Source organism: Arcobacter sp. CECT 8985, from assembly GCF_004116495.1.
Classification (GTDB): domain Bacteria; phylum Campylobacterota; class Campylobacteria; order Campylobacterales; family Arcobacteraceae; genus Malaciobacter.
In genome coordinates, this window is sequence record NZ_PDKC01000010.1 from 1 (window position 1) to 52925 (window position 52925).

At 31.0% G+C, this 52925-nt stretch carries 85 protein-coding genes (1 of these 85 running past the window's edge); 64 read left to right on the forward strand and 21 right to left on the reverse strand.

What is annotated here, in order from left to right; all coding sequences use genetic code 11:
• From CRU93_RS05920 to CRU93_RS05930, 3 genes are all read right to left on the reverse strand, one after another.
• Positions 1-241 (reverse strand): hypothetical protein (locus CRU93_RS05920; RefSeq protein WP_164967628.1); only part of this gene is annotated, 241 nt, incomplete at its 3' end.
• Positions 242-258: 17 nt separating this feature from the next.
• The gene (locus tag CRU93_RS05925) at positions 259-465 is read right to left on the reverse strand and encodes a hypothetical protein (protein WP_129103267.1); all 207 of its coding nucleotides are present in this window, start codon (positions 463-465) and stop codon (positions 259-261) included.
• Positions 466-571: 106 nt separating this feature from the next.
• The gene (locus CRU93_RS05930) at positions 572-907 is read right to left on the reverse strand and encodes a hypothetical protein (RefSeq protein ID WP_129103268.1); all 336 of its coding nucleotides are present in this window, start codon (positions 905-907) and stop codon (positions 572-574) included.
• Positions 908-1257: 350 nt separating this feature from the next.
• Between CRU93_RS05930 and CRU93_RS05935 the strand changes: the two genes are divergently transcribed.
• On the forward strand, positions 1258-2397 hold the full coding sequence (locus tag CRU93_RS05935) for a site-specific integrase (RefSeq protein WP_129103269.1): 1140 nt from the start codon (positions 1258-1260) through the stop codon (positions 2395-2397).
• On the opposite strand, the gene CRU93_RS05940 is transcribed toward CRU93_RS05935, so the two are convergent.
• From CRU93_RS05940 to CRU93_RS05995, 14 genes are all read right to left on the reverse strand, one after another.
• The gene (locus CRU93_RS05940; RefSeq protein WP_129103270.1) at positions 2394-2651 is read right to left on the reverse strand and encodes a hypothetical protein; all 258 of its coding nucleotides are present in this window, start codon (positions 2649-2651) and stop codon (positions 2394-2396) included. The genes CRU93_RS05935 and CRU93_RS05940 overlap by 4 nt on opposite strands.
• Positions 2638-3126 (reverse strand): sigma factor-like helix-turn-helix DNA-binding protein, encoded by a 489-nt coding sequence (locus tag CRU93_RS05945; RefSeq protein WP_129103271.1) that lies wholly within the window; start codon positions 3124-3126, stop codon positions 2638-2640. The genes CRU93_RS05940 and CRU93_RS05945 overlap by 14 nt, the downstream gene beginning before the upstream one ends.
• Positions 3127-3321, reverse strand: coding sequence for a hypothetical protein (locus tag CRU93_RS05950; protein ID WP_129103272.1), 195 nt, complete (start codon positions 3319-3321; stop codon positions 3127-3129).
• Between the two features lie 4 nt (positions 3322-3325).
• Positions 3326-3766: a single-stranded DNA-binding protein gene (ssb, locus tag CRU93_RS05955; RefSeq protein WP_129103273.1), complete on the reverse strand. Its 441-nt coding sequence runs from the start codon at positions 3764-3766 to the stop codon at positions 3326-3328.
• Between the two features lies 1 nt (position 3767).
• The gene (locus tag CRU93_RS05960) at positions 3768-4271 is read right to left on the reverse strand and encodes a hypothetical protein (RefSeq protein WP_164967629.1); all 504 of its coding nucleotides are present in this window, start codon (positions 4269-4271) and stop codon (positions 3768-3770) included.
• Positions 4243-4416: a hypothetical protein gene (locus CRU93_RS14130; RefSeq protein ID WP_164967630.1), complete on the reverse strand. Its 174-nt coding sequence runs from the start codon at positions 4414-4416 to the stop codon at positions 4243-4245. The genes CRU93_RS05960 and CRU93_RS14130 overlap by 29 nt, the downstream gene beginning before the upstream one ends.
• 107 nt (positions 4417-4523) lie before the next feature.
• Positions 4524-5195 carry a dUTP diphosphatase gene (locus CRU93_RS05965; RefSeq protein ID WP_129103275.1) on the reverse strand — a complete coding sequence of 224 codons (672 nt, stop codon included), beginning with the start codon at positions 5193-5195 and terminating at the stop codon, positions 4524-4526.
• On the reverse strand, positions 5192-5332 hold the full coding sequence (locus CRU93_RS14135; protein ID WP_164967631.1) for a hypothetical protein: 141 nt from the start codon (positions 5330-5332) through the stop codon (positions 5192-5194). The genes CRU93_RS05965 and CRU93_RS14135 overlap by 4 nt, the downstream gene beginning before the upstream one ends.
• 1 nt (position 5333) lies before the next feature.
• On the reverse strand, positions 5334-5825 hold the full coding sequence (locus CRU93_RS05970) for a hypothetical protein (RefSeq protein ID WP_129103276.1): 492 nt from the start codon (positions 5823-5825) through the stop codon (positions 5334-5336).
• A gap of 1 nt (position 5826) precedes the next feature.
• The gene (locus CRU93_RS05975) at positions 5827-6864 is read right to left on the reverse strand and encodes a ParB/RepB/Spo0J family partition protein (protein WP_129103277.1); all 1038 of its coding nucleotides are present in this window, start codon (positions 6862-6864) and stop codon (positions 5827-5829) included.
• The gene (locus tag CRU93_RS05980; protein ID WP_129103278.1) at positions 6842-7462 is read right to left on the reverse strand and encodes a ParA family protein; all 621 of its coding nucleotides are present in this window, start codon (positions 7460-7462) and stop codon (positions 6842-6844) included. The genes CRU93_RS05975 and CRU93_RS05980 overlap by 23 nt, the downstream gene beginning before the upstream one ends.
• A 445-nt stretch (positions 7463-7907) precedes the next feature.
• Positions 7908-8192, reverse strand: coding sequence for a hypothetical protein (locus tag CRU93_RS05985; protein WP_129103279.1), 285 nt, complete (start codon positions 8190-8192; stop codon positions 7908-7910).
• 99 nt (positions 8193-8291) lie between these two features.
• Positions 8292-9281: a hypothetical protein gene (locus CRU93_RS05990; protein ID WP_129103280.1), complete on the reverse strand. Its 990-nt coding sequence runs from the start codon at positions 9279-9281 to the stop codon at positions 8292-8294.
• 226 nt (positions 9282-9507) lie between these two features.
• Positions 9508-10107: a LexA family transcriptional regulator gene (locus tag CRU93_RS05995; protein WP_129103281.1), complete on the reverse strand. Its 600-nt coding sequence runs from the start codon at positions 10105-10107 to the stop codon at positions 9508-9510.
• A gap of 113 nt (positions 10108-10220) precedes the next feature.
• Here CRU93_RS05995 and CRU93_RS06000 point away from each other — a divergent pair, with 113 nt between their 5' ends.
• From CRU93_RS06000 to CRU93_RS06180, 37 genes are all read left to right on the forward strand, one after another.
• Complete coding sequence (locus CRU93_RS06000) at positions 10221-10424, forward strand: hypothetical protein (RefSeq protein ID WP_129103282.1); 204 nt, start codon at positions 10221-10223, stop codon at positions 10422-10424.
• A gap of 27 nt (positions 10425-10451) precedes the next feature.
• Positions 10452-10958 carry a phage regulatory CII family protein gene (locus CRU93_RS06005; RefSeq protein WP_129103283.1) on the forward strand — a complete coding sequence of 169 codons (507 nt, stop codon included), beginning with the start codon at positions 10452-10454 and terminating at the stop codon, positions 10956-10958.
• Between the two features lie 3 nt (positions 10959-10961).
• Positions 10962-11147, forward strand: coding sequence for a hypothetical protein (locus CRU93_RS06010; protein WP_129103284.1), 186 nt, complete (start codon positions 10962-10964; stop codon positions 11145-11147).
• Between the two features lie 175 nt (positions 11148-11322).
• Positions 11323-12162 carry a hypothetical protein gene (locus CRU93_RS06015; protein ID WP_129103285.1) on the forward strand — a complete coding sequence of 280 codons (840 nt, stop codon included), beginning with the start codon at positions 11323-11325 and terminating at the stop codon, positions 12160-12162.
• Positions 12162-12569 (forward strand): hypothetical protein, encoded by a 408-nt coding sequence (locus CRU93_RS06020; RefSeq protein ID WP_129103286.1) that lies wholly within the window; start codon positions 12162-12164, stop codon positions 12567-12569. The genes CRU93_RS06015 and CRU93_RS06020 overlap by 1 nt, the downstream gene beginning before the upstream one ends.
• Positions 12570-12697: 128 nt before the next feature.
• On the forward strand, positions 12698-13783 hold the full coding sequence (locus CRU93_RS06025) for a tyrosine-type recombinase/integrase (protein WP_129103287.1): 1086 nt from the start codon (positions 12698-12700) through the stop codon (positions 13781-13783).
• Between the two features lie 3 nt (positions 13784-13786).
• The gene (locus tag CRU93_RS06030; RefSeq protein ID WP_129103288.1) at positions 13787-13981 is read left to right on the forward strand and encodes a hypothetical protein; all 195 of its coding nucleotides are present in this window, start codon (positions 13787-13789) and stop codon (positions 13979-13981) included.
• A 3-nt stretch (positions 13982-13984) separates the two neighbouring features.
• Positions 13985-14506 (forward strand): hypothetical protein, encoded by a 522-nt coding sequence (locus CRU93_RS06035; RefSeq protein ID WP_129103289.1) that lies wholly within the window; start codon positions 13985-13987, stop codon positions 14504-14506.
• Positions 14507-14611: 105 nt separating this feature from the next.
• On the forward strand, positions 14612-14869 hold the full coding sequence (locus CRU93_RS06040; RefSeq protein ID WP_164967632.1) for a hypothetical protein: 258 nt from the start codon (positions 14612-14614) through the stop codon (positions 14867-14869).
• A complete protein-coding gene (locus CRU93_RS06045; protein ID WP_129103291.1) occupies positions 14866-15537 on the forward strand; it encodes a hypothetical protein in 672 nt (223 codons plus the stop codon). The genes CRU93_RS06040 and CRU93_RS06045 overlap by 4 nt, the downstream gene beginning before the upstream one ends.
• On the forward strand, positions 15534-17390 hold the full coding sequence (locus tag CRU93_RS06050; protein ID WP_129103292.1) for a phage terminase large subunit family protein: 1857 nt from the start codon (positions 15534-15536) through the stop codon (positions 17388-17390). Before CRU93_RS06045 ends, CRU93_RS06050 begins: the two co-directional genes overlap by 4 nt.
• Positions 17374-17574 carry a hypothetical protein gene (locus CRU93_RS06055; protein WP_129103293.1) on the forward strand — a complete coding sequence of 67 codons (201 nt, stop codon included), beginning with the start codon at positions 17374-17376 and terminating at the stop codon, positions 17572-17574. Before CRU93_RS06050 ends, CRU93_RS06055 begins: the two co-directional genes overlap by 17 nt.
• A gap of 70 nt (positions 17575-17644) precedes the next feature.
• Positions 17645-17878, forward strand: a complete 234-nt coding sequence (locus tag CRU93_RS06060; protein WP_129103294.1) for a hypothetical protein — start codon at positions 17645-17647, stop codon at positions 17876-17878.
• Between the two features lie 2 nt (positions 17879-17880).
• Positions 17881-19356, forward strand: coding sequence for a phage portal protein (locus tag CRU93_RS06065; RefSeq protein WP_164967633.1), 1476 nt, complete (start codon positions 17881-17883; stop codon positions 19354-19356).
• Positions 19340-21130, forward strand: a complete 1791-nt coding sequence (locus tag CRU93_RS06070) for a phage major capsid protein (protein WP_164967634.1) — start codon at positions 19340-19342, stop codon at positions 21128-21130. The genes CRU93_RS06065 and CRU93_RS06070 overlap by 17 nt, the downstream gene beginning before the upstream one ends.
• Positions 21131-21143: 13 nt before the next feature.
• The gene (locus CRU93_RS06075; protein ID WP_129103297.1) at positions 21144-21482 is read left to right on the forward strand and encodes a hypothetical protein; all 339 of its coding nucleotides are present in this window, start codon (positions 21144-21146) and stop codon (positions 21480-21482) included.
• Between the two features lie 4 nt (positions 21483-21486).
• Complete coding sequence (locus CRU93_RS06080) at positions 21487-21798, forward strand: hypothetical protein (RefSeq protein WP_129103298.1); 312 nt, start codon at positions 21487-21489, stop codon at positions 21796-21798.
• Entirely contained in the window at positions 21799-22221 is a 423-nt protein-coding gene (locus CRU93_RS06085) for a hypothetical protein (RefSeq protein ID WP_129103299.1), read from the forward strand.
• On the forward strand, positions 22222-22686 hold the full coding sequence (locus tag CRU93_RS06090; RefSeq protein WP_129103300.1) for a phage baseplate assembly protein V: 465 nt from the start codon (positions 22222-22224) through the stop codon (positions 22684-22686).
• A gap of 3 nt (positions 22687-22689) precedes the next feature.
• Complete coding sequence (locus CRU93_RS06095) at positions 22690-22956, forward strand: PAAR domain-containing protein (RefSeq protein WP_129103301.1); 267 nt, start codon at positions 22690-22692, stop codon at positions 22954-22956.
• 1 nt (position 22957) lies between these two features.
• A complete protein-coding gene (locus CRU93_RS06100) occupies positions 22958-23245 on the forward strand; it encodes a GPW/gp25 family protein (protein ID WP_164967635.1) in 288 nt (95 codons plus the stop codon).
• A complete protein-coding gene (locus tag CRU93_RS06105; RefSeq protein ID WP_129103303.1) occupies positions 23238-24335 on the forward strand; it encodes a baseplate J/gp47 family protein in 1098 nt (365 codons plus the stop codon). Before CRU93_RS06100 ends, CRU93_RS06105 begins: the two co-directional genes overlap by 8 nt.
• Positions 24304-24903, forward strand: coding sequence for a phage tail protein I (locus tag CRU93_RS06110; RefSeq protein WP_129103304.1), 600 nt, complete (start codon positions 24304-24306; stop codon positions 24901-24903). Before CRU93_RS06105 ends, CRU93_RS06110 begins: the two co-directional genes overlap by 32 nt.
• A complete protein-coding gene (locus tag CRU93_RS06115; protein ID WP_129103305.1) occupies positions 24900-25571 on the forward strand; it encodes a hypothetical protein in 672 nt (223 codons plus the stop codon). The genes CRU93_RS06110 and CRU93_RS06115 overlap by 4 nt, the downstream gene beginning before the upstream one ends.
• Before the next feature lie 11 nt (positions 25572-25582).
• Complete coding sequence (locus tag CRU93_RS06120; RefSeq protein WP_129103306.1) at positions 25583-26122, forward strand: hypothetical protein; 540 nt, start codon at positions 25583-25585, stop codon at positions 26120-26122.
• The gene (locus tag CRU93_RS06125; RefSeq protein WP_129103307.1) at positions 26122-26454 is read left to right on the forward strand and encodes a hypothetical protein; all 333 of its coding nucleotides are present in this window, start codon (positions 26122-26124) and stop codon (positions 26452-26454) included. The genes CRU93_RS06120 and CRU93_RS06125 overlap by 1 nt, the downstream gene beginning before the upstream one ends.
• A gap of 9 nt (positions 26455-26463) precedes the next feature.
• Positions 26464-27594, forward strand: a complete 1131-nt coding sequence (locus CRU93_RS06130) for a phage tail sheath C-terminal domain-containing protein (protein ID WP_129103308.1) — start codon at positions 26464-26466, stop codon at positions 27592-27594.
• Between the two features lie 2 nt (positions 27595-27596).
• On the forward strand, positions 27597-28097 hold the full coding sequence (locus tag CRU93_RS06135) for a phage major tail tube protein (RefSeq protein ID WP_129103309.1): 501 nt from the start codon (positions 27597-27599) through the stop codon (positions 28095-28097).
• 11 nt (positions 28098-28108) lie between these two features.
• A complete protein-coding gene (locus CRU93_RS06140) occupies positions 28109-28327 on the forward strand; it encodes a phage tail assembly protein (RefSeq protein WP_129103310.1) in 219 nt (72 codons plus the stop codon).
• A 317-nt stretch (positions 28328-28644) separates the two neighbouring features.
• A complete protein-coding gene (locus tag CRU93_RS06145; protein WP_129103311.1) occupies positions 28645-30447 on the forward strand; it encodes a phage tail tape measure protein in 1803 nt (600 codons plus the stop codon).
• A gap of 71 nt (positions 30448-30518) precedes the next feature.
• Positions 30519-30893, forward strand: coding sequence for a phage tail protein (locus CRU93_RS06150; RefSeq protein ID WP_164967636.1), 375 nt, complete (start codon positions 30519-30521; stop codon positions 30891-30893).
• Entirely contained in the window at positions 30890-31093 is a 204-nt protein-coding gene (locus CRU93_RS06155) for a tail protein X (RefSeq protein ID WP_129103313.1), read from the forward strand. The genes CRU93_RS06150 and CRU93_RS06155 overlap by 4 nt, the downstream gene beginning before the upstream one ends.
• Positions 31087-32025, forward strand: coding sequence for a phage late control D family protein (locus tag CRU93_RS06160; protein ID WP_129103314.1), 939 nt, complete (start codon positions 31087-31089; stop codon positions 32023-32025). The genes CRU93_RS06155 and CRU93_RS06160 overlap by 7 nt, the downstream gene beginning before the upstream one ends.
• Positions 32026-32071: 46 nt before the next feature.
• Positions 32072-32344, forward strand: a complete 273-nt coding sequence (locus CRU93_RS06165) for a hypothetical protein (RefSeq protein ID WP_164967637.1) — start codon at positions 32072-32074, stop codon at positions 32342-32344.
• A 231-nt stretch (positions 32345-32575) separates the two neighbouring features.
• Complete coding sequence (locus CRU93_RS06170) at positions 32576-33004, forward strand: hypothetical protein (RefSeq protein ID WP_129103316.1); 429 nt, start codon at positions 32576-32578, stop codon at positions 33002-33004.
• Positions 32961-33161, forward strand: a complete 201-nt coding sequence (locus tag CRU93_RS06175) for a hypothetical protein (RefSeq protein ID WP_129103317.1) — start codon at positions 32961-32963, stop codon at positions 33159-33161. Before CRU93_RS06170 ends, CRU93_RS06175 begins: the two co-directional genes overlap by 44 nt.
• Complete coding sequence (locus tag CRU93_RS06180) at positions 33158-33700, forward strand: N-acetylmuramoyl-L-alanine amidase (RefSeq protein WP_129103318.1); 543 nt, start codon at positions 33158-33160, stop codon at positions 33698-33700. The genes CRU93_RS06175 and CRU93_RS06180 overlap by 4 nt, the downstream gene beginning before the upstream one ends.
• Positions 33701-33809: 109 nt before the next feature.
• Here CRU93_RS06180 and CRU93_RS06185 read toward each other — a convergent pair whose 3' ends face one another.
• Entirely contained in the window at positions 33810-34196 is a 387-nt protein-coding gene (locus CRU93_RS06185) for a class II SORL domain-containing protein (protein ID WP_129103319.1), read from the reverse strand.
• 133 nt (positions 34197-34329) lie between these two features.
• On the opposite strand from CRU93_RS06185, the gene CRU93_RS06190 reads away from it, so the two are divergent.
• From CRU93_RS06190 to CRU93_RS06200, 3 genes are all read left to right on the forward strand, one after another.
• Positions 34330-35154 carry a thiamine-phosphate kinase gene (locus tag CRU93_RS06190; protein ID WP_129103320.1) on the forward strand — a complete coding sequence of 275 codons (825 nt, stop codon included), beginning with the start codon at positions 34330-34332 and terminating at the stop codon, positions 35152-35154.
• A gap of 15 nt (positions 35155-35169) precedes the next feature.
• Positions 35170-36234 (forward strand): tRNA pseudouridine(13) synthase TruD, encoded by a 1065-nt coding sequence (gene truD, locus CRU93_RS06195; protein WP_129103321.1) that lies wholly within the window; start codon positions 35170-35172, stop codon positions 36232-36234.
• Positions 36235-36325: 91 nt separating this feature from the next.
• Positions 36326-36682 carry a hypothetical protein gene (locus tag CRU93_RS06200; protein ID WP_129103322.1) on the forward strand — a complete coding sequence of 119 codons (357 nt, stop codon included), beginning with the start codon at positions 36326-36328 and terminating at the stop codon, positions 36680-36682.
• Between the two features lie 12 nt (positions 36683-36694).
• On the opposite strand, the gene CRU93_RS06205 is transcribed toward CRU93_RS06200, so the two are convergent.
• Entirely contained in the window at positions 36695-38872 is a 2178-nt protein-coding gene (locus CRU93_RS06205) for a methyl-accepting chemotaxis protein (protein WP_129103323.1), read from the reverse strand.
• Between the two features lie 115 nt (positions 38873-38987).
• Between CRU93_RS06205 and ruvA the strand changes: the two genes are divergently transcribed.
• The 5 genes from ruvA to CRU93_RS06230 all read left to right on the forward strand — a co-directional run bounded on the left by ruvA (position 38988) and on the right by CRU93_RS06230 (position 43486).
• Entirely contained in the window at positions 38988-39551 is a 564-nt protein-coding gene (ruvA, locus tag CRU93_RS06210) for a Holliday junction branch migration protein RuvA (RefSeq protein ID WP_129103324.1), read from the forward strand.
• Positions 39552-39569: 18 nt separating this feature from the next.
• Complete coding sequence (locus CRU93_RS06215; protein ID WP_129103325.1) at positions 39570-40610, forward strand: D-alanine--D-alanine ligase; 1041 nt, start codon at positions 39570-39572, stop codon at positions 40608-40610.
• Positions 40611-41330 carry an alpha/beta fold hydrolase gene (locus tag CRU93_RS06220; RefSeq protein ID WP_129103326.1) on the forward strand — a complete coding sequence of 240 codons (720 nt, stop codon included), beginning with the start codon at positions 40611-40613 and terminating at the stop codon, positions 41328-41330.
• Positions 41317-42753, forward strand: coding sequence for a UDP-N-acetylmuramoyl-tripeptide--D-alanyl-D-alanine ligase (locus CRU93_RS06225; RefSeq protein WP_129103327.1), 1437 nt, complete (start codon positions 41317-41319; stop codon positions 42751-42753). The genes CRU93_RS06220 and CRU93_RS06225 overlap by 14 nt, the downstream gene beginning before the upstream one ends.
• Before the next feature lie 244 nt (positions 42754-42997).
• The gene (locus CRU93_RS06230) at positions 42998-43486 is read left to right on the forward strand and encodes an HIT domain-containing protein (RefSeq protein WP_129103328.1); all 489 of its coding nucleotides are present in this window, start codon (positions 42998-43000) and stop codon (positions 43484-43486) included.
• Between the two features lie 12 nt (positions 43487-43498).
• On the opposite strand, the gene CRU93_RS06235 is transcribed toward CRU93_RS06230, so the two are convergent.
• A complete protein-coding gene (locus CRU93_RS06235; protein WP_129103329.1) occupies positions 43499-43783 on the reverse strand; it encodes a hypothetical protein in 285 nt (94 codons plus the stop codon).
• Positions 43784-43941: 158 nt separating this feature from the next.
• Here CRU93_RS06235 and CRU93_RS06240 point away from each other — a divergent pair, with 158 nt between their 5' ends.
• Positions 43942-45186, forward strand: coding sequence for an FAD-binding oxidoreductase (locus tag CRU93_RS06240; protein WP_129103330.1), 1245 nt, complete (start codon positions 43942-43944; stop codon positions 45184-45186).
• 26 nt (positions 45187-45212) lie between these two features.
• On the opposite strand, the gene CRU93_RS06245 is transcribed toward CRU93_RS06240, so the two are convergent.
• Positions 45213-45629, reverse strand: a complete 417-nt coding sequence (locus CRU93_RS06245; protein WP_129103331.1) for a hypothetical protein — start codon at positions 45627-45629, stop codon at positions 45213-45215.
• Positions 45630-45924: 295 nt separating this feature from the next.
• On the opposite strand from CRU93_RS06245, the gene rpsJ reads away from it, so the two are divergent.
• The 17 genes in view from rpsJ to rplF are tightly spaced (at most 16 nt apart) and all read left to right on the forward strand, a layout consistent with a single transcriptional unit that may run on beyond the window.
• A complete protein-coding gene (rpsJ, locus tag CRU93_RS06250; protein WP_079577065.1) occupies positions 45925-46239 on the forward strand; it encodes a 30S ribosomal protein S10 in 315 nt (104 codons plus the stop codon).
• Positions 46240-46254: 15 nt separating this feature from the next.
• Positions 46255-46833, forward strand: coding sequence for a 50S ribosomal protein L3 (gene rplC, locus CRU93_RS06255; protein WP_129103332.1), 579 nt, complete (start codon positions 46255-46257; stop codon positions 46831-46833).
• Entirely contained in the window at positions 46830-47441 is a 612-nt protein-coding gene (rplD, locus tag CRU93_RS06260; RefSeq protein WP_129103333.1) for a 50S ribosomal protein L4, read from the forward strand. The genes rplC and rplD overlap by 4 nt, the downstream gene beginning before the upstream one ends.
• A gap of 2 nt (positions 47442-47443) precedes the next feature.
• Complete coding sequence (locus CRU93_RS06265) at positions 47444-47725, forward strand: 50S ribosomal protein L23 (RefSeq protein ID WP_129103334.1); 282 nt, start codon at positions 47444-47446, stop codon at positions 47723-47725.
• A gap of 12 nt (positions 47726-47737) precedes the next feature.
• Complete coding sequence (gene rplB, locus CRU93_RS06270; RefSeq protein ID WP_129103335.1) at positions 47738-48565, forward strand: 50S ribosomal protein L2; 828 nt, start codon at positions 47738-47740, stop codon at positions 48563-48565.
• 9 nt (positions 48566-48574) lie between these two features.
• Positions 48575-48853 carry a 30S ribosomal protein S19 gene (rpsS, locus tag CRU93_RS06275; RefSeq protein ID WP_129103336.1) on the forward strand — a complete coding sequence of 93 codons (279 nt, stop codon included), beginning with the start codon at positions 48575-48577 and terminating at the stop codon, positions 48851-48853.
• Between the two features lie 4 nt (positions 48854-48857).
• On the forward strand, positions 48858-49190 hold the full coding sequence (gene rplV / locus CRU93_RS06280; RefSeq protein WP_129103337.1) for a 50S ribosomal protein L22: 333 nt from the start codon (positions 48858-48860) through the stop codon (positions 49188-49190).
• Positions 49190-49888: a 30S ribosomal protein S3 gene (gene rpsC / locus CRU93_RS06285; protein WP_129103338.1), complete on the forward strand. Its 699-nt coding sequence runs from the start codon at positions 49190-49192 to the stop codon at positions 49886-49888. The genes rplV and rpsC overlap by 1 nt, the downstream gene beginning before the upstream one ends.
• Before the next feature lie 2 nt (positions 49889-49890).
• Positions 49891-50316 (forward strand): 50S ribosomal protein L16, encoded by a 426-nt coding sequence (gene rplP, locus CRU93_RS06290; RefSeq protein WP_129103339.1) that lies wholly within the window; start codon positions 49891-49893, stop codon positions 50314-50316.
• The gene (gene rpmC, locus CRU93_RS06295; protein ID WP_129103340.1) at positions 50303-50488 is read left to right on the forward strand and encodes a 50S ribosomal protein L29; all 186 of its coding nucleotides are present in this window, start codon (positions 50303-50305) and stop codon (positions 50486-50488) included. The genes rplP and rpmC overlap by 14 nt, the downstream gene beginning before the upstream one ends.
• A gap of 16 nt (positions 50489-50504) precedes the next feature.
• On the forward strand, positions 50505-50759 hold the full coding sequence (rpsQ, locus tag CRU93_RS06300) for a 30S ribosomal protein S17 (RefSeq protein ID WP_099342169.1): 255 nt from the start codon (positions 50505-50507) through the stop codon (positions 50757-50759).
• On the forward strand, positions 50759-51127 hold the full coding sequence (gene rplN / locus CRU93_RS06305) for a 50S ribosomal protein L14 (RefSeq protein ID WP_129103341.1): 369 nt from the start codon (positions 50759-50761) through the stop codon (positions 51125-51127). Before rpsQ ends, rplN begins: the two co-directional genes overlap by 1 nt.
• A gap of 2 nt (positions 51128-51129) precedes the next feature.
• The gene (gene rplX, locus CRU93_RS06310) at positions 51130-51366 is read left to right on the forward strand and encodes a 50S ribosomal protein L24 (protein ID WP_128989419.1); all 237 of its coding nucleotides are present in this window, start codon (positions 51130-51132) and stop codon (positions 51364-51366) included.
• Between the two features lie 2 nt (positions 51367-51368).
• On the forward strand, positions 51369-51917 hold the full coding sequence (gene rplE, locus CRU93_RS06315) for a 50S ribosomal protein L5 (protein ID WP_129103342.1): 549 nt from the start codon (positions 51369-51371) through the stop codon (positions 51915-51917).
• Positions 51917-52102, forward strand: coding sequence for a type Z 30S ribosomal protein S14 (locus CRU93_RS06320; protein ID WP_129103343.1), 186 nt, complete (start codon positions 51917-51919; stop codon positions 52100-52102). Before rplE ends, CRU93_RS06320 begins: the two co-directional genes overlap by 1 nt.
• A 13-nt stretch (positions 52103-52115) precedes the next feature.
• Positions 52116-52514 (forward strand): 30S ribosomal protein S8, encoded by a 399-nt coding sequence (rpsH, locus tag CRU93_RS06325; protein ID WP_129103344.1) that lies wholly within the window; start codon positions 52116-52118, stop codon positions 52512-52514.
• A 9-nt stretch (positions 52515-52523) separates the two neighbouring features.
• A protein-coding gene (rplF, locus tag CRU93_RS06330) for a 50S ribosomal protein L6 (RefSeq protein WP_129103345.1) crosses the window boundary here: on the forward strand, positions 52524-52925 show its 5' portion. The gene runs 132 nt beyond the window's last position; 402 of the gene's 534 nt are visible here — the first part of the coding sequence; the start codon lies at positions 52524-52526; the stop codon falls past the right edge of the window.

The following is a 52925-nucleotide window of genomic DNA, read 5'->3' on the forward strand; positions in this document are numbered from 1 at the left end:
CTGTTTGTAATATAAATTTTTTATCTATATAATTTCTTTTTTTTTCTATGTTTTGTGTATCTTTATATTTAAACATTTCATAAATATATGGATTTATAAGAACTATAGAAATAACGATTGCAATATAAACTAAAATATTCTCAGTATTATTATTTAAGTGAGTATCATATTTAGATATGAAATAAATACTTACAAAAAGTAATATTATTCCAATTATTGCTTTATTTTTATTTGTAATCATTTTGTTTTCACCCAATACTAATTATATTTTTCAATACTTCTTAAATAAGGGAATAAAAGATACATTCCATATATTCCAAATATTAAAGAAATAATTATAGTAAAATCACCAAAAAAGTTATTGATTGGATCGTTTAAATCAATCATTAAAATTAAACTTAAAAACATTATAACTACACCTAAAATTGCTTTTTTACCTAAATTATTATTTGTATCTTTTTTCATTTTTATCTTCTTCTCTACAACAAGATGGTAATAGTAGAATTATTACTAATATAACTAAATATCTTTTTACTTTTATAGATTCCAATCTTTTGCTTCTTTTTTTATCTTATAATCGAAACCATCTTTTCCACCAAGGTTTTAAAGTTTTACCATCTTTTTCAAAACAAGATTTTCCTTCTCTTACTTCTTCCATATTTTTAGGTGAACAATGTGCTAATGATCTATTAAAATACTCTTCTATAAATTTTTCACTTACAAATACTACTTCAAACTCATAAGGTTTATTTACTTTACTAATCCCATTTAGTTTATATACACTTAAACTCTCATTTAGTATATCTGGCAAGTCACTTCTATAGTTTATCAGTCTTATTCTAGATTTTATGTTTTGGTTGATTTCTGATCGCAGTTGTTTAGTAATATTTTCTATTTTGATAGACATAAAAATAGCCTTTGTAAAAGTAATAGAAAATATTATCTAAAAATAAGTTATAAAATTATTAATATTTGATGAAAATTAATTTGTACCAGGTATAAAAAGCTCGAAAAGTTTCGAGCTTTTTAAAACTTACGCTTCTACTTCTACTTTCACAGGAGTAGATTCCCAAAATTTAGCATTTCACTTCTTTTTTCTACAAGTTCGATAAAATCGTACTCTTACCATAAAATCATTCATTGAAGATCTTTTTGATCTATTTCTCAAAAGCTACTAAAGAGTAATAAAAGTTATAAAAAGTTAATATCACTGTACAAACACTGTACAACAAAATATTTTCCCAGGAACTGATAAACATGGAAAAAACAAAATATACTGGTGTGTTCTTAAGAACATCAAAAGATGGTATAAAAACATATTATATAAAATATTCAATAAAAAACAAGCAGCACCAAGAAAAGGTGGGAACTTCTGTTGAGGGGATAACTGCACTGTATGCTTCAAAAATGAGAGCAAAAAGAACTTCAGTGGATCGTTTGAAAGATGACGCACCAATGATCTTAAAACAAAAGCATATGACATTTAATGAAGCTTTTGATCTATACTATGAAACTGTTAAAACAAAAAGTGATGGTGAGAATATCAAGAGCAGATATACAAATCATGTTAAATCATTTTTTGGCCATTTGAGAGTAGATGAAATCACCACAAATGATGTTGAAAATTTCAGAGATAAAATAAGAAGTAAGAAAAAGAAAAATGGTGATGAATATGCACCAAAAACTAAGAATGATTGGATTGACATAGTAGGAACTGTTTATAATCACTTGATCAAGAAAAAAGGTTTAAAGCTAACCAATCCAGCTGATCATAACAAAGTGGAACGGGAAAAGGTTGATAATGATCGTGAACGATACCTGGAACTGCACGAAATTGAAAAGTTATGGGATAAGTTGAATAATAGAGTAGGAACACAGTATAAAGCTTATGTAACTGAATATATGAAGATCTTTTTGGCTTTGAGTTTAAGCACTGGCGCAAGGCTCTCAAGTGTATTAACAATTGCAAAGAGTGATATAAATCTTGATACAGATACTATCTTGATAAAGAACCATAAAGCAAACAGAACATATCATGGTTATTTACATCCAGTATATAAAGATCTTATTAAAAGTAGAATGGCGAAATTATCACCAATAGATTATCTTGTAAGTGGTACACCAAATGTTTTGGCAAGAACTGCACCTTATAAGGTTTTTCAACCAATATTTGATGAACTATTTAACCAGGGGTTAAAAGCTGATGATAGAAAAAGAAGAGTTGTGATCCATACATTAAGACATACTTTTGCTTCACAGTTAGCGATCCAGGGAACACCTATTTTTACTATTATGAAGTTGATGGATCATGCAGATATAAGCCAAACAATCAGATATGCAAAACTAAGCCCTGAAAATGGAAAAAACAGTGTGTTTGACTTGAAGTTAAAGGCTTAGTTAAATATTTTGATTTGATTATCTACAATTGTTCTTGCAATTGCAGTGATTGAATATAGTGGCTTACCTTTTTCTTTTCTATTTAATCTAGTAAAAGGGATACCAATCTCTTCTTCTCTATCTTTTTTAAGTCCAGCTTCTGTTCTTCCAAGAACTGAAGCAGTTTCCTTTGGAGTTAGTGCAATTTTGCTGAATTTCTCAAATAGAAATGATGATATTAGTTTGTATTCTTGTTCTTTTTCAATTGCACTCATTGTACTTTCTCCTTTTATTGTTTTTTCTTGTTACTGCAATTTCTTTGTATTCCATGATCGTTTCAATTGCATTGTTTTTATTTAATCTTTTTAATAGGTTTGGGCTTTTGATTTTTAGAATACCAGCTGCTTCAACTTGCCTTACTCTTTCCCTGGTAATACCAATGATATATCCAACTTCATTTAGTGTACAATCATCAAGAAATGCTGCATATTTTGTTTCTAATAGTTTCAAAAGAACATGAAATCTAATATAATCTTTTTCTTTCATTGGCTTTTCTGCATATTCTCTTTTAGATCCATTTTTTGTTTTGATCATTCTTGCTTTTTCAGTGTTTCTTTTTTCAACTCTTTTGCAATGTTTTTCATATAGTTTTTTCTTTTTCCAGGCTGGGATCTTTGATACAAGTTCTTCCAGGATATATTTAAAAACTATCGCTTGATCACTTACTCCATGTTCAGGGTTTGCACTCATTTAACTTTCCTCATTAAAAACATCAAGTGGCATTTCTGTATCCACTACCAGGGTTTTTATATTTGATATATCTATCACATTAAATTGTTTCTTACCATCTTTTGAAACAGCACATATATAAAGGGTGTCACTGTTTTGTATAGCTTCATGTGGGATCACAATCTGCTTTTCTTTTTCATCTGCAATTGCACCCATCTGATCATCTTTGATGTGGGTTGTAATTGTTTGGATCATAAGCATTTTGATGGTTCTGTTGGTTATGTTGATGTGCCTGGTTGTTTTGCTGCTGTTGATAGTAGTTATTTTGATCTTGTGGTTTTGGATCAAGCATTGTCATGTTATCAACTCTTAGTGCATGTTTAGATTTATTTGATCCATCCTGGGCAGTCCACTGTTCAAAAACTAATCTTCCCTCTAATAAAACCTTAGATCCTTTTCGCAAGTATTGGTTCGCAACTTCAGCTGATCTTCCAAAGATATTAAAATCTAAAAAGCAAACTTCTTCTTTTTGATTACCTTGCTGATCTTTGTATTTATGTGTAGCAGCAATTGCACCTTTTGCAAGAGCAGCACCACTTGGCATATATCTCAATTCAATATCCCTGGTTAAGTTCCCAACAAATATACACTTATTAAACATTCTATTTACTCCAATACTTTTCAGTTATTATGTGTGCTGCTTTCATCATATTCAGCACTGTTTTTTTATTATCTTCACTCTTTGTTTCAAAGTGATTGATCACCAGGATAAGATCATCTAGTTTGATATTGATCTTCTCTTCATTTTTATCATTCTCAAAATAAGTAACTAGCATACATCCACCCAAAAAGGCTGGGATATATTCTTGACCAGCTGCAATGTTTTTTTCAATAAGGTTTAAAAGTTTTGTGTAATTGCTGCTATACATTTTTGCGATCATTCCACTTCTTGAATTTTCTATCTTTTGATTTATGCTTTGAAGTGTTGCGATCTTTGCCAGTTCTGAAACAAACTGATCTTTTTTCTTATATAGATCTTCTACAATCTTTTTATCCTTGATAATATCAGTGCTTACATCATCATCTTTTTCAATATCCAATCCAATCATCCTGGAATGAACAAATGCACAAAAACATTCAAGCTTTATTTTTTCCGATAGTTTCATTTTCTATATTTCCATATTCATCAAATTTCACACCCATCTTTTTCAATCTGCTACGAAACCTATTGATCTTTTTTGATAGTTCTTTGATTTGTTTTTTATTATTTAAGATCTCATATAAACTCATAGTGTTTAATGATCTTGCCACTTTGAGATCCAGGCTTTTATGTTCCTGGATTACCCCCCATTTCAGCAGTTAGCTGATTTATTTTAAGTTGCTGCTTTTCTTCAGAACTCATTGTGTAATTCATAGCTTTAGTCATGATTAGATCCTTTTAAAGAGTAAACATTTTCAATGTAGTAAGTGTTTAGATCGTTATATAAAAGATCAAACAGTTCATCATCTGCACCCCATTCATTTGCTATTTCAAAAGCAACTGCATTATCTTCTCTACCATTCCAGTTCTTAACATAATGGCCACTTTTATATCCCTTATCTTGTCTAAACTTGTTAAGGCAGTTTTTCACAATATATGCAATATAAATATCTTCATTTGTCATATCAATGTTTGTAAAAAGACTTTTTAGCTGGTGTAATTTTTCACAACTATCTTCTTTTATTATCCCATCAATATTTTTTTCAATATCAGTTTCAAAATCAAAACTTGTTTCAAAAATTGTTCTAAATTTATTTGAAGTAAGCATAATTGCAGTTTCAAGTTTTTGTTCTATACCAAAAACATTTGTATGAATTTGAATTTGTTCAGATATTATAAAATGAAGAATATCTATTGCTTCAACTTTTACATTTTCAAGATCAGGTTCTTGTTTTTTCCACCACTTATAACCCCAGCTTTCAAGTAATTCACCACTTTCTGCAATAATTGCACTTTGCCAGTTATATCCTTGCTTGTGCCACTCCTTGTGAACTTGCATATTAAATTGATTTTGCATAGTTACCATTGTGTTAAAAATATTTGTATTCATGTTTGTTTTTCCCTTTTATTTGTTTTGTTGTTTGAGTTAAACTTGATGTATGCAGCTGGAAAAACATATGTTTTGTTTATTCTTGCTTTTTCAACAGTTTCTTTGTGATCCTCAACTATCTTTTCTTGAATATTCATCTTAAAGTTCTTTTATCTTGTTATTTCTTTTGGTGATTTTCATGCTATATGAAACTTCAACTGATCTTTCATAAAAATATGTGCTTCCACAACTTTGGCATTCTTCATCACCACTATCTGAAGCTTCCCAGCTATCTGATTGTTCATATCCACAATGAGGGCAACATATTTCATCTTTGAAGTTTAGTTCTTCAAGTTCTTGTGGTTTTTTACACTCTTCAACAGATAAATAATTTAGTTTAAAATCAAGGCTGCACTTTCTGTAATATTTACCATCTATTTTCAATATTTCTGTATCAAAATTAAGTGATTTATCAAGTGTTTTTATAATTTCAAAATCTTCAATACTTTTATCTTTTTCACATATAAGTTTCACATCCCATTTGACAATATAAAATGGCTTAGGATCTCTTTCTTCTGCTTCTTTGCCACACATTCCACATTTCCCCTTTACAATAGGGTATTCGCAACATTTACTAATTTTATTACTCATTTTAAACTTCCTCTATTGTAATTTTGTATGTTTTGTTTTCATCTAGTTTTTCATGTATTTCTTCCCAAGGATCACCAATCCATTCAAAACCTTTTGCACTCCATTTGCTTGGTGTGAAATTAAACTTTTCTTTAAATTTTTCTTTCCCTGGGGAAATTTCTTTGTTTTCATTTTCTTTTTTCTTTGGTGATAAAAGTGCGTCAAAATAAACATTAAATGTAAAACCACTATCTTTTGCTTGATCAGGATATTTTTTATAAGCTTTTGATAAAGCACTATTCTCATTTGGTGCTTTGATAATTTCATCTGCAAAAATATTTCTATCTTTATCACGAATTTGAAGTAAATAACTATTGATAACTACTTCATCACATTGTTCATTTTTCTCTTTCACACCTGGTTTAAAATCTTTTATATCATCCCTGGTGATCTCACCAGCAAGATATTTTTCATATACTTCTTTTTGTACATCTGTATCTTTTACCCTGGCGATCTCTTCCAGCACTGAAAGTGGAAGATCATTTTCATTTTCTTCAATATCTTTGATAATTTGACTATCTAGTTTTAAGCAGCCAAAGGCTTTTGATATATAAGATGGTGATTTACCAATTGCTTTTGCTAGATCTGCTTTCTTTTTATATTGGCCACTGTTCCAAAGTATGCTGATATATTTGGCAACTTCAAGATCTGTTAGATCTGATCTTTGAATATTTTCGATTAATGAGAGTTCTTGAACTTTGTTGCCATCAGCTTGAATAATATGTGCTTTGATAGTTCGAGATCCAAGGTGCTTTGTAGCCCTATATCTTCTTTCACCCGATATGATCATAAACATACCAGCACCATCACTTACCACTGCGATTGGTTGGATCAGTCCATGTTCTTTGATTGAAGCTGCTAGATCCTCAATCTCTTCAAAAGATTTTCTAGGCTGATTTGGGTTTGCATAAACCTTATCAATATCAAGTTCCTGGAATGGAGTTACTCCACTGGTTTTAACTTTGCCTTTAGTGACTTTACCAATTGCTTCTAAGTTCATCACACAATCCTTTTATTTCAGCCTTTGCAACTTCATTTTTAGTATCAAAGATAGATTTTCCAACACCAAGTGTTTCTTTATAGATCTTTCTGTTTCTTATGATTGAGTTTAGAAGGCTTATATTCTCACTTTCACCAATTGCCCTGGTGATAACATCAAAATCTTTTGTAAGTGGGTGTATGTTGTTTAAAACTACATTTACAAATGGGTTTCCAATCTCTTCTAGGATCGCTTCAAAAGTTTTAAAACCTAAAACTTCAGTAAGTGAATTTGAAATTGGAACAATGATCTGATCACTCCAAGATATTGCAGTTCTGTTAATATCATTATCAAAACCACCAACATCAACAATAAGTATTTCATCATTATTGTAAGTTTCAAATGTGCTGATAAGTTCAGCAGCAGTTTCACATTGGATCACTTCTTTTTTGTCAAGTCCACTTGCATATCTAATGTCATTTATAAAAAAGATAGTTTGCTGGAAATCTAAATCAATGATCTTAACCTTTTGGCCATCATTGATAAAACAGTTTGCTATGTTCCAGGCTAGTGTGGATTTACCAACACCACCTTTTGTGTGTGCAACAGTTAGGATCATAATACATATTCCCCCATCTTCAAAATCATTTGATCTATACAGATCAGTAATTCTTCTAGTTTTTTCATCTTCAGTTCCTTTTATGAATTTATATCCATATACCAACCACCAAGTATTTCTTTTTACTCCTGATTTAATTCTCTAAAAATATGTGTGCTAATAGGTGGCTGGTATATAGACATAAAACCAGCATGAGATTTAACAGTAAGTTGTAAAAGAACATAACCTTTTTTGAAAAGGTGTATTGAAATGATACATAATGTGTTATTAAATGAAACTTAAATATGATACATTATGTATCAATATGATAGAATATGATTTGACGAAATAAAATAGAGGAATACAAAATGATTGAAATGAGTTGGATTGAGTTGGGTGAAACTATTGTATATGCTGGATTAGGTGGGTTTGTATTAGGTTATGTTTTAAGTGTTTTATTGACACACTAAAGCTGGATACATTTTTCACCAGTTGCAGTGCAAGTTTTTTTATCATAAAAAGGGCATATTACTTTTGAAGCTTTACCAGCTGTCATAAATAGTTTTATTTTAGGTTGTGTAAAAGATTTGTTTCCAACTCTTTGGAGTGGAGTGTGTTCGCCTTTGATATGACAACTTGCATTGTGTTCAGTAGTTGTTTTTAGGGAACCAACTTTTACACCAATTGTAAAGCCAAGTGTACCCACAGAAACTAAAATGGCAACAAATTCATAATTTGTAAATTCTAACATATAAAAATCCTTTTGAGAATTATATCATAGAATATTCTAGGCATAAAAAAAACCCAGGCCAAAAAGTGACATGGGTTTGAATTTTTTAGTTAGATATTTTTAGTTTTCTATATAGTCAAGAATAAAAGCTTTGATTGGTTTTTTTGTTACACCATCTTTTACTATTTTTATTTTTAGTTTAACTTCTTGTTTTGTTTCTGCTTTTGTCATAAGTCGCATTCTTTTTGCAGCTGATATTGTTTCAGAATTTGCAAGAGGTGCAACACCTTGGATCTTGAACATTTTACCATCTTTAACAAAGTTGTAGTATTCAAGCATATATGTTCCCTCAATTGGATCTTCTTCTATATCATCAACTGTTGGTTCAACATAGTTATATTCAGGTTCATTTGCGTTTGTAAGAGTATGATTATCAATGTTTACATTTTCGCCATCTTTAAGAACTGAAACTGTAACTTGCTTTGGTTTATTTATAGCATTTTGTAAAGTTTTGTTTAGCTTCACTTCTTTGTCTTTTTCAAGGATTTTATTTACTAGATCTTGATAAGTTTCTCTTTCTCTTTGTCTATCTTCTTTTTCTCTTTCATCAGCTGCTCTTTCTTCAGCTGCTTCCATTTCTCTTATTTTTTGTTCAGAATGTGTTTTAACTTTTTGAAGATCAGCTTCTACATTGTAAGTGTATGCAGAATGAGAAAACCACATCAAAGAAATACCCAAAATTACATACATTAAATGTTTACTTTCCATATTCTTTAACCCCTCTAATCCCAATAAATCACTTATTAATTCAAGACATCCATCTTGTAATTTAAACTGTAAAAACTTTGCTTCTTCATCGAATTCTATCTCAAAATTTCTTTCAAGTTCATTTATAAGTCGTGTGTAATTATCCTGGTGAGAAACAATGATCTTTGCAATATCTGCGTCAATCACAGAAGCATGATGTTCTGCAAATCTACCACCATCAAGCTTTAACATATAAGTAATAGGTTTTATTTCACCAAGTTTAAAATCTTCATTATTTAAGATCGCTTCTCTTACTGCTTTTATTTCATCAACATTTGTTATATTTAATACTTGTGTCGGCAATTATTTTCCTTTGTTTTTAGATATTAGTTTTTTTAGTTTTTCCATCTGATCCTGGATCTCTTTAGATCCAAAGAATTTATCATCTGAAATAATTTGAATAGTTGTGTATTTGTTTTTCAAGATAAACCCTTTATAAAATTATCGTAAATCAAATATCCAACAATGAATATAATTGTAAATATTGCTGATACTTTGATCCTAAAGAGTAGATATTTAAAATTTGGCATTAGAAGTCTTTATCTATTTTACCAACAACTAAAGCCATTTTTAATTCAACTGGATCATCACAATGTATTGTAATAACATCATATTCTTCAGTATTTAGAGGTATCAAAGATATAATTGTTCCAGCTTCATTTATCTTATATCTTTTTATTCCACTTTCACCATTTAAATTATAATGAACTATTTTTCCACTATCTATTATTCTATTTGGGCAGCAATAAACAATATCTCCATCATTTATTTTTGGTTGCATACTATTCCCATCTGCTTCAACTGCATACATTCCAGTTTTGAACATATCAACTGGAACTGGTATTGGATCATAACCATTAAGATCATAATCTTTTGGTACACCACATGAAGATTTTCCTATAAGTGGAATAATTCTATTTTTAATTAAGCTTGACTCACTTATTAGATAATCACCTGAAACATTAAAAAATTTTGATAGCATATAAATTTGTTCAGGATTTGGACTTCTTTTTTCAGGTTCATTGATCCATCCACTTACAGATGATCTACTTGTTCCAAGATAGTCAGCTATTTGCTGAACACTAACTTTTTTTTCATCTTTTAATTCACTAATTTTTTTACCAATCATAAAATAATTCCTTTTATTTGATACATATTGTATCACATATTAAAAAGCCAATATGATACATAGTGTGTTAAGTTTAAGTTTTTATTAATGGCACATTATGTATCATTTTCAACATGAAACGTGAAAATTTAAAACAATTACTATTAAAACACTATTCAGTCGCTGGTGTAAACATGATCTTAAGAGGTGAGAGAAAACCATCTTATGAAGTAATGTTCCAGCTTTCTGAAAAGAACAATGTGCCTTTCACTGCTTGGAAAGATATTACATCTTTCATATCAAATGATACAAAAAGTGTTGAAGTAGCGCAAGTATAACAACAAAACCAATTATAGGGGTAAAAAATGAATATAGATAAGTTATTTGGAAAAGATGAAATACCAAATTATGGTATTTATGAAGTAGCACACCAGGTGGTATATGATTATATGAAAAAAAATGATATTCCAAAGATTGATGAAGTTGCTGCAAAGCTTGGTACAACTTCAGGTGTTTTATATAGAAGATTAAACCCACAAGATATGACAATGCCACTTAGTATGGATAGTGTTATTGCGATCACTCACTTAACTGGTGATATGCGAATACTTGAAGCTATGGCCAAAGTATTTGATCAAGTTTTAATCTCAAAAACAAAAGCACAAGCAAAATCAAGCGATATAAATCTTTTAGTTGATATTGCAAACATGGAAAATGGTGATGTGTTCAGAGTAGTTAAAAAAGCAATAGCAGATGATCAGATCACACCTGAAGAAAGAGAAGAAATATTAAAAGAAATAGATGAAGCACAGAAAGCAAATGCAGAACTTAAAGATCGTGTGCTGCACTTAGCAATAAAAGATCAGGAGTAATTTATGGTAAAAATTGAAATAACTGATTTGAAAGATGGAAGAGCAACATGTGATATAAATGGATCACTTAATTTAATTACAGCAGAACTTGCACTTGCTATTAAGCAAATAGCAGATAATTGTGAATGTCATACTGATGAAATATTTGAATTAATTGATGAAAGAATAATTGAAAAAGAAAAATTATAATTAAATTTTACCCGTGGGGTATGTAGTCAAGCGACCAAACCGTCTACATATCCCACACCAACAACACTAATCAGGAACTTCATAGTGAAGTTAGTTGTAATTTTATCAGTTCCTTTATTGCAACTGGCTTTAGCTGATTTCACTATGCAGTTCCTGGAGTAAAGAAAGGAACAGATTGAAACATATACTAAAACAACTTAATCAAAAACCAATAGCTTATTATCCAGTTTATCGTGAAATTACTGGATCAACTACTGGTGGAATATTACTATCACAACTTATGTACTGGTTCAGCAAAAAAGATAAGATTTTTAAGACTGATAAAGAGATTATGGAAGAAACTTTTTTGACTAGAAAAGAGTTAGAAAATGCAAAAAAACTTATAAAAAAACTTGATTTTATAACAGTTTCAAGAGAGGGATTACCAGCTAAAACATACTATGAAATTGATTGGAATGAGATGTTATCAAGTTTACACCATTGGGGGAAACTAGAAAAACCAAAAGGTGAAAACACTACTCCCCCAAAGGTGAAAACACTACTCCCCCAAACGGGTAAACATTCTATATATACAGAGAATACAACAGAGAATACAACAGAGAGTATAACTCCCTCTTCAATAATTTCTTTTTATAAATCTAATATTTCAAGTAAAAATCAAGACATTCAAGAGCCATCAAGTTTTAATCAAATTTCACTTAGAAAAGATGATTTTGAAAAAATTATGAAAGGTCTTGAAAATTATGCAAAATATATTTCATCTACTGGTAGGAAACCTGAACAACTTTTCTTTTTTATCAGAAATAGAATTTATCTTGATTACCAAGAAGAACAAGTTGCAGTAAAAGGAAAAAATGAAGCAATCGTACCAGCTGATCTTGTAGGTAAAAGATTTTGCATTGATGGTGAAGATATTGAATTTCAAGAAGATGGATATTTGAAGATCGCTAAAGATTGGAAAGTAACAAATGCAGAAAATGTACAGCAATTAGTAAATTTAGTAAGGGGTGCATAATGAGAGTATTAACAGAACTGGAAATGAATGAATTTAACAAGACTTATGATTTTTTAAATTACTACATTGGAACAGCTGCTTATAAAGCTAAAAAAATCCAGGAAATAAAATTTGATGGATCATCTGCAAACAGTGAGATCATTAAATTTGTAAGTGGGTTCAAAAATCTTCATAGAGCAGAAGAACTTGATATTACTTTTAAAGCACATCACACAGAACTTCAAAAAATTAACTTGATGTTCAATGAAACAACAGCCATACATAAAAAAGCAGTGATGAAAAGATTGATTAAATATTGTTTTAATAATCGTGTGCAACCTCATAGATTGAGAATGAGAGGGTGGAAAAACTATCAGATCATCAAAGACGAAACACCAGTTATTGTTGAATATGGTACAGCTGCTTAATCGTAAAAAAACAATCAGAAAACAAAAGTTTAAGATTGTAGCAAAAGGTATTGATAAATTTGCAAATTGCACTATTTATGGATTTGTTTATGATGAAAGAAAGATAAAAAAGGAATGGTTGAAGTGATATGATAGGTTCAAAAAGATATGGATCGAAAGTACAACTAAACTACCTAAAAGGTGGTGATATTTCTTATTTTATAGTTTATAAATCAGGTAAAAAAACTATTTACAAAAAAGTAGGTAGGAAATCAGAGGGAATAAATGAAAAAAAAGCTATTGAACTTAGAAACCAAATACTTTCAGAGTTAAGACATGGGATTGATTTATCACAAAAGAGCATGAAAACTCTTACTCTGGATAGATTAGCAGAACTATATTTTGCAAGTATTGCTGCACATTGCAAAAGCCATGATAAATACAAACAAGAATATGAAAGACACATCAAACCAGCATTTGGTGATATACCAATTGCAATGCTGGATGATATTTTGATTCAGGAATTTCAAGCAATTAAACTTTCTGATAAAAAAAGCAAAGGCAGTATAAATCAATATATCAAAGGCCTTAAAAGAATACTTAACTATGCGATAAGAAAATCAATAATTTCACACAGTCCATTCAAAGAAATAAGAATGTTCCAGGTGGATAATTCAAGACTTAGATATTTGAGTTTGAAAGAAGTGCAACTGCTTCAAGAAGAAGTTCAAGATCATCTTCTTTTGAAGTTGGTGGTGAAGATCTCATTAAGCACTGGTGCAAGAATTAACAGTGTGCTGGGTATTCAAAAAAAGCATATTGATCAAGAAAATAAAACAGTGCAGCTATATGATCATAAAAGAAAATGTTGGTATGTGGGATATTTGGATCAAGAAACATTTCACCTGGTGTGTGATCATATCCAGGAGTTTGGGATCAATGATCATGTAGTTTCAACAGATGGGAAGAAAACAAAATATGCAGATGTTTATAAGCTGCTAAGACTGATCTTTGATGAAAGATTTAACCAGGGATTAGACAAAAAAGACAGAGCAAACAGAGTTGTGATCCATACACTAAGACACACTTTTGCTTCACACTTGGCAATAGCTGGTGTGAGTATTCAAAAGATCCAAAAGTTGATGAACCACAAAGATATTAAACAAACAATGAAATATGCAAAGCTTTCACCTGATAGTGGAAGAAATGCAGTTGAAGAACTTTACAAAGGATAAAAAATGATTATAGCATGGGGAATTTTAATACCAGCAATTGTGGTATTTATTTTGGGATTAATAATAGCACCTTTTTATAATAGGGATGTTAGAAATGGAAAATATAAACCAAGTAATGATTACACAAAAGAAGATAGTAGAGGTATATTCTACTCATACATAGCAATATTATGCTGTGTTCAATATATTTGGGGCTAACTAATGTTAGTTGAATTAACTGGCCTGGATGATGTTCTTAAAACACTTCATCCAAGAGCATATCAAAAAGCACTGAACAGAACAGTGAATGATATTGGATCAAGAGTTAAAACTCAAATGACCAAGGAAGTAAGAAAAACATACAACATCAAAGCAGCTGAAATCAAAAAGTATATCAAGGTTAGTAGATCAAGATATTCAAATATGCAGTATGTGATGGATGTTAGAAGTAAGAGAAGAAATGCAATACATTTTGGTTCAAAGATCTTGAAGAAAAAAGGTTATGCAACTGTAAGGATCAAGAAAGAAAATGGAAGAAGTAAATTAAGAAATACTTTCCTTTCAAAAGATAAAAAAGCATTGCTTCATAGAGTTGGTAAAACACAAAAAATCAAAGCAGTTCAAACAGTTTCAGTTGCACAAATGTTCAATAAAAAGATTTTAAAAGAAGCAGATCAAATGGTAAAAAATGAGTTTGGAAATAAGTTAAAAAACAACTTTGATTTTTATATCGGCAAGGTTTAAAAAAAGTAGGTGAAAATTATGTATAGAAATAGGTTAGAAAATAGTATTAAATTTCCCACGGGAAAATATATCTTAATCAATTTATTTATCGTATTGCAAAGCAGTTTGAAAGTAGTAGCAAATAAAAGTAACTATATGGAATATTATTTAAAAGTAAAGCAAAGCATGAAAGCTCGTGTTAAAGGTACTTCCAGAGGGTTTTCTTTTGAGGGTACTGTCGAGCGCAAAAAAGTTCTATTTATGAGTTTTGAAACTTGGTTGTATTTTTTTAAAAACACTAATCCTAGCCTAAGTACTGGGATTACGGCTTTACACCACTTTTTACACTTGGTTGTATTTTTGATTTTCAGAGGTGTAAAATGAGTAAAAAGTATATTTCTCAATCAGAATTAGCAAGTTTATACAGCAAACCAGGTGGGTGTACTCAACAGTATATTGCAAAGCTAAAAAAGAAAAAATACTTTGATGAAGTCTTGGATAATAATGGAAAATTTTTAAGATCAAAAACACACGAATATCTTACGATCATTGAAGAGAGTAAAGATGAAACAAGAGAAGCACAAAGACAAGCAAACTCAAAAGAAGATAATGAAGATATTTCCCACGGGAAAAACAATCAAAATACAATAGCTGGATCAACTGATCTTACAAAAGAATTTGGAATGTTTGATGTTTCATATCTTGGAGCTGAAGCACAAGTTGAATTGACAGCATTACTTGAAAGTGGTGGAAAAGAAAAAAGTGCAGTTCAAAAAATACAGATCAAAGATGCTTTTATTGAGAGTAAAAGAAAAGAGCTTGAATTTAAAAAAGAACTTGGTGTGCTTATTGAACTTGAAGAAGCTGAAGCAGTTATGGAGTTGGTGGCTGCAAACATGAAAACCAAGATGTACAATGTATCACATCTATTTAAATCTAAATATCATAAAACCACAAAAGAGCAAGTTGAGTTTTTATATAAGCTTATTGATGAAGCATTTGGTGAGTTCAATAAATACGGGTTAGATGATGTAAAGGGTGAAAAAGAATGAGTTGCAAACCAAGTTTAACAGTTCAGCAAAGAAAGTTGCTGGGTTATGGTCAAGCACTTTTAAAACCTAAACCAAGATTAACTGGATCACAGTGGGCTGATACTTACTACCACTTATCACCTGAAAGTTCTGCTGCACCTGGTAAGTGGAAAACACTTCCTTATCAAGTTGAACCAATTGATTGTATGACAGATGAAACAACAGAACAAGTGACTTGGTGGAAGTCTGCAAGAATTGGATATACGAAGTGCATAAATGTTGCAGTTGCATATCATGTTCATCAAAACCCAGCTTCAATACTTCTTGCACAACCAACTGAAGATGAAGCACTTGGTTATGCTGAAGATGAAATTGAGCCAATGATCAGAGATAATGATGTTGTAGCAGATCTTATTGGTAAAACTACAAAAAAGGGAAGAAACAAAAAAGAGAAAACAGCTAAGAAAATGTATCCAGGTGGGATACTTGAATTAGTTGGTGCACACAGTCCAAGAAACTTTAGAAGAAGAACTGTAAGGGTTTTTATTGGTGATGAAATTGATGGTTGGGAACAGTCAGCTGGTAAAGAGGGTGATCAAATATCACTGGGTAAAAAAAGAACCAATGATTTTTGGAATAGAAAAATTATTCTTGGATCTTCACCAACTACTGAACACCTATCAAAAATCAAACCTGAATTCTTAAAGGGTGATCAAAGATATTATTACGTGCCTTGCCCACATTGTGGCCATAAACATAAACTGGAATTTAAAAACTTAGATATGCCAAGAACTGAAGATGGTGATCTGATTGAAGATGAAGTTGGTTTCTTTTGTCCTGATTGTGGATCAAAATATACAGAAGAACATAAAATTGAAATGATTGAAAAAGGTGAATGGATCGCAACAAAACCATTTAAAGGCCATGCAAGTTTTCATATATGGGCAGCTTATTCATATAATGCCAATAGTTCATGGGTTGCAATAGCTAAAGAGTGGTTTGAAGTTCAAGGAAATATTCAAAAATTAAAAACATTTACAAACCTGGTACTGGGTGAAACTTGGGAAGAAGAACAAGGTGATGAAATTGAAGATGATGAACTACTTGAAAGAAGAGAAGATTATACAACTTTACCAAATGAAGCAATAGTGCTTACATGTGGAGTTGATACACAAGATGATAGATTAGAGGGTGAGATCAAAGCCTGGGGAATGGATGAAGAAAGTTGGGGTGTAAAATATTTCAGAATTGAGGGCAGCCCAGGGCAAAGTAAAGTGTGGGAAGATCTTGATGATATTATCACATCTACTTACAAAAGAGAAGATGGGGTTGAACTTAGAGTGCTTTGCACTTGTATAGATAGTGGTGGTCACTTCACCAATGATGTTTATAAGTTTTGTAAAAAAAGAGAAATGAAAAGAGTATTTGCAATCAAAGGTGCAAACACTCCTGGTAAGCCAATTGTATCAAGGCCAACAACTTCAAACAAATTGAAAGTAAAGCTTTTTACTGTTGGAACTGATACTGCAAAAGAGTTGATATTTACCAGGTTACAGCTGGAAGAGTTTGGTGAGGGATATATGCACTTCAACAAAACTTATGATAAGAAATATTTCCAAATGCTAACAGCTGAAAAAGTGATCAATACATACAAGAATGGAAAAGCAGTAAGAATTTATAAACAGATCAGGGCAAGAAATGAAGCCCTTGATTACACTGTATATAATCTTGCAGCACTTAATATTTTAAATCCAAACTTCCAAAAGATCCAGGAACGATTGAAGCCAGTTGAGAAAAAAGAGATACAACAACCAAGACAAAGAAAACAATTAACAAGAAAAAAAGGGGGATTTGTAAATGGGTGGAAACAATAGAGGTAGGCCAAAAAGTGCTGATCCAAAAGTAAAATTTGATAATGTTCGATTAAAAACAACAACAATGTTTGATATAAAAATGATCGCTGAAGAACTTGGAATAAATGAAAGCACATTGGTTCAAACTATCCTAGAAAACGAAATGCCCAAGTATAAAAAACTTCTAAATTTAGAGGATTTTTAATTTTTGTCCCTTTTTTAATATGCCATTAATTTGAAATAATTCGGTCAAGAGAAAAAATAAAGGATTTATCTTGGCTACATTTGCAGAAGAAATGGTTACAAAGCTTGAAACAGTTCTACTTGGAAAAGCTTCAAATGATGTTCTTGAATATGAAGTTGGTAGCAGAAAGTTAAAGCATTATACTTTTACTGAACTTGTACAAATGAGAGATAGATTTAAAAGAGAAGTTGCAGCAGATAAAACAGCAGCTGATCTTGCAGCTGGTCTTGGTAATTCAAAAAGAAAAATTTTAACTAGGTTTTAATTGTGAAATTATTTGGATTTGAAATTAAAAGAGCAGCTAAACCACTTCCAGCAAGAAGATCATTTCATGCTGCAAATACTGGAAGCCTTTATGCTTCATGGATACCATCAAACACAACTGCTGATATTGATATAAAAAAAGATCTTAAAAGTATTCGTGCAAGAAGTCGTGAACTTATGCGAAATGATGATTATGCGATTAAGTTCAAGAGGATGGTTAAAAGAAAAGTAGTTGGGCAAAAAGGTGTAAAACTACAAAATAAAGCCAAAGATACAAATGGAAACTTAGATAAAAAAGCAAATGATTTGATTGAAGCTGCTTATAAAGAACATTGTAAAAAAGGAATGTTTGATGTAACTGGTAAATACTCACAAAAAGAGTTCTGCAAAATGGTTGTAGGAACACTTGCTGAAGATGGTGAAGTTCTTATAAGAACTGTCAAAGGCTATGATAATAAATTTAGAATTGCTTATCAACTTTTAGAAGCTGATCACCTGGATGAACAATTTAGTGATGTGGATAGAAATATTCATATGGGTATTGAATTTGATGAATGGGATAGACCTATTGCATATCATCTTTACAAAAAACATCCTGGAAACTATGGTGCGAATAGAGATACTACCAGGGAAAGAGTTCCAGCAGAACAAATCAAACATTTATTTATTCCATCAAGAATTTCTTCAACTAGAGGTGTGCCATGGATGGCCACTGCTATGACTAGATTAAAAATGACAAATGGGTATGAAGAAGCTGAACTTGTAGGCGCAAGAATTGGTGCAAGTAAAGGTGGTTTTTACACTCAAAATGCAGAGGGTGATGAATATGCTGGGGATACAACAATAAATGGAACACCAGCAAATGAAATCACACCAGGTGAATTTGAAGTGCTACCAGCTGGATGGGATTTTAAAGCTTATGATCCACAGCACCCAAATGCTTCATTTAAAGATTTTATGAAAGTTGTATTGCGTGGGATTAGTGCTGGGCTTGATGTGAGTTACAACAATCTTGCAAATGATCTTGAAAGTGTTAATTTTTCAAGTTTAAGAGAGGGTAAAAACGAGGAAAAAGAAGTATGGCAAGATCTACAAACTTGGTTAGAAGATAATCTTTTAAACGATCAATTTTCAGAGTGGCTTGAAATGGCACTTTTAACACAACAAGTTGCATTGCCTTTTTATAAATTAGAAAAATTTAATCAACCAACTTGGTTACATAGAGGATTTGCCTGGGTAGATCCATACAAAGATGGATTATTGAATGTTTTATTAAATAAAGAGGGATTAAGAAGTCATACAAAAATACTTGCAGATGTTGGTGAAGATATTGAAGAGGTTTATGCAGAACTTCAAAAAGAAGTAGAACTTAGAAAAAAATATGGGATTGAAACAATGAGCCATGCAGAAATAGCAAAAATCATTACTGAAACAATACAGTTTGAAGAAAGTGAGGATGGAAATGAAGAAAAAAATTGAATTAAGAGAAGAGATAAGGAATGTCCTGGGATCTGAAAAATTTTACAGAACTTTTGACATTGAAAAGATTGATACTGAAAACAGAACAGTGGAGCTGAGTTTTTCAAGTGAAGATCCTTATGAAAGATGGTGGGGTATTGAGATCCTAAGCCATGAAAATGGTGCAATTGATTTTTCAAGGTTAAAAAATTCAGCTCCATTGTTAGCAGAACATAATCGGGATGTACAAATAGGTGTTGTGGAAGATGCCTGGGTTGAGAATGCAAAGGGGCGTTCAAAAGTCCGATTTAGTAAAAACTCTGAAAAGGGAAAAGAGTATTTTGCTGATGTGGAAGATGGTATTAGAAAAAATGTAAGTGTAGGGTATGAGATCTTAGAAATGGTTCTAACTTCTGAAAAAGATGGAATGGAAACTTATACAGTTACAAAGTGGTTGCCTTTTGAAATTTCAATGGTTTCAATTCCAGCTGATCAAACAGTTGGAGTGGGTAGAAGTAAAGAAGAAAAAATTAAAAATCAAAATGAAGAGGGAAAAAGTATGACTGAAGAAGAAAAAAAAGCATTAAGATTAAAAGAACAAAAAGCTGCAAGAGAAGCTGAAAAAGCAAGAGTTAGAGAAATTGGTGCAATTGGTGCAAAATACAATATGTCAGATTTAGCAACTAAAGCAATTGATGATGATAAAACAGTTGATCAGTTCAGAGCTGAAGTATTAGAAAAAATGGATATTGCAAAACCAATCAATTCAAAATCAGCTGATGTTGATATGCCTGAAGAAGAGATCAAAGCTTATTCATTTTCAAGAGCAATTGCAGCTGCAATCACTGGTGACTGGTCAAAAGCACAAATTGAGAAAAAAGCAAGTGACGCAGTAGCTAAAAAAATGGGGAAAGATAGTAGAGGTTTCTTTATTCCACCACAAGTGTTAAAAAGAGATTTAACTACAACAACAAATGGTGGTAGTTCTATTATTCAAACAACAAACGGTGGTGCTTCATTTATTGACATGTTAAGAGAAGAATTACTTCTTGCAAAACTTGGTGGTACTGTATTAAGTGGAATGGTTGGTAATGTTTCAATTCCTAAACAAAATGGTGCAACTACTGCTTACTGGATCACAGAGGGTGGAACTATAACAAAAAGTGATATTGGATTAACAACACTTGATCTTACACCAAAAACTGTTAGTGGTAAAACTGCGTATTCAAGACAAATGTTATTACAGGGCAATCCTGATGTAGAAAGCTTAGTTATGAGAGATCTTGCAAGAACTATTGCACTTGCAATTGATAAAGCTGCATTTAGTGGATCAGGTGCAAGTGGTGAACCATTAGGTTTAATTAATACAACTGGTGTAAATGCAATTGATTGTTCAACAGCTGCTGGTGGTTTAGATTTTGCAAAAGTTGTTGATTTTGAAACACAAGTTGCAATAGATAATGCAGACGCAGAAACAATGTTCTATGCTGCTGGTGCTTCAGTTACTGGAATATTAAAAACAAAAGCTGTTGAAGATGGTCAAACTGAAAAACTATTAATGAATGGTGAAGTAAATGGTTATAAACATAAAAGATCAAATCAAGTTGGTGCAAACACAATGATCTTTGGTGACTTTAGCCAAATTATTACAGCACTATGGGGTGGGTTAGATATTTTACTTGATCAGTATTCAGAAGCTGATAGTGGTTCAGTTGTGATCAGAGCATTCCAAAGTGTTGATGTAGGTGTTAGACAAACTGGTGCGTTTAGTGTATCAACAAATATTAATCAATAAGAGGGGCTAGAGAATGAGTAAAGATTTAGTAAAAGTGATGATCCTTTCATCAATTTTTGTAAGAGGTGAAATGTTTAAAAAAGGTGATGTTGTTGAAGTAAATAAAAGAGAAGCAACAGAACTTATTTCAAGAGGTAAAGCAACTGAAGATATTGAAGTTGATGTTGGTATTGAGGGAATTTCATTTAATGAAATGACACTTGCTGAACTTGCAGAAGTGAATTACAAGGAACTTAACAAAGATCCTTTAATTGAGTATGCAACAGCTTGTGGCCTTGAAATTGGTGATGAAAACAAAAAAGAAATCTATGCGTTAATTGAAACAGTAGATTTTGAAGCTGATGAAGAGTAAATAAATGGCATTAGAAGGGATGATGGAAGCTGATCTTGCTGCATGTGGTGAGTTTGGTGGAACACTAACACATACTTTGGATCTAGTTGAAGAACAACTTGAATATTTATACTTTGATGAAGAAACAGAAGTTATTCTTGAAAAGGGTGAATATGAGGGTGCAACTGCACTTGTTCCAATGGTTGTTATGCAAACAAGTGTAGCAGCCGGTGTTGGTAAAAAATCTCTTTTAACAATTGATGGTGAAGTATTTGGTGTAATTTATCCTGATAAACAAAATGATGGAACAACTAAGATCTATTTAGAAAGAGAATAAATGATTAGACAAAAAATTGTAGATACGATCATTGAAAAGCTGAAAACCATTTCAGCTGCAAATGGATTTTACAGTGAAGCTGGTGCAAATGTTTTTGAGTGGTTAGAAAAGCCACTTGGCAAAGATGAATATCCAGCAATCGTTGTGAGAGATCCAGCAGATAACACAACTGATGATTACACTATCACAAATCATGTTCTAAAGATTGAAGTTGATATTGCAGTAAGTGGTAAAAACACTCCCTGGAATATGAGAGAAGTTACAAGTGATGTGATCAAGGCTTTTTCTTTGGTGGAAGAAGAGTTAAATTATCAGTGCAAGTGCAATGGTAGTGAGTTTATCACAGAACAAAAAGAGACAACTTATGGTGGTGTTAGAGTTGAATTTGATGTGATGTATCAATCAAGAAGATGGGAACAGTAAATGAGTTTTGCAGAACTAAAAAGACTTATTGACAACCTGGTGAACTTTGGAACTATAAGTGAAACAAAAAGTGCTGATGGTAAAGCATTGGCAAGGGTAAAGATCGCAGATCGTGAAACTGATTTTTTACCAATTAATTCATTTTCAAATAGTTTTAAAAAGCACTTTATACCAGCAAGAGTTGGTGAACAAGTTGTTGTGATCAGTCCTTTTGGTGAAGCAAATGGTGGTTTTATTTTAAGATCTATTTTTAATAAATCTTCTAAAGAGCCAAGTGGATCAAATGATCACACGGAAGTTATAGAATATGAAGATGGTACACGATTTTCTTATGATACACAAGCAAAGGTTTTAACAGTTGATTGTGTTGGTGATATAAACATCAAAGCTGGTGGAAATATCAATTTTGAAGCTGGTGGGGTTATTGATCTTACTGGTTCAAGAATAGATTTTAATCAAGGATAAGCAATGCCAGGAATATGTAGAGTTGGTGTGGATAGTGCTGGTGGTGTTATTCTTGGTGGTGGTCAAAATTTTGTTTATGCAAATGGGGCTTTAGTTGCAGTTGATGGTGATCCAGTTGCACCACATGGAGTTGCACCACATGCAGCACCAGTTATGATTGCTGGATCAAAGAATGTTTTTATAAATGGAATTGCTGTTTGTAATGCTGGTGATTTTGCGACATGTGGCCATGCAGCAAGTGGTTCATCAAATGTAAATGTAGGTGATTAGAGTGTATGCAGTAAGTATTGGAAAAAGCATTAATAGGATTTTAAAAACTCCATTAGTTACAAGAGCCATGCGACCTGAATTTGGATCAAGGCTTTATGAACTAAGAGATCGTGAGTTCAATGATGAATATAAACTTTTAGCAACTAGATACACATATGAAGCTATTAAGAAGTATGAACCAAGGGTGAAAGTTGAAAAGGTTAATTTTAAACTTGATCCAGTAAGTGGTGTTGTAACTTTGGTTATTACATTGACAAATGGTGAGATTGTAGAGGTTAAAAATGATTAATTTAAAGAGTTTGCCAAAACCAAAAGTTTTACAAGAACTAGACTATGAAGCAATACTTGAACAAAATATTGCAAACTTCAAAAGCAAGTATGGTGAAGATTGGCAACCACTTGAAAGTGATGATTTTAAGATGATGTTAGAAGCCTTTGCATATAGAGAACTTGCATTAAGATCAGAGTTCAATGAGTTGGCAAAAGCTTTTTTCTTATCAACAGCAGAAGATGAAGATCTTGAAAACTATGCAACTTTTTATAATGTTGAAAAGCTTTTAGGATCATACCCTTATGCACCTTATGAATTTAAGATAAGTGAAGCATTAGCCCAGGATGTAACTGTACCAGTTGATTTAGTTCTAACAGATTTAACAAGTACATATGAAGCAAAACTTCTTGAAGATGTAGTGATTGCAGCTGGTGAAACAATTGGAACTGGAACTGTTGAACTACAACTTGAAACATCATCAAGTGAAGTAAAAACAGAGGTTATCACTACCCCACTTCCATTTGTTGTTACAGCTACATCAAAAGCTGCATTTATGAATGGATCAGATGTAGAGAGCAATGAAGAGTTTAGATCAAGAATACTTTTAAGTATGGCAGATAAATCAACTGCTGGATCTGAAGAAACTTATCTAAGCTTTGCATATAAAGCTGATGAAAGAATTGAAGATGTTGCAGTTCTAAGTTCTACACCTGGAACAGTTGAAGTTTATTATTACAGTGCAAAAGCTGATGATCTTATGCAAACTAGAATAGAAACACAGCTTAATGCAAAAGAGGTAAGACCTTTGACGGATACAGTTGTGATAAACAAAGCAACTGAAGTTGCATACAGTGTAACTGCTGAACTGAAAATCTTACCAGGTCAAGAAACTGCAACTGTTTTTACAAATGCAAAAGAGAGTTTAACAGCTGGACTTGAAGAACTTAAAAAGATCGGAACTGATATTACACTAAGTGAGATCAATGATTTCCTAAGAGTACCAGGAGTGAAAGAAGCAGTGATAAGTTTTCCCACGGGAAATTTAGAGATAGCAGCAAATGAAATAGGAATATGTAGTGAAACAACAATCACTTATACCATCATTTGAAGCTGATGGTTTACATCAAGTTGATCTAGTTGCAGCAGATGTGACAGATAATATATCTGATGAACACCAGGTGATCAAAGGACTTGCAAACCCTCTTATATGTAGTGAAAAGTTTTTGCCTTTTTTAGCTTATAGCTTCAAGGTTGATTTTTGGGATGAAGAGTTAAAAGAGCAAGAGAAAAGAGAGTTGATCCAACAATCTATTTTGCTACATAGATACAAGGGAACAATTTGGTGTATTGAAGAGATCTTAAAACTTCTTAATCTTGCAAGTGATGAAGAACCAGCAAATATCAAAGAGGGGCTTAGTATCAAATATGATGGTAAGCACAAATACAATGGGATCTATACACACGGGGATGAAACAAAGTGGCCTTTTTATGTAATAAGTTTGGCAAAACCAGTTTCAACAAAAAGAGCGCAGTTTGCAAAAAAGATTATTGATCAATATGCACCAAAGAGATCAAGACTTTACGCAATCACATATAACCAATTGAACAGATATGACGGGAACATCAAATATGATGGAACATTTACATATGGAGTAGTAGGAGCAGATAAATTATGAGTGATTTAATAGAAAAATCAGAGTTTACAGCTGGTATATATCAGATAGAAACAAATGATGATGTACTTGGTGGTGAAAATGGAATTGCAAATGCACAAGCCAAAGCCTTAGCAAATAGAACACTATGGCTTAAAACACAAGTTGCATTAAAAGCTTTATTAAATGGTAGTGCAACTGAAAAGTTTAAAGTAGCAGATGCAACAGCAGATGATGAAGCAGTTTCAAAATCACAAATGGAAAATGCTTTAAGTGTAACTTCTCTTGCTGCTAAAACTGCTCTAGCAGATGCAGATGAATTTGTAATATCAGATAGTAAAGATACTAATAATCGCAAAAAGACTTCATGGTCTAATATTAAAACAAAGATAAGAGGTTATCTATTAACAGGATACAGTGCAAACTTTACAAGAGCAAAAGGGCATTTAAGACTTCCTGATATGTTTGGGAATTTTACAATTAATTGGGGGAGTTTAACGGTCAATGCAAGTGTAGAAACATATATAAATCTCGACCTTGCTTATGATACTGTTCATCTTATAGCTTTATGTTCTTCAGGTGGTGATGTCTTGGGTACACATGACGCTCAAATTGAAATAGCAGGAAAAACACAAGTTCTTTTAGGAACTACACAGCAAGAAATAGTTAGCTGGTTTTCAATAGGTAAATAGGAGAAAAATAAATGAGTTACTTTATAGATTTAAATGAAAATAGTGAAGTAGTAGGATTATATAAATCAGTAAATAAAAATATTCCTAATACAGTTGTAGAAGTAGATGAAGAGACATATAAAAAAGTATCAGAGGAAAATCTAAATTACTATGATACAGAAACAAAAACTTTTTCTAAAAAAGATTTAAGAACTTTAAATGAATTGAAAACTTCAAAAATATCATCTATCAACACATCATGTGAAACTACAATCACAAGTGGCTTTCCATCTTCTGCTCTTGGATCAGGATATATCTATCCATCACAAAGAGATGATCAACTTAACTTACAAGGGTTAATCATTGATGGTTCAGATGATTTTTTCAAGTGTAAAGTTGCAGCAGATGAAAATGCAGAATGGGAACTAAAGCCACATACTATTGATCAGTTGATCATAGTTGGTAAAGCTTTAAAATCTCATGTTAAAACAAACACTGCAAGAGCATATGAACTTAAAGCACAGATCAATGCAGCAGCAACAATTGAAGAACTTGATGGGATTAACTGGTAATGGTTAATTTCATTTTATTTATCTTAGGTGTTATTGGAATAGTTATTTTTGGAACAATTGTTTTTTTAGTACAAATTGTAAGAAAACCATTTAAAAATGAGAGTTTAAAAAAATACTTTCTAGCTTTAGCAATTGGGCTTGATCAATTAGGTGGATCAATAATCTATGGCTTGGAAGATTGGTGCATAAGTAGTGTGGCTTATTATGACGCTGAACATGGGAAGAATGTTTGGTTTATGAGGTTGATTAACTTCTTATTTAATGATAAAGAACATTGTAAAAAGAGTTATGAAAATGAATTTAAAAAACTTGGTGTAAAGCCAATAAGATAAGGGGAAAAGATGAATTTAGACTTTGGTATTAATGGAAGTTTTGGTGTACAAGCTGCAAGACCAATTACAGTTAGTAGTTCAACACCAATTGGAATTGTTGCAACAGCAGATAGTGGTGCAACTGGGCTGATGAAGTTTAACAATGCTGATGAGGGTTTGACTTATATTTCTGATAACAACATCACAAGTGGAACACTTGAAAATGCTTTAACTGGAATTAGTTTACAAGGTGTGAACTGCCCACTAGTTGTTCATGTATCAACTGAAGATGTTGATGAAGCAGTAAATAAAACAAATGTATTGGCAGCACTTGATGTGATCAAACAAGCTGATCCAATCACTGGGATTGATCTTAAAAATGGTTTGATCATAGTTCCTGAATATTCAGCTGATGTTGAAGTTGCTGCAAAGCTTGATAGTATCTCTACAAAGATGTGGACTACTGGATTAACTGATGATTTTTCAGCTGATGAAGCTGGGTTTAAAACATACATGGAAAACTTTGGATCTAAGTATCTTTTACATTGTACTGGAAGATACAATGCAGATGGTAAGTTAATCCCTATGAGTGCAATTATGGCTGGGGTTATTGCATACCATGATGGGAACACTGCTTTTGGTTGGGCAAAAAACCATTCAAACAGAATTGCAAAGGGTGTTGCTGGTACTGAAAGAGTTATTGAATACTTTGATGGATCTGATTGTGAAGCAAGAAGATTAAGACAAGATGGTGGATGTATGATTGTTAAAGATGTAGGTTGGAGAACTTACGGATTTGAAACAAGAGATATTGATCCAATTTGGCAATCACTTGACAGAGTAAGAACATTCCACAGACTTTTAGCAGCTATTCTTGAAGCAAACAAATGGGCAAGAGATAGAGAAGCAGATCAGCTTATTTGGGTTAGAAAATCAGTTGTTGAGTTTATGAATGAGTTAAAAGGGAATGGAGTTGTTATCGGTTTTGATGTGTACTTTGATCCTGAAAAGAATACAAAAGCAACTGTAACAGCTGGTAAATTTTATTTAACAATCCTGGTGCAAGATATGCCAAGTATCAGAGAACTAAATATTGAGTTAGTTTACAGTGATCAATGGGGTGAAACTCTAATCAATTATATTAATGGTGAGGAAGCATAAAGATGAAATATCCACAAAATCTAACATATATAAACACTTTTGTTGATGGTATTGGCCATCTAGGTACAAGTAAAAAGGTGAGTTTGCCAAAGATCGAACAGATCAGAGAAACAATCACAGCTGGTGGTTTTGAAAGATCTGTTGATACAGGTGTACTTAAAGAGATTGAAGCAGAATTTGTTCTTAACGAATTTTCACCAATCGTGTTCACTGCAATGGCAGCTGCTGCAAAAACAGCAAATGGAATTTCTATTGTAACAAAAGGATCTATTTTCCAAAGTGGATCAAGGGTTTCAGTTGTTGCAACATTCCAGGGATCAGTAGATGTTGATGATGGTGATCTTGAACCAGGTAAACAACTTGAAAGAAAAATATCTATGAAACCAAATAGATATATTCTTGAAATTGGTGGTAAGGAAGTGATCATGCTTGATACTATAAACATGATCGCAAAGATTGATGGTGTTGATATTTTAGAAGATCTTAGATCTCATATTCAGTAAGGAAGTAAAAGATGGGAAATACAGTAAAAGTTAAAGTTGGTGAAAAAGAAGTTGAGATGAGAGAACCAAAAGTAAGAGATATGAGAGTTGTGGGAAATCACCAAAGCCAAGGAGAACTAGAAGTGCATTTGATCGCAAATCTTACTGGGCTTACAGTTGAAGAACTTGATGATCTTACAATGAAAGAATATGCACCTTTACAAAAGGCTTTAATGGGTTTTCAATCTTAGAATATGATCATATTTTGCAAGGTATGGCCTTGATAGGTTCTACTTTGCATTTTGGTTATGTTGATATGCTTGAAATGTATTTAAATGATTTTATTTATTTTGTAGAGAGCGCAAATAAGATTGTCGAACAAGACCAATAAACCCTAAAGTAAAAATGGCAGTTATCGTGTAAAGACTGTATGCAATATTTTCACTAAGTATTGCAACAGTTACACCAGCAATAACAGTAATAAGAAATAAACCTATAAAAGCTTTTATTGAATATATAAGATCTTTCATAGTTTTATTTTATCAGAAAATTAAGGAAAAGGCTAGATATGGAAAAGATGTTGGCATTGGGGGTTGTTTTATCTGCATATGATCAGTTATCACCAGCACTTGGTAAAGCAACTGAAAAGATCAATAAGTTTGATAAACAGATCACTGCACTTGGTGGAAGTATGGCCAAGTATGGAACTATGTCACTTGCTGCTGGAACTGCAATAAGTTCAGGTATTGGATCAGCAGTTACAAGTTACCAGGATCTAGCAGCAGCACAAGGTGATATAGCTTCACTTGGAATTGGTGAAAGTGGTATTGCAAAAATCACAAAAGAAGCAAGAGCCTTTTCAAATGAATTTGCTGGAACAACTGCACCTGATTTTGTAAGGGCTTCATATGATATTAAATCAGGTATATCAAGCCTAAGTGATGAGGGTGTTGCAAAGTTCACAAGACTTGCTGCAATGACTGGTGCTGCAACTAAATCAAGCACTGAAGAAATGACAAAGATGTTTGCACTAGGGCATGGAATATTCAAACAACAAAATGAAACAGATTTTGAGTTTGGGAATAGAATGTCAGCACAAGTTGGTTTAGCAGTAAAAGCATTTAGAACAGAGGGATCAGATCTTATTGCTGGTATTTCAAATATTGGTGCAATGGCAAACAAAATGGGTGTATCTTTAAGTGAAGAACTTGCAATCATTGGTAACTCAAAAGGTGCATTTGATAGTGCAAGTGAAGCTGCAACTGGATATAGGGCATTTTTACAAGGTGTTGGATCAGCACAAGAAGAACTAGGCTTACAGTTCACAGATAGTGAGGGCAAAATGCTGCCAATGGTTCAGATCCTGGAACAGTTAAAAGAAAAGTATGGTGATACTCTTCAAACAGTAGAAGTGCAAGATGAAATAAGAAAAGCATTTGGATCAGGCGAAGCAGTTAAAACAATAAATGGATTAATTGATAAAACTGATCAGCTAAGACAATCACAAATAGAACTGAACAATGCAACCCTTGACAATGTTGAAGCAATGGCCAAAGCAAGGAATAAAGGTAGAGAGTTTGAAGTTTTAAACCAAAAACTGGGAAATGCCACAGCAACAATTGGAAAACTATTTGCACCAGCTGCTTATAAACTTGGTGAAGCAATTGGATCAATTGCAAATTCAGTTAGCACCTGGATAGATGATAATGAGGGATTGGCAGAAACACTTGGCTGGGTTATTGCTGGTACTGCTGGAGTTTTAACAGTTGTTGGAACACTTGGGATCACAGTGGGTGGTTTTTTAATGGTTCTTCCAACACTTACAGCTGGACTTAAAGCAGTACAAATTGGATTTATGACACTTGGTAGGGTTATGCTTATGAACCCTATTGGATTAATTGTAACTGGAATTGCAGTTGCTGCAACCATGATTTATACTTATTGGGAACCGATAAAAGGTTTTTTCTCTAATTTATGGAGTGGTGTTAAAAGTACATTTTCAAATGGCTGGGATTTTATAAAAAAAGTTTTTGGATATTCGCCAATAGGTATGGTGATGAAATCTTATGGGAAAATTTTTAATTGGCTTAGTTCTAAGTTTGAGTGGTTTGGAAATGCAGTTAAAAAAATGAGAGGATTGGGATCATCTATTAAAAGCTTTTTTGGTTTTGGATCAGATGATAAAAAGGTAGCAGCTACAACACCAAGAGCAATGAAGATCAACAAACCAGTTGCACAAAATGTTGCACAAACAAATCATATAAAAGTAAATGTAAATAATCCAGGTTCAAATGTAGATGTTGAAAAAGCAATTGTAAGTGCCATGAATAAAGGTGGTGCAGATCGTGGTTTGAGTGATGAAGATATATAAATATATTTTTGTCCCTTTTAAATGATCCAGGGTTTTAAATAAAATCCATGAAAAGATTATAGGAGTTTATTTTGTTAGCTTTAATTGGTGATTTTAAATTTGATATAAATACCACAAACTTTGAAAAGCTTAAACGATCAATTTCTTTTGGTTTTGTAAAACATACAAGAGTGGGGAACTTTGATAGTTACCAGGCAATTGGTGAATATGAAGAAAAGATTGATATTGAGGGAACTTTAATTGCTAAGAGCCAAAAGCAGCTAAGAGATTTTGAACTTCTTGGAAGAAAAAAAGAACCAGTTACTTTGGTTCTTCCTGATGGAACTGCAAAGACTATTATTATCATGGATCTTGAAGAAGATAAAAGCAGCTTTTTAAGAAGTGGTGAGTTTTTAAAACAAGTATATAAAACATCACTTCAAGTTGTAGAGGATAATAATCAATGAAAACATATACAGCACAAAATGGTGATAGGTTAGATCAGATTGTTTTCAAAGAGTATGGGTCACTTAAAGTGTTTGAAAAAGTGGTTGAAGCAAATCCAAAATTAAAAAATAGAACTATTTTACAAGATGGTGAAGTGATCAATTTACCAGTAGTTACAATTGAAAAAACAAAGATCAATGAGGTTAAAACACTATGGTAAAAAACCCAGGCTTTATGATCCTGGCAAATGGTAAGGATGTGACTGCTACAATCCAAAAAAATCTTAAATCTTTAAGTTTCCATGATGAAGTAAATGAAAAAGCAGATGAACTAAACATTAAAGTTGGTGGTGAATTTGCACGACCAGCTTACCAAGATGAATTGAAACTTTATCTAGGATATGAACAGCCATATACTTACATGGGATCGTTCTTGGTACAAACTACAACAAGAGATAATAAACATGTTTTAAGTATCAGTGCTACTGGTGTGAACTTTACAAATACACTTAAAGAAAAAAGAGATCTTACATATGAAAAAATATCTGTAAAAGATATATGCAAACAAGTTGCTGCAAGAAGTGGCATAAAACTTAAAAGTGATTTTGATGATGTGTTTGTTGTAAGCCAGGCACAGAGCAATGAAAGTGATCTACACTTTTTAAATAGATTGGCCAAAGAATACAATGCAATATTCAATATCAAAAATAATACCTTGATCTTCACTCAAAAGATTAAAGATGAAAAGAAAAATGATGATCTTCCAGAATACACAATCAATGCAGATAATTGTGTTTCATATTCAATAAAACATTCAAATAAAACACTTTATAAATCATGCAAATCAACCTGGCATGATACAAAAGAAAATAAAACACAATCAATCACAGTTGGAAGTGGTGAACCAGTTCTGATGAATAAAGGCAATTTCAAAAATGCAGCTGAAGCAAAAGCAAAAGCAGCAGCCAAACTTCAAAGAGCGAACCAAGGACTTGTAAGTGGATCTTTATCAATTGAGGGTAAAGAAATCTTTGCTGGTGGTAAATTAAACCTGGTGAACACACTTGAAGATGATGGTGAATATCAGATCAAGACTGTTGAACATACATTTGATCAGAATGGTTGGATGATAAATATTAATTTTGAAAGGTAATAAATAGATGATTGATTTAAAAACTTTATGGATCTTTGCAATAGGTGTGTTTTTATCAGCACTCTTTTTTATAGAAGAAGCATTGACAAATGAAGAAGAAAAAGAAGTAAACATATGGAAGCTGGTGATCCTTGTGATCATAAACTCAATTCTTGGTGGGTTTATCATGGTGACAGTTTTTTATTTACTTGAACAATATTATCCACTTTGGAATATGTGGATAAAAGTTGGATTAGCTGGTGGTGTTGCAACTATGGGTAAAGATGGCATAAAGATGTTTCATAAGTATATTAAAGTGAAAGGGAAAATAAATGCTTAGTTTAACTATCTTACAAATAACTGCACCATTATGCCTGGTGTTTTCACTTAGAAGAAAAATGTATAAAACAAACTTTGTTGGTTTTATTGTGATCTTGTCTGTTTGTGCATTTTTATTAATTGCAAACTTTGTGAGTGATTGGGAAAATATTCATTACATCTTGATCACTTTACTTTTATTGTGGATCGTGACTTATAACACATATAAGCATTATAAAAATTGGAAGTGTACATGTTAGGTTTTTTAGGTGGATTAAGTTCTAAAGTATATTTGATTGTAATTGCTGCACTTGGTGCAATGCTTTTAACAGTTGGGATCTATTCTTATTTTGTAAGTAGTGAAAATGATGAATTAAAAGCTGATCTAAAATCATATGAATTGGCACTTGATCAAAGTGTAAAGATCTCAAATCAAAATGCCAAAGAGTTCCAGGAGTTCAAAGATAAGAACAAGGTGATCATAGAAACTTTAAATGCTTCACATAAAGCAGAACTGAAAAGATTTAAAGCATATGCAAATAAAAAAGGGGAAATAAAAAATGTTAAAGAAAGTGATGATGGTATTAATGCCAATATTCTTAACAGCACTCTTCAGTGGTTGCAGTCAGAAACCATTGGTGCAAACAAAGATCCAAAAGATCAAAATATCAGTACCAGGTAAATACCTGGAAGATAAACCACTTCCAGGTGTACCAGCTGCAACAATGCAAAGTGAAACATCATCTTATATGGTAGATCTCTTTTATTTTGCAGTTGAGTGTAAAGAAGATAAAAGAGCAATAAAAAACATCTTAGAGATTAAAGGAAAAGATCAATGAAAAGAATTGCATTAGTTGTTGGCCATAGTGAGAAATCAAAAGGTGCATATAATGATGAAATGAATGTGCATGAATACTATTTAAATGAAGCCCTGGCAAAGCATACATTAAATGTTATGAAGATTGAAAAAGATCTTGATCCATTCCTGGTGTATAGAAAAAATGGTTATTCAAAATTACCTGGTGATATTAATGAAACAAATCCTGATATGATCATTTGTTTTCATCATAATGCAAGTGCAAATAAAACAGTCCAGGGAACTGAAACACTTTATTATCATAAAGCAGAAAGATCAAAAGAGTTTGCAAAAGAGATCCAAAAGAACCTGGTGGATGTTTTAGATTTTAGAGATCGTGGATTAAAACCAGTTGATAGTGAAGATCGTGGTGGATATGTTCTTAAATATACTAATGCACCATGTGTTTTGATAGAACCATACTTTATAAGTGATAATGATGGGTTGATCATGGGTGCTGCAAAACAGTTTGAATGTGCAAGTGCAATTGCAGCTGCTGTCAAGAAAGTTTTAGATAGTTAATTTGTACAGATTTGTACAAAGAAAAGCTTTTGCTGTACAAAGACTGTACAAACATAAAAAAAGGTAGAAGCCTTAAACTCCTACCTTTCCCATAAAATCGAATGTTGAACTATTCTGCAACTTCAACTGTTACGGGTGTAGATTCCCAAATACCATGTTTTGTACAGTATCCGTGTGCAACTAAGTTTAATTTTTTACCAGTTGGAATAATTGTAAAAGTTGTAGTATTATGAGCTTTAACATTTCCTAATGTTCCTGGAACATAAGTAGCTTTTGCTAATAATGTTTCACCATTAAATAATGAAACAGACTCAATGTAATGATCAAAATCATCTGGGTGTGTATATTCATTTCCCATTTTTACAGTTACTTCAAATGGTTCACCTTGTTTTGCTGTTTGTGCACAGTGGATAAATGGTGAATGTCTATCGATTAAATCTTTTTTTGCTTCTCTTTCAACAGTATCAATATCAACATATTTATTGATTTTTGGCATTATTTCTCCTTAATTGTAATAAGTAATTATTATATAATAAAAATTATTAATTGATAAAGGGCAAATGATTATAAAATAATAATTTAAGTTAAAAATTAGAAATTAAATACTTTATTTTTGATATAATTCCTCCATGAATAAAGAAGATTATTTTATAAAACAATTTACTAAGCAAACTAGTTTAATAGGTGATGATGCTGCCGTTATTGGGCAGACTGTATATTCACAAGATGCTTTTTTTGAAAATGTGCATTTTAAAAAAGAGTGGATGAGTCTAAAACAAATTGCAGCAAAATCTATGCTTGTAAATATTTCAGATGCAATTGCAATGAACGCAATACCTCAATATGCACTTTTAACAGTGGCAATACCACCATATTTTTCAACTTCTGATTTAAGAAAATTAGCCAATGGTTTTAAAAAAGTAGCAAAAGATTATAATATAAAAATCATAGGTGGAGATACTATTTGTAATGAAAAACTTGATATCTCTGTTACAATAATTTCAAAAAGTGCAAATCCTATTTATAGAAGTGGTGCAAAAAAAGGCGATTTGGTTTGTTATACTGGAGAGTTAGGTAGCTGTAAAAAAGATTTAAAAAGACTTTTTAAAGGTAAGAAAATTCCTTCAAAATCAAAGTTTATAAAGCCAAGACTAAAAGGTGAATTTTTTTATGATATTGCAAAATATGTAAATTCATCTTTAGATATTTCTGATGGATTGTTTTTTGAGCTACAAAGAGTTTCAAAAGCAAGTAAAGTAGGTTTTGAGTTTTTTGATAAAATATCTGAAAATATAGGAACATCTGGTGAAGAGTATGAAATGCTTTTTACTTTTCCTAAAAAGCATCTAGAAAAAATAATGCTTGCATCAAAAAAACATAATATAGCCTTGAATATATTCGCAAAAGTTATTGATGGAACTTTTGAGACAAAATACAAAAATCATCATTTTTAATACAAGGGATAAAAATTGAATAATTTACAAAGATACTTAAATCACTCAAATATAGATGTAGTATTTAAGCAAACTAAAGATGACTTCGTTGTAACAGAAGTACCTTTATATGATTTTACGAATGAGGGTGAACATTTAATTATTAAGTTTAGGAAAAAAGAGTTAACTACTTGGGATGCAGTCTCTATATTTGCAAGCCATTTAGGTTGCTCTCCTAGAGAAATAGGATATGCAGGATTAAAAGATAAAAATGCAATGACAATACAAAGTATTTCTGTTAATAAAAAATTTGAAGATAAACTAGGATCATTTGAGCATGAAAAAATAAAAATTCTTGACACTACTTATCACAAGAATAAAATTAAAATAGGTCATTTAAAAGGTAATAAATTTTTTATTAGATTAAAAAGAGTAACACCTGTAAATGCAAAAATAATTCAGCAAGTATTAGCACAACTTGCAATCTTTGGAATGCCTAATTATTTTGGATATCAACGATTTGGAATAGAAGGCGATAACTATAAAAAGGGTGAAGAAATTGTAAATGGTCAAAGAAGAGAAAAAGATAGAAAATTAAGACAAATGTATGTAAATGCCTATCAAAGTTATCTATTTAATAACTGGTTATCAAAAAGAATTGAAGTTTCAAAGTTAGTAGAAGGTTTTGAACCAAAAGAGATATATGAAAAATTACATTTACCATTAGACTTAGTAAAGCAAATGAAAGATCAAAAACATCCATTTAAAATAATGTTAGGTGATTTATTAAGTCACTATCCATTTGGTAAAATATTTTATGCTGAAGATTTGAAAACAGAATCAACTAAATTTTTTGATAAAGATAGGGTTCCAACTGGATTATTATGTGGTAAAAGAGTTAAACTTGCACAAGATTATGCTTTACAATATGAAGAAGAATTTACAAAAACGATGAAGGAAGACGGAGCAAGAAGATTTGCTTGGGTATTTCCTTCTGATATTGAAAGTAATTATAAAGAAGATAAAAACTGGATGGAGTTATCTTTTTATCTTCCAAAAGGTTCATACGCAACAGAATTTATTGCAGAATTAATACATTAATTGAAAAAACTATTAAAAGTGTTATAAATTCTCAATTATGTTAAGTTAAAAAAAGATAGACTTATAATAAAGTCTATCTTAAAGGTGATATATGAATTCTGAAGAGCTAATAAAAGAGTTGTGTGATGTAATCAAAGAGTCTGAAGAAAATGCAAGTTTAATTTATGAGAACTTTGAATATATTCAATCTTATATCAACTCATCTAACTTATCTATGAAAGTTAAAGGCCAAATTAATGACAAAATATCTACTTCACTAGGTGTTCTTCAACACCAAGATTTACATAGACAAAAAATAGAGAGAGTTGTAAATTTTGTTTGTGATAAATATGATATTGATAAGTCAAAATATAATATTGCTGATTCAGCTAAAATAATAGATAAAAATGATGGTGATATTGTAAGTGATGATGAACTAGAAGCCTTAATCAAACAGATGCAAGGCTAAATAAAAGAAGATTTAATCTTCTTTTATTTTTATATTATTTAACTCATTAAATATATCTGATGCTATAATCTCAACATCTTTTGCTTTATTATTAAGTGAATCATTATCCTCTTTGTTAGCATTTGCATCTACTAACACTTGAAGTTTTTTTTCTAATTCTTCAGTTAATTGATCAATTTTTTCTGCATTTTGCATTTTTGCATTTTCTGTTTGTTTATATGTTGTTATCCAGTTTAAAATTGAATTGTTTTTTGCAACTTTCCATGAATTATAACTGCCAAGTTTAGAATAAACTTCATCTTTTTGTTTTAATATTCCAACTTTAACTTTTGCTGTATCATATACTAAATCAACATTTGAAACACCTTTTCTAGACTCTTCTAAAAAGTTTGCTCTAGAAGCAGCAGTTACAAGTGAATCAGACATACTTGCAATATAAGATGACATTTTTGAAATATCTTCTGCAACTTTTGCATTATTCTGTGTTGCAATATCTAGATTATTTATTGCATCATTTATTTGTACAATTCCTTTTTCTTGTTCTCTTGATGCAACAGCTACACTATCAATCATATCTATAGTATTTGAAATATGTGTAGTAAGCTCTTTATATCCTTCAATCATATTATCAGATATTGATTTGCCTTTTGTAGTTTTTAAAGTAGCATCTTCTACAAGTTCTTTGATCTCTCTTGCAGCATCTGCACTTCTATTTGCAAGATTTCTTACTTCTTGAGCAACTACAGCAAAACCTTTACCAGCTTCTCCAGCTGTTGCAGCTTCAACTGCAGCATTAAGTGATAATATATTTGTTTGAAATGCAATTTGATCAATGATTTCAATAGCTTCATTTATTGCACTTACTTTTTTATTTATCTCTTCCATTGAACTAGCTGTAGTATTTGCCAAATCCATACCATTTTTAGCCGAGCTAGTTACATTTTGTGCAAAATTTGACATATTAACAGCTGCTTCAGTATTACCTTTTATATTTGCAGTAATCTCTTCTAGTGCAGCAGCAGTCTCTTCTAAACTAGCAGCTTGTTCTGTTGATGAAGAAGATAGTTTATCAGATGCTTTTGATAACATATGAGTACTATTACTTAGTTCATCACCTGTATTCATTATCATTGCTAAAATTTCAGAAGTATTATTTCCTACTAATTTGATTCCTGCTGCAAGAGAACCTAAATCACCAAATATTCCTTTATCATTAATTTTATAATCAAATTTAGATTCAGAATAAGCTTTTAATGTATCATTTATTTTATTTAGAGTCTCTCTTGTTGATATAATCATTTTATTTAGATTATTTTTCAAATCCTCAACATATGGATTTGCAGCAGTTGCTTTTACATCATAAACAAAGAAACCATTACTTGTTTTTTCAAGTACATCATTTGCTTCTTCTATAACAATTTCATCCTTTTTTATACCTTCTTTTACTTTATCCATATATTTATTAAATAGATTTGCAACTTCGCCAATTTCATCTTTTGATTCAATTTCAAGTTTTATATTAGTGTTATTAGAAGTAATTAAGTTTTCAAATCCTTTTTTTAGTTTGCCAATAGGATTTGTTGCTCTTTTTACTACTACTAAAACTAATCCAATAGTAATCCATCCAAGTAATGTTGATATAATTAAAATTTCAATTAAAAGATCATAAACTCTACTATCAGCTTGATTAAGGGAGAAAGTTAAATCCATAACTCCAATAACATCACCTTTTTGTTGATTTGCGTGACACATCAAACATTCTTGTGTTGCAATCATTGGTTTAATCATTCTTAAACTATGTTTATCGTCCTCATTTATTTCTAATATTTGAGCTTTTTTACTTTTGAAAGATTTTAAAATATCTTGATCATTTGTAAATTTTGTACCAGGTGCATAAAGCTCAATAAGAGGTTTACTTTTTGCTACAACTAATTTTTTAACTCCATCAATTCCTCTTGCTTCTTCTTCCGCTTTTTGAATATGCTCTGGATCCCCTGTGTTCATTGCATTTCTTAAACTCTGAAACATTGCAGTATTTAGCATTTTTAGATTCTTTTTTGTAACCGAAATAGAATCTTTTTTAACGCTTTGTGTTGTGAAATAAACAACTGTTAAACTGCTCATTGTCATAAGAATCAGTAAAGAAAATATAATTTTATTACTGATTTTTTTCATTACGATATCGAGCATCCCCAAACCCCTTTTTTTTAAGTTTATTTATTATATAATGAATTTTATTTATAAAAGATTATTGACACTGTAAATTGTTAAAAAATTTAAAAAGTGACACAAAAGAGAATAGAAAATGATTGTTGGCATTGAAGGAAAGATTGAAAAAAAAGAACCGACATTATTACATATAAATGTAAATGGTCTTATATACGAAGTATTCGTTTCTGTTAATTGTAGTGCAAAAATTACAACAAATGTAGTCAAACTTTTTACTACTTATATTATCAGAGAAGATGCACAAACTTTATATGGGTTTTTAGACATAAATGAAAAGAAATTATTTGATACAGTAATAAAAATAAATGGTGTCGGACCTAAAGTTGCCCTGGCAATTTGTTCGACTTTTACTCCAGGGTCTTTCTCTCAAATAGTAAGTGCAAATGATGTATCAATGCTAAAAAGAGTTCCTGGAATTGGTCCAAAAGGAGCAAGTAGAATTTTGGTTGAACTATCTGGCTTTGTTGTTGATAGTGAAGATCCTGATGAAAATAGCAATGCTACAAGTACACTTGAAGCATCTTTAGCATTAGAATCACTTGGATTCAAAAAAGATATGGTTGCAAAAATTCTTAAAACGTGTAGTGCTACAAATACAAGTGATTTAGTAAAAGAAGCACTAAAAAAATTACAAAAATAGTTCATTTAGGAGATTAGATTGAAATTAGGTATAGTTTTTGGCGGGGTTTCATATGAACATGAAATTTCAATTGTTTCAGCAATAGCAATGAAAGATGTAATAAACACACAATTAGTTTATATATTTTTAGATCAAAATAGAGATTTTTATTTAATTCCAAATGATAAAATAAAATCAAAACTTTTTAGTAGTGGTGAATATAAAAAATGTGAAAAACTTTCATTACAAAAAGATGCATTTTTTACACAAAAAGGGTTTTTATCTAAACCAAAAGAGATTGAAGTTGATTTATTTTTAAATATGATGCATGGTGGAGATGGAGAAGATGGTGTAATTTCATCACTATTTGAATTCAACAATCTAAAATACATCGGACCAAGAAAAGAAGCTTGTAGCGTAAGTTTTAATAAATTCTTGACTAAAGGTTATGCTTCAAGTTTGAATATAAAAACAATTGAATATAAATATTTTACTAAAAATGATGAAGTTGATATTGAAGAATTTCCTGTAATTATTAAACCAGTAAGACTTGGAAGTTCAATTGGTGTATCAATAGTTAAATCAACAGAAGAACTATTATATGCACTTGATGTAGCTTTTGAATTTGATGATGCAGTAATAATTGAGCCATTTATTTCTGGAGTAAAAGAGTATAATCTTGCTGGTTGTAAAATAAATGATGAGTTTGAATTTTCAATTATTGAAGAGCCTCAAAAGGCTGATTTTTTAGACTTCAATAAAAAATACTTAGATTTTGCTAGAACAAGTACAGCTTTAAAAGCAGATATTTCAGAAGAGTTAGAAATAAAAATAAAACAGAGTTTTAAAACTATTTATAATACACTTTTTGATGGAGCATTAATAAGATGTGACTTTTTTGTAAAAGAGGGTGAAGTGTATTTAAATGAAATAAACCCAGTTCCAGGTAGTATGGCAAATTATTTGTTCTCTAATTTTGATGAAGTTATTAAAAAACTATCTAATAGTCTTCCAAAAAGAAGAAATATTATAATAAACTATGAGTATGTAAATAAAATACAAGCTAGTAAAGGTAAGTAATTGGCTATTAAAAATGTAGTTATATTTGATAGAGAGTTTGATATTTCTTATGAGATAGTAAACCCAACTGCAAAAAAGGACATTGTCTTTTTACATGGTTGGGGAAGCAATAAACAAATAATGAAAAATGCCTTTTCCAATACACTACCAAATTTTAGACATATTTATATTGATATGCCAGGTTTTGGTAAAACTTCAAATGAATACATTCTTCAAACTGTAGATTATGTAGTTATAATTGATAAGTTTTTACAAGCTATAAACTCTGTGCCTACTGCAATTGCTGGACATTCTTATGGTGGAAAAATTGCTACTTTACTAAAACCACAAAATTTGATATTATTAAGTACTGCCGGTATTTTAGAAGAAAAAAGTTTTAATGTGAAATTAAAAATACTTTTTTCAAAAATTTTAAATAAACTTGGCTTGAAAAATTTCACTAAAATTTTTAGAAGTAAAGATGTAGATTCAATGAGTGAAAATATGTATGAAACTTTTAAAAATGTTGTAAATGAAGACTTTACAACACAATTTGCTGAATTTCCAAATAATGCATTGATTTTTTGGGGAGAAGATGATACTGCAACTTCATTGGATTCAGGAAAAAAAATATCACAATTAATAAAAAAATCAACTTTTAAATCATATAAAGGAGATCACTATTTCTTTTGTAAATACGCAAAAGATATAGCAAAGAGTATAGAAGATGGAATATTTTAATTTATTTACTGAAATAATTTTTATTATGGCATTGGGTTGGTATTTGATTACAAATCTACAATGGTATAATTATAAATTAGAAAGAGTTGTTCTTAAACACCATAAGCAAGAGTGGCATTTTACTTATTTTGTCTTTCCAATTCTTATTTATTACCTTTTAGAACCCATTGCTTTTGATATATTCTTTTATGTATTTTATTCACCATTATTCTATTTTTGGAATAAAAAATTAGATAGACCACTTGTATTAACTTCAAGGGTAAAAAGATTTTTGGCAATACTATTGTTTATTACATTTGCAATTCAAGCGCTTTGTTTAGCAAGTGATAGTTGTGTATTTTCACCAATTTTTGTTCCTTTAATTTTAGCTTTTGTAATTTCAACGATTTTAGAAAAGATATTTTTTATATCATTTAAAAATCAAGGTAAAAAAAGAGTACAAAGTATGAGTGATTTAAAAATTGTTGCTATTACTGCTTCTTATGGTAAAACATCAATGAAAAATTACTTATATCAAGTTCTTAAAAACAAATTTGCTACATATAAAACACCTAGATCTGTAAACACAATTGCAGGAATTGTTTTAGATGTAAATAGAGATTTACCTACAAATACAGAAGTTTATATTGCAGAAGCTGGGGCAAGACAAGAGGGTGATATTGCAGAAATAACTGAATTTCTAGAACCTCAATATTGTGTAGTTGGAAGTGTTGGTGAACAACATATTGAATATTTTAAAACTTTAGATAATATTATTAAAACTAAATCAGAATTATTAAGATCACCAAGAATGTTGAAAGGTTTTGTACATGAAAGTGTACCTTTACAACCCCATCCTTCGATTATAAAATTTCCTGACAATCTAAATATCACACACAGTAATCTTGATGGAATTTGGTTTGATGTAAAAATAAATGGAGAACTCCAACATTTCCATGCACCTCTTCTTGGAAGCTTTAACGCAATAAATCTTACTGCTGTTATTTATGTTGCTTTAGAACTTGGAATGAGTCTAGATGAGATTAAAATGTCATTTGAGAACTTAGAGTCAGTTCCTCATAGACTTCAACTAATCAAAGCTGGTGGAAAAATAATAGTTGATGATAGCTTTAATGGAAATCTTGAAGGTATGCTAGAAGCTATAAATATATGTTCTACTTATGAAGGAAGAAAAGTAATCATTACTCCTGGATTGGTTGAATCTACAGATGAAGCAAATATTCTTTTAGCTAAGAAGATAAATAAATATTTTGATATTGCAATAATTACTGGAAAATTGAATTCTCATCTATTAAGTGATAACATAGACCAAGAAAAAATCATCATACTAAAAGATAAATCTATTTTAGAAGATACACTTGCAAAACAAACTAGAGCAGGGGATTTAATTCTTTTTGCAAATGATGCACCAAATTTTATATAGTTTTATAAGGATAAAACAACTCGTTGTTTTCTTTAGAGTTTGCTACTTTAAGGATTTTTTATAAATCCTGCTAAAAGTAGATAATAAAATAAAGGTCCCTTCAAAACTGGGACAGTTTTAAATAAAAACAACTCGTTGTTTTCTTTAGAGTTTGCTACTTTAAGGATTTTTTATAAATCCTGCTAAAAGTAGATAATAAAATAAAGGTCCCTTCAAAACTGGGACAGTTTTTAAGGATAAAAAAATGGAACACTTATATGCACCTTGGAGATACTCTTATGTTACAGATGAAAAAATTGAAGGGTGTGTTTTTTGTCATATTTCAAAGCATGTAGAAGAAGAAAAATATCAAGTTCTTTTTAGTGATGAATTTTGTTATGTAGTGATGAATAAATTTCCTTATTCACCAGGACATTTGATGGTTATACCTCATTTTCATACAGATAAAATAGAAGAACTTGAAGATCAAGTATGGGCAAAAATGAGTGTAAGAATTAGACAAGCAGTTAAGTTACTAAAAGAACAAATGCCTTGTGAAGGTGTAAATATAGGAATGAACTTGGGAAAAGTAGCAGGGGCAGGAATCGCTCAACATGTTCATTATCACGCATTACCTAGATGGGCTGGTGATACTAATTTTATATCTACTATTGGTGGAACAAGAGTTTATCCAGCTGATTTTAATGAAATATTTAAGAAGTTAAAAGATAACTCTTCTAAATATTTTGTTTAAATAGAAGAAATTTTATTCTTCTATATTTCCTTCATGAGCAGAGTGCTCTTCTAACATAGCTTCTATTCTATCATATATATCTTGAGCTTGATCATCACTCATTTTATTTTCTTTTATTGCAAGTACTATGTTTTGTAACTCAACTAAAAAATCTTCCATTTCTCTTGATTCATCCATAGTATCTTCACTTTTATCACCATCTTCCATAAGTTTATGTAAGTCTTGGATATAAGATTCTACTTCTGGTATCATTGTTGTATTTACAACTTCAAGTAACTCTTCTTTTATTTGGCTCATGTATATTCCTAAAATTTTTTCTGATTATATAAAAGATACTCTTAATGTTACTAAATTATAAAATCTAAATTAAAAATATATAGTGCTATAAATATTTTTTTTAAAATCCAAAAATTTGTTGTATCATATATTGATTATATATTTGTGAAGGATATTTTATGAAAAAAGATGTAGTAATTATTGGTGGAGGAATTGTTGGATTAAATTGTGCTTACTTTTTGCAAAAAAGTGGAAGACAAGTTACTATTATTGATGAAAATGATATCACAAACTCTACATCATTTGGAAATGCAGGTCTTTTATCTTCATATGATAAAACACCATTAAGTTATCCTGGTGTAGTATTAAATACATTGAAACTAATGCTAAAAGGCCAATCACCTGTTATTTTACATCCAAGTGCTGATTTGAAATTATATAATTGGTTGATGAAATTTGTATTAAGTGCAAATGAAAAAAGATGTAAAAAAACAATGATGCTTTTTGAAAAATTTGGAGAAGAATCATTACAGTTTTATGAAAAAATGATAAAAGAAGATAACTTAGATTTTGATTATCATAGAGATGGAATGTTATCAGTGTTTACTGAAGATAAAAGTTATGAAGCTAAGTTAAAAAAATATAATGAACCAGATGATGATAGATTTGAGATATTAAACTACTCACAAATCAAAGAGTATGTACCTACAATCACTTCAAAAGCAAAAGGTGCAATACTATTTAAGAAAAATGCTCACTTTGATTCTAAGAGAGTTATGAGTGAATTAAAAAGACATTTAGAAGAAGTAGGCGTAGAGTTTATTTTAAATGAAAGAGTAGAACAGTTAGAAATAAAAAATGACAAAATAAAACATATTATAACTTCAAGTGGAAATCAATACAAAGCAGAACATACTATTATGTCAACTGGATACCAAACTTTACTTGCAAATCAATACAAAAAAGATTTGATGATGACACCAGCAAAAGGTTATAGTATCACTTTTGAAATGCCAACAGAGTTAAAACCAAAAACTTCTACACTATTTAATGATTTATTTATTGTAATGACTCCCAGAAGAGATAATGTAAGACTTACTTCAAAATTAGAAATAGGAAGTACTGATCCAAAAGTAATACAAAAACAAATAGATAGTATAAAAAATAACTTCTTTACATATAATCAATCATTTGATATGAAAAATGAAGTTACTTGGACAGGCTTTAGACCACTAACTCCAAATGATATTCCATTAATTGGAAAAGATGAAAAGATAAATAACCTTACATATGCAATGGGACTAGGATGGCTTGGTATGACATTTGCTCCTGCAGTTGGCTCAATAATAAGTGATTTAATAGTAAATGACAAGAAAAATGCACAAAGTGATGGTATTTTATTATTTTCTGGATTTTATCAGTAATATTTTAGATAATCAAAAATGATTATCTAAAATACAAAAGCTATATCAGTTAGGTTTAACTGATACATAGTAACTTTAACACCAGCAGAATCAACTACATTATATATAATAGTATATTCATCAGGATTTTCAATGTCTGGATTATTTTTTGCAAACTCTTCAAATTTCTTATTATCTATCATTGAATAGATAAATTGAGCTTTTTCTTTAAACTTATCATTATTGATATATAAATCAAATATTTGTTTGTGTTGAACCTTATCATACTTATTTACAAAGTTTTTATTGTATAGTTCTTCAACTAAATCTGATTTGTTAAATTCATTAGTATTATATAAATAGTAATCTTTGTGTAAAAGTTCATTTAGATTTTCACTAATTAGAAAATGGTTGTATCTTATATAATCTTCATCTTTTGAGATTTCATTAATATATTCAATCATATTGCTCCTTATTATATGTAAAAGTTTATTGTAATATTACTTTTATAAGAATTAATTTTAATATTTCCTTTTTAAAAGGAATAAAATAGTAAAAGTTGGTATTAATATAGCAAATAACTTAAAAAAACTGAATATTAGCAATATATTCCTTATTAAAAGGAAATAAATTTAAATATTTTTTTAGAGGATGCCCATAATTGTTGACTTTTTAGTGGAAATAAGTTATAATCCGCGTCCATAAAATATAGTTAGGGTGCTTTTTTGGTACATCTAACGAGTTCTTTAAAGGAAAAAAATGGAAAAAATTAGATTAAAGCTTAAAGCTTATGATCATAGAGTTTTAGACAGAAGTGTTGCTTCTATTGTTGAAGCTGTAAAAAGAACTGGTGCTGAGTTGAGAGGTCCTATTCCTCTTCCAACTAAAATCAGAAAATATACAGTTCTTAAAGGACCTCACGTAAATAAAGACGCTAGAGAACAATTTGAGATCAGAGTACACAGCAGAATTATTGATATTATTGCTGCAACTCCAGATACTGTTGATTCTTTAATGAAACTTGATTTAGCTCCAGAAGTGGACGTAGAAGTTAGATCAATGGGTCAAGAATAAAAGAAAGGGTAAAAAATGGAATTCATAGTTGAAAAAATCGGTATGAGCAGAACTGTTTCAGTTCCAAGTGTTCCTGTTACACTTTTAAAAGTTCTTGATACAAAAGTATGTGAGATCACTGAAAACAGTAAAGCAATCGTAGCTTATTCAAATGGTAAAAAATTTAATAAAGCTATCGAAGGGCAACAAAAAAAATATAGTTTAAGTAAAGAGTTTAACAGATTTGCAACAATGACTGTAGCAAATACTGAAGCTGGTGACTTAGATGTTTCTGGATTATCTGAAGCTACTGTTTTAAAAACAACTTTTAAAACAAAAGGTAGAGGATTTGCTGGTGTTATGAAAAGATGGAACTTTGCTGGTGGACCAAAATCACACGGTTCAAGATTTCATAGAGCTCCTGGGTCAATTGGTAACTGCGAATGGCCAGGTAGAGTTCAACCAGGGCAAAAAATGCCAGGACAGTACGGAAATACAAATGTATCTGTAAAAAATGATGTTGTTTCATTTGATGCTGAAACAGGTATTTTAGTTGTTAAAGGTTCAGTATCTGGACCAAATGGTGCATTAGGAAAAGTAAAGGTTGCTAAATGAGTAAAGCAATAGTATTAAACGAAAAATTTGAAAATAATGGTGAGTTAGAATTACCAGCAAGTTATGCAGAGATTAACTCTCACAACTTATACATTTATGTAAAGTCATACCTTTCATCTTTAAGAGCAAATACTGCTAGAGTTAAAAATAGAACTTTAGTAAGTGGTGGTGGTAAAAAACCAAAAGCTCAAAAAGGTTCAGGTGGTGCTAGATGGGGTTCTAAAAGATCTCCTTTATTTGTTGGTGGTGGACAAATTTTTGGACCAACAAAAAGAAACTACAATCAAAAAGTTAATAAAAAGCAAAAAGCTTTAGCATTATCTTATGCTTTAAATGCTCATGCTGGTCAAAATTCTTTATTTGTAGTTGATTCTGTAAAAGTTGAGTCAGGTAAGACTAAAGATGCAGTGGCAGTTTTAAATAAATTAAATAAAAGAGATACTTTAGTTGTAGTTGATACAATTGATGACAAAACTTATTTAGCATTTAGAAACATTAAAAACTGTTATGTTATTGAAAAGCAAGAAGTTAATGCTTATTTAATTTCTGCATACCATTCAGTACTAATTGAAAAATCAGTATTAGATGCACTAACAAAAGAGGCGTAAAAATGGCAGATATTACAGATATTAAAGCAATATTATATACAGAAAAAACTATAGAACTTCAAGAAAGCGGTGTTATCGTTGTTCAAACTAGTCCTAGAATGACTAAGTCTGGTTTAAAAGAAGTTTTTAAAGAGTATTTTGGTGTAACACCTTCAAAGGTTAACTCATTAAGACAAAGTGGTAAAGTTAAAAGATTTAGAGGAAGATTAGGTAAAAGACCTGACTTCAAAAAATTCTATGTAACATTACCTGAGGGCGCTGAAATAGCGAACCTATCAGCATAAGGAGTATAAAGTATGGCATTAAAAAAATTTAGACCAATAACTCCTGCAAGAAGATTCATGTCTGTTATGGATACTTCTGATATTACTTCTAAACCAACAGTAAGAAGCTTACTTAAAAGAGTAAAAGCAAGTGCTGGTAGAAATAATAACGGTAGAATCACTTCTAGACATAGAGAAGCAGGTGCTAAAAAATTATATAGAATTATAGATTTTAAAAGAAACAAATTTGGTGTTGAGGGTACAGTATCAACAATTGAATACGACCCATACAGAAATTGTAGAATTTGTTTAATCTCTTATGCTGATGGTGAAAAAAGATATATCTTACAACCATCTGGATTAAAAGTAGGAGATAAAGTTCAAGCTGCAGAATCAGGATTAGATATTGTTCCAGGTAATGCAATGAAACTTTTCAGTATCCCTGTTGGTACAATGGTTCATAATATTGAGTTAAAACCAGGTAAAGGTGGTCAAATTGCAAGATCAGCTGGTGGGTATGCTCAAATTATGGGTAGAGAAGACAAATACGTTATCTTAAGATTACCATCTGGTGAAATGAGAAAAATCCTTGGTGTTTGTATGGCAACAGTAGGTATTGTTGGAAATGAATATTACATCAATATGGTAGTTGGAAAAGCTGGTAGAAGTAGACATATGGGTATTAGACCTCAAACAAGAGGAAGTGCTATGAACCCTATTGATCACCCACACGGTGGTGGTGAAGGTAAAACTAACTCAGGAAGACATCCAGTTACTCCATGGGGTATGCCAACTAAAGGTTACAAAACTAGAAAGAAAAAAGCTAGTGATAAATTAATCATTTCAAGAAGAAAGAAGTAAGGGTTTAAGATGGCAAGATCAATTAAAAAAGGTCCATTTATAGATAAGCACCTAATGAATAAAGTTATCAAAGCTGCTGAAGCTAATGATAAAAAACCTATCAAAACATGGTCAAGAAGATCTACTATTTTACCAGATATGATTGGATTTACATTCAACGTGCATAATGGTAGAAACTTTGTTCCTGTATTAATTACAGAAAATCATGTTGGGTACAAATTAGGTGAATTCGCACCAACTAGAACTTTTAAAGGTCATAAAGGTTCTGTACAGAAGAAGGTAGGTTAAGAGAATGAGTAAAGCAATATTAAAATTTATTAGAGTTTCTCCAACTAAAGCAAGATTAATTGCAAGAGAAGTTCAAGGTATGAATGCTGAATATGCAATTGCTTCATTAGAGTTCACTCCTAATAAAGCTGCAGGAATTATTTCAAAAGTTATTGCATCTGCTGTTGCAAATGCAGGTTTAGAGCCAGAAGAGGCAGTTATTACATCTGCTAGAGTAGATAAAGGACCTGTTCTAAAAAGATTTACTCCAAGAGCAAGAGGTAGTGCTTCACCTAAGCATAAACCAACTGCACACATTATGATTGAAGTAGCTGCTGCTGAAAAAGGAGATAAATAATGGGTCAAAAAGTTAATCCAATAGGTTTAAGATTAGGTATTAATAGAAACTGGGAATCTAGATGGTTTCCTTCATTCCAAAAAATGCCAACTAACGTTGCTGAAGATGATAAAATTAGAAAATTCGTTAAAAAAGAATTATACTATGCAGGTGTTGCACAAACTATAGTTGAAAGAACTGCTAAAAAAGTTAGAGTTACTATCGTTGCTGCTAGACCTGGTATTATCATTGGTAAAAAAGGTGCTGATGTTGAAAAATTAAAAGCAAATCTTTCTGCTTTAGTTGGAAAAGAAATTGCTGTTAATATTAAAGAAGAAAGAAAACCACAAATCTCTGGACAACTTGCTGCAGAGAATGTTGCTCAACAATTAGAAAGAAGAGTTGCATTCAGAAGAGCTATGAAAAGAGTTATGCAAAATGCACTTAAATCTGGTGCAAAAGGTATTAAAGTTTCTGTTTCTGGTAGACTTGGTGGAGCTGAAATGGCTAGAACTGAGTGGTACTTAGAAGGTAGAGTTCCTTTACATACTTTAAGAGCTAGAATTGATTATGGTTTTGCTGAAGCTCATACAACTTATGGTTGTATTGGTATTAAAGTTTGGATATTCAAAGGTGAAGTACTTGCAAAAGGTATCCCTGCAGAAAAAGCTGAAACTTCTAAACCAAAAAGAAGACCAAGTAAAAGAAGAGGTAAATAATCATGTTAATGCCTAAAAGAACAAAATACAGAAAGCAAATGAAAGGAAGAAATAGAGGTAAAGCTCAAAGAGGTAACTTTTTAGCTTACGGAGATTTCGGACTTAAAGCTTTAGAACATGGTAGAATTGACTCAAGACAAATCGAAGCTGCCAGAATTGCTATGACTAGAAAAGTTAAGAGACAAGCAAAAGTTTGGATTAAAGTATTCCCAGACAAACCTTTAACTGCTAAACCATTAGAAACAAGAATGGGTAAAGGTAAAGGTGCAGTTGACAAATGGGTTATGAATATTAAGCCTGGTAGAGTTTGTTTCGAAATGGCGGGTGTTAGCGAAGAGTTATCAAGAGAAGCTTTAACTTTAGCTCAACATAAATTACCATTTAAGACTAAAATTGTAACAAGAGATAGCGAAAATGAATTATACTGATATTAAAGATAAAAGCTTAACAGAGTTAAACGAGTTATTAAAAGAGAAAAAGGTGCTTCTTTTTGAATTAAAAGCAAAGCTAAAAACTATGCAGTTAACAAATACATCTGAATTAAAAGCGGTTAAAAAAGACATCGCTAGAATTCAAACAGCAATTACTGCAGCTAAGTAACTTAAGGATCTAGAGTATGAGTACGCATAAAAGAGAGATTCATGGTGTTGTGGTAAAAAGATCTGGAGATAAAACTGCTTCTGTATTAGTTACAAGACAAGTTTTACACCCAAAATACCATAAGACTGTAAAAAGATTTAAAAAATATTTAGTTCATGATGAAAAAAATGAATTAAATGTTGGTGACACTGTAGTTGCGATAGAGTGTAGACCATTATCAAAAACTAAATCTTTTAGATTAAAGAAAATTGTAGCTACAGGAGTTAAATAATGATTCAAAGTTTTTCTAGATTAAATGTAGCTGATAATACTGGTGCGAAAGAGATTATGTGTATCAAAGTTTTAGGTGGCTCTAAAAGAAGATACGCAACAGTTGGTGACGTTATTGTTGCTTCTGTTAAAAAAGCTCTTCCAACAGGAAAAGTAAAAAAAGGTCAAGTAGTTAAAGCAGTAGTTGTAAGAACTCATAAAGAAGTTCAAAGAGAAAATGGATCTTTAATCAGATTTGACGATAATGCTGCTGTTATCCTTGATGGTAAAAAAGAACCAATTGGAACAAGAATTTTTGGACCAGTAGCTAGAGAAGTTAGATACTCAGGTTTTATGAAAATTGTTTCACTTGCTCCGGAGGTATTATAATTATGGCTATCAAATTAAAAATTAAAAAAGGTGATACTGTAAAAATCATCGCTGGTGACGACAAAGGTAAAACTGGTGAAGTTTTACAAGTTTTACCAAAACAAAACAAAGTAATTGTAAAAGATTGCAAAGTAGCTAAAAAAACTGTTAAACCATCAGAAGAAAATAAAGATGGTGGATTTGTTAACAAAGAGATGCCTATTGATATCTCAAATGTAGCAAAAGTAGAAGGTAAATAATTATGGCAGCAAGATTATTAGAAAAATATAAAAACGAAATTAAGCCAGCTTTAGAAGCAGAGTTTCCAAAAAACAAAATGTTAACTGCAAAACTAGATAAAGTTGTTATCTCTGTTGGTGCAGGTGAAGCTATGAAAGATAGTAAATTAATGCAAAACATTCAAGATACTATTTCTTTAATTTCTGGTCAACATGCAGTTAAAGTTATCGCTAAAAAATCAGTTGCTGGTTTTAAAGTAAGAGAAGGAATGCCTGTAGGTGTAAAAGTTACACTAAGAGGTGAAAATATGTATAATTTCTTAGACAAACTTTGTTCTATTGCACTACCAAGAGTAAAAGACTTTAGAGGTCTTAAAAGAAATGGGTTTGATGGTCAAGGTAACTTTAACTTTGGTTTAAACGAACAGTTAATGTTCCCAGAAGTAGTTTATGATAATATCATCAAAACTCACGGTATGAATATTTCAATTTCAACATCTGCAGATAACGATGCTGAAGCATTTAGATTATTAGAGCTTGTTGGAATTCCATTTACTAAAGGAAGAGCGTAATGGCAAAGAAATCTATGATTGCTAAGCAAAAGAGAACTCCTAAATTCTCTTCAAGAGCATATACAAGATGTTCAGTGTGTGGAAGACCACATTCAGTATATAAAGATTTTGGTCTTTGTAGAGTTTGTTTAAGAAAAATGGCTAACGAGGGATTACTTCCTGGTGTTAGAAAATCTAGTTGGTAGGAGAATTTAAGCTATGATGAATGATATAATCGCAGATGCTTTAACTAGAATCAGAAATGCTGCACTTAGAAAATTAGAAGTTGCAACATTATTACACTCAAATGCAGTTGTTGGTGTTTTAGAAGTATTACAACAAAAAGAGTATATTGAGAGTTTCAAAGTTATCGATGGTGAAAATAATAAGAAAACTGTGCAAGTTACATTAAAATATGATGATAATGATAACTCTGTAATCAATGAAATTAAAAGAGTTTCTAAACCAGGTAGAAGAGTTTATAAATCTTTTAACGAATTAAAAAACTTTAAAAGCGGATACGGTACTATTATTGTTACAACTAACAAAGGTATCATTGCTAACGACGAAGCGTATGCTTCAAAAGTTGGTGGTGAAGTACTGTGTACTGTATGGTAGGAGAGTGTAATGTCTAGAATTGGAAAAAAACCTATCTCAATACCAAATGGAATTGAAGTATCAGTAGATGGTACAATAGTAAATGTTAAAAAAGGAAGCAAAGTTTCTTCAGTTGAAACTCATGGTAGAGTTGGAATTGAATTAGCAGATAACAGTGTTGTTCTTACTAAAATTGGTGAACAACCTGAAGCTGCGGCTTTCTGGGGAACTTATAGAGCATTAATTAACAATGCTGTGGAAGGTCTTGATAAAGGATTTTCTAAGTCTTTAGAAATCAACGGTGTTGGTTATAGAGCAGCTGTTAAGGGAAAAGTTCTTGAGCTACAATTAGGATACTCTCACCCAATTAATTACGAAATCCCTGAGGGATTAGAAATTACAGTTGAGAAAAACTTAGTTCACGTAAAAGGT

What these genes read in the sequence shown, in the direction of transcription:
- CRU93_RS05925 (WP_129103267.1), bottom strand. Translation starts at nt 465, where the DNA reads ATGAAAAAAGATACAAATAATAATTTAGGTAAAAAAGCAATTTTAGGT.
- CRU93_RS05930 (WP_129103268.1), bottom strand. Translation starts at nt 907, where the DNA reads ATGTCTATCAAAATAGAAAATATTACTAAACAACTGCGATCAGAAATC.
- CRU93_RS05935 (WP_129103269.1), top strand. Translation starts at nt 1,258, where the DNA reads ATGGAAAAAACAAAATATACTGGTGTGTTCTTAAGAACATCAAAAGAT.
- CRU93_RS05940 (WP_129103270.1), bottom strand. Translation starts at nt 2,651, where the DNA reads ATGAGTGCAATTGAAAAAGAACAAGAATACAAACTAATATCATCATTT.
- CRU93_RS05945 (WP_129103271.1), bottom strand. Translation starts at nt 3,126, where the DNA reads ATGAGTGCAAACCCTGAACATGGAGTAAGTGATCAAGCGATAGTTTTT.
- CRU93_RS05950 (WP_129103272.1), bottom strand. Translation starts at nt 3,321, where the DNA reads ATGGGTGCAATTGCAGATGAAAAAGAAAAGCAGATTGTGATCCCACAT.
- ssb (WP_129103273.1), bottom strand. Translation starts at nt 3,766, where the DNA reads ATGTTTAATAAGTGTATATTTGTTGGGAACTTAACCAGGGATATTGAA.
- CRU93_RS05960 (WP_164967629.1), bottom strand. Translation starts at nt 4,271, where the DNA reads ATGAAACTATCGGAAAAAATAAAGCTTGAATGTTTTTGTGCATTTGTT.
- CRU93_RS05965 (WP_129103275.1), bottom strand. Translation starts at nt 5,195, where the DNA reads ATGAATACAAATATTTTTAACACAATGGTAACTATGCAAAATCAATTT.
- CRU93_RS14135 (WP_164967631.1), bottom strand. Translation starts at nt 5,332, where the DNA reads ATGAATATTCAAGAAAAGATAGTTGAGGATCACAAAGAAACTGTTGAA.
- CRU93_RS05970 (WP_129103276.1), bottom strand. Translation starts at nt 5,825, where the DNA reads ATGAGTAATAAAATTAGTAAATGTTGCGAATACCCTATTGTAAAGGGG.
- CRU93_RS05975 (WP_129103277.1), bottom strand. Translation starts at nt 6,864, where the DNA reads ATGAACTTAGAAGCAATTGGTAAAGTCACTAAAGGCAAAGTTAAAACC.
- CRU93_RS05980 (WP_129103278.1), bottom strand. Translation starts at nt 7,462, where the DNA reads ATGATCCTAACTGTTGCACACACAAAAGGTGGTGTTGGTAAATCCACA.
- CRU93_RS05985 (WP_129103279.1), bottom strand. Translation starts at nt 8,192, where the DNA reads ATGTTAGAATTTACAAATTATGAATTTGTTGCCATTTTAGTTTCTGTG.
- CRU93_RS05995 (WP_129103281.1), bottom strand. Translation starts at nt 10,107, where the DNA reads ATGATTGGTAAAAAAATTAGTGAATTAAAAGATGAAAAAAAAGTTAGT.
- CRU93_RS06000 (WP_129103282.1), top strand. Translation starts at nt 10,221, where the DNA reads ATGAAACGTGAAAATTTAAAACAATTACTATTAAAACACTATTCAGTC.
- CRU93_RS06005 (WP_129103283.1), top strand. Translation starts at nt 10,452, where the DNA reads ATGAATATAGATAAGTTATTTGGAAAAGATGAAATACCAAATTATGGT.
- CRU93_RS06010 (WP_129103284.1), top strand. Translation starts at nt 10,962, where the DNA reads ATGGTAAAAATTGAAATAACTGATTTGAAAGATGGAAGAGCAACATGT.
- CRU93_RS06020 (WP_129103286.1), top strand. Translation starts at nt 12,162, where the DNA reads ATGAGAGTATTAACAGAACTGGAAATGAATGAATTTAACAAGACTTAT.
- CRU93_RS06025 (WP_129103287.1), top strand. Translation starts at nt 12,698, where the DNA reads ATGATAGGTTCAAAAAGATATGGATCGAAAGTACAACTAAACTACCTA.
- CRU93_RS06030 (WP_129103288.1), top strand. Translation starts at nt 13,787, where the DNA reads ATGATTATAGCATGGGGAATTTTAATACCAGCAATTGTGGTATTTATT.
- CRU93_RS06035 (WP_129103289.1), top strand. Translation starts at nt 13,985, where the DNA reads ATGTTAGTTGAATTAACTGGCCTGGATGATGTTCTTAAAACACTTCAT.
- CRU93_RS06045 (WP_129103291.1), top strand. Translation starts at nt 14,866, where the DNA reads ATGAGTAAAAAGTATATTTCTCAATCAGAATTAGCAAGTTTATACAGC.
- CRU93_RS06050 (WP_129103292.1), top strand. Translation starts at nt 15,534, where the DNA reads ATGAGTTGCAAACCAAGTTTAACAGTTCAGCAAAGAAAGTTGCTGGGT.
- CRU93_RS06055 (WP_129103293.1), top strand. Translation starts at nt 17,374, where the DNA reads ATGGGTGGAAACAATAGAGGTAGGCCAAAAAGTGCTGATCCAAAAGTA.
- CRU93_RS06070 (WP_164967634.1), top strand. Translation starts at nt 19,340, where the DNA reads ATGAAGAAAAAAATTGAATTAAGAGAAGAGATAAGGAATGTCCTGGGA.
- CRU93_RS06075 (WP_129103297.1), top strand. Translation starts at nt 21,144, where the DNA reads ATGAGTAAAGATTTAGTAAAAGTGATGATCCTTTCATCAATTTTTGTA.
- CRU93_RS06080 (WP_129103298.1), top strand. Translation starts at nt 21,487, where the DNA reads ATGGCATTAGAAGGGATGATGGAAGCTGATCTTGCTGCATGTGGTGAG.
- CRU93_RS06085 (WP_129103299.1), top strand. Translation starts at nt 21,799, where the DNA reads ATGATTAGACAAAAAATTGTAGATACGATCATTGAAAAGCTGAAAACC.
- CRU93_RS06090 (WP_129103300.1), top strand. Translation starts at nt 22,222, where the DNA reads ATGAGTTTTGCAGAACTAAAAAGACTTATTGACAACCTGGTGAACTTT.
- CRU93_RS06095 (WP_129103301.1), top strand. Translation starts at nt 22,690, where the DNA reads ATGCCAGGAATATGTAGAGTTGGTGTGGATAGTGCTGGTGGTGTTATT.
- CRU93_RS06105 (WP_129103303.1), top strand. Translation starts at nt 23,238, where the DNA reads ATGATTAATTTAAAGAGTTTGCCAAAACCAAAAGTTTTACAAGAACTA.
- CRU93_RS06115 (WP_129103305.1), top strand. Translation starts at nt 24,900, where the DNA reads ATGAGTGATTTAATAGAAAAATCAGAGTTTACAGCTGGTATATATCAG.
- CRU93_RS06120 (WP_129103306.1), top strand. Translation starts at nt 25,583, where the DNA reads ATGAGTTACTTTATAGATTTAAATGAAAATAGTGAAGTAGTAGGATTA.
- CRU93_RS06125 (WP_129103307.1), top strand. Translation starts at nt 26,122, where the DNA reads ATGGTTAATTTCATTTTATTTATCTTAGGTGTTATTGGAATAGTTATT.
- CRU93_RS06130 (WP_129103308.1), top strand. Translation starts at nt 26,464, where the DNA reads ATGAATTTAGACTTTGGTATTAATGGAAGTTTTGGTGTACAAGCTGCA.
- CRU93_RS06135 (WP_129103309.1), top strand. Translation starts at nt 27,597, where the DNA reads ATGAAATATCCACAAAATCTAACATATATAAACACTTTTGTTGATGGT.
- CRU93_RS06140 (WP_129103310.1), top strand. Translation starts at nt 28,109, where the DNA reads ATGGGAAATACAGTAAAAGTTAAAGTTGGTGAAAAAGAAGTTGAGATG.
- CRU93_RS06145 (WP_129103311.1), top strand. Translation starts at nt 28,645, where the DNA reads ATGGAAAAGATGTTGGCATTGGGGGTTGTTTTATCTGCATATGATCAG.
- CRU93_RS06155 (WP_129103313.1), top strand. Translation starts at nt 30,890, where the DNA reads ATGAAAACATATACAGCACAAAATGGTGATAGGTTAGATCAGATTGTT.
- CRU93_RS06160 (WP_129103314.1), top strand. Translation starts at nt 31,087, where the DNA reads ATGGTAAAAAACCCAGGCTTTATGATCCTGGCAAATGGTAAGGATGTG.
- CRU93_RS06170 (WP_129103316.1), top strand. Translation starts at nt 32,576, where the DNA reads ATGTTAGGTTTTTTAGGTGGATTAAGTTCTAAAGTATATTTGATTGTA.
- CRU93_RS06180 (WP_129103318.1), top strand. Translation starts at nt 33,158, where the DNA reads ATGAAAAGAATTGCATTAGTTGTTGGCCATAGTGAGAAATCAAAAGGT.
- CRU93_RS06185 (WP_129103319.1), bottom strand. Translation starts at nt 34,196, where the DNA reads ATGCCAAAAATCAATAAATATGTTGATATTGATACTGTTGAAAGAGAA.
- CRU93_RS06190 (WP_129103320.1), top strand. Translation starts at nt 34,330, where the DNA reads ATGAATAAAGAAGATTATTTTATAAAACAATTTACTAAGCAAACTAGT.
- CRU93_RS06200 (WP_129103322.1), top strand. Translation starts at nt 36,326, where the DNA reads ATGAATTCTGAAGAGCTAATAAAAGAGTTGTGTGATGTAATCAAAGAG.
- CRU93_RS06205 (WP_129103323.1), bottom strand. Translation starts at nt 38,872, where the DNA reads ATGCTCGATATCGTAATGAAAAAAATCAGTAATAAAATTATATTTTCT.
- ruvA (WP_129103324.1), top strand. Translation starts at nt 38,988, where the DNA reads ATGATTGTTGGCATTGAAGGAAAGATTGAAAAAAAAGAACCGACATTA.
- CRU93_RS06225 (WP_129103327.1), top strand. Translation starts at nt 41,317, where the DNA reads ATGGAATATTTTAATTTATTTACTGAAATAATTTTTATTATGGCATTG.
- CRU93_RS06230 (WP_129103328.1), top strand. Translation starts at nt 42,998, where the DNA reads ATGGAACACTTATATGCACCTTGGAGATACTCTTATGTTACAGATGAA.
- CRU93_RS06235 (WP_129103329.1), bottom strand. Translation starts at nt 43,783, where the DNA reads ATGAGCCAAATAAAAGAAGAGTTACTTGAAGTTGTAAATACAACAATG.
- CRU93_RS06240 (WP_129103330.1), top strand. Translation starts at nt 43,942, where the DNA reads ATGAAAAAAGATGTAGTAATTATTGGTGGAGGAATTGTTGGATTAAAT.
- CRU93_RS06245 (WP_129103331.1), bottom strand. Translation starts at nt 45,629, where the DNA reads ATGATTGAATATATTAATGAAATCTCAAAAGATGAAGATTATATAAGA.
- rpsJ (WP_079577065.1), top strand. Translation starts at nt 45,925, where the DNA reads ATGGAAAAAATTAGATTAAAGCTTAAAGCTTATGATCATAGAGTTTTA.
- rplC (WP_129103332.1), top strand. Translation starts at nt 46,255, where the DNA reads ATGGAATTCATAGTTGAAAAAATCGGTATGAGCAGAACTGTTTCAGTT.
- rplD (WP_129103333.1), top strand. Translation starts at nt 46,830, where the DNA reads ATGAGTAAAGCAATAGTATTAAACGAAAAATTTGAAAATAATGGTGAG.
- CRU93_RS06265 (WP_129103334.1), top strand. Translation starts at nt 47,444, where the DNA reads ATGGCAGATATTACAGATATTAAAGCAATATTATATACAGAAAAAACT.
- rplB (WP_129103335.1), top strand. Translation starts at nt 47,738, where the DNA reads ATGGCATTAAAAAAATTTAGACCAATAACTCCTGCAAGAAGATTCATG.
- rpsS (WP_129103336.1), top strand. Translation starts at nt 48,575, where the DNA reads ATGGCAAGATCAATTAAAAAAGGTCCATTTATAGATAAGCACCTAATG.
- rplV (WP_129103337.1), top strand. Translation starts at nt 48,858, where the DNA reads ATGAGTAAAGCAATATTAAAATTTATTAGAGTTTCTCCAACTAAAGCA.
- rpsC (WP_129103338.1), top strand. Translation starts at nt 49,190, where the DNA reads ATGGGTCAAAAAGTTAATCCAATAGGTTTAAGATTAGGTATTAATAGA.
- rplP (WP_129103339.1), top strand. Translation starts at nt 49,891, where the DNA reads ATGTTAATGCCTAAAAGAACAAAATACAGAAAGCAAATGAAAGGAAGA.
- rpmC (WP_129103340.1), top strand. Translation starts at nt 50,303, where the DNA reads ATGAATTATACTGATATTAAAGATAAAAGCTTAACAGAGTTAAACGAG.
- rpsQ (WP_099342169.1), top strand. Translation starts at nt 50,505, where the DNA reads ATGAGTACGCATAAAAGAGAGATTCATGGTGTTGTGGTAAAAAGATCT.
- rplN (WP_129103341.1), top strand. Translation starts at nt 50,759, where the DNA reads ATGATTCAAAGTTTTTCTAGATTAAATGTAGCTGATAATACTGGTGCG.
- rplX (WP_128989419.1), top strand. Translation starts at nt 51,130, where the DNA reads ATGGCTATCAAATTAAAAATTAAAAAAGGTGATACTGTAAAAATCATC.
- rplE (WP_129103342.1), top strand. Translation starts at nt 51,369, where the DNA reads ATGGCAGCAAGATTATTAGAAAAATATAAAAACGAAATTAAGCCAGCT.
- CRU93_RS06320 (WP_129103343.1), top strand. Translation starts at nt 51,917, where the DNA reads ATGGCAAAGAAATCTATGATTGCTAAGCAAAAGAGAACTCCTAAATTC.
- rpsH (WP_129103344.1), top strand. Translation starts at nt 52,116, where the DNA reads ATGATGAATGATATAATCGCAGATGCTTTAACTAGAATCAGAAATGCT.